Source organism: Kitasatospora sp. NPDC093550, from assembly GCF_044764985.1.
In the GTDB taxonomy this organism is placed as follows: domain Bacteria; phylum Actinomycetota; class Actinomycetes; order Streptomycetales; family Streptomycetaceae; genus Kitasatospora.
The window spans coordinates 55,585-112,792 of the sequence record NZ_JBIWJF010000021.1 but is presented as its reverse complement, the minus strand read 5'-3'; the positions used below and the strand labels follow the sequence as shown (position 1 = coordinate 112,792).

Annotated in this window: 48 protein-coding genes (2 of these 48 running past the window's edge); 30 read left to right on the top strand and 18 right to left on the bottom strand. The window is 73.0% G+C overall.

Annotation, left to right across the window (positions count from 1 at the left end):
* From ACIRD3_RS29070 to sucD, 5 genes are all read left to right on the top strand, one after another.
* A protein-coding gene (locus tag ACIRD3_RS29070) for an AAA family ATPase (RefSeq protein WP_402222514.1) crosses the window boundary here: on the top strand, positions 1 to 480 show its end. It extends 603 nt beyond the left edge of the window; 480 of the gene's 1,083 nt are visible here — the last part of the coding sequence; the start codon falls outside the window, past its left edge; the stop codon is at positions 478 to 480.
* Complete coding sequence (locus ACIRD3_RS29065; RefSeq protein WP_402222511.1) at positions 477 to 2,840, top strand: DUF5682 family protein; 2,364 nt, start codon at positions 477 to 479, stop codon at positions 2,838 to 2,840. Before ACIRD3_RS29070 ends, ACIRD3_RS29065 begins: the two co-directional genes overlap by 4 nt.
* Before the next feature lie 135 nt (positions 2,841 to 2,975).
* Positions 2,976 to 4,139 (top strand): VWA domain-containing protein, encoded by a 1,164-nt coding sequence (locus tag ACIRD3_RS29060; protein ID WP_402222508.1) that lies wholly within the window; start codon positions 2,976 to 2,978, stop codon positions 4,137 to 4,139.
* Between the two features lie 301 nt (positions 4,140 to 4,440).
* Positions 4,441 to 5,613, top strand: coding sequence for an ADP-forming succinate--CoA ligase subunit beta (gene sucC, locus ACIRD3_RS29055; protein ID WP_402222505.1), 1,173 nt, complete (start codon positions 4,441 to 4,443; stop codon positions 5,611 to 5,613).
* An 18-nt stretch (positions 5,614 to 5,631) separates the two neighbouring features.
* Complete coding sequence (gene sucD, locus ACIRD3_RS29050) at positions 5,632 to 6,522, top strand: succinate--CoA ligase subunit alpha (RefSeq protein ID WP_402222503.1); 891 nt, start codon at positions 5,632 to 5,634, stop codon at positions 6,520 to 6,522.
* Between the two features lie 144 nt (positions 6,523 to 6,666).
* On the opposite strand, the gene ACIRD3_RS29045 is transcribed toward sucD, so the two are convergent.
* Entirely contained in the window at positions 6,667 to 8,856 is a 2,190-nt protein-coding gene (locus ACIRD3_RS29045) for a LuxR C-terminal-related transcriptional regulator (protein WP_402222500.1), read from the bottom strand.
* 132 nt (positions 8,857 to 8,988) lie between these two features.
* On the opposite strand from ACIRD3_RS29045, the gene ACIRD3_RS29040 reads away from it, so the two are divergent.
* Complete coding sequence (locus ACIRD3_RS29040) at positions 8,989 to 10,473, top strand: DUF6350 family protein (protein WP_402222497.1); 1,485 nt, start codon at positions 8,989 to 8,991, stop codon at positions 10,471 to 10,473.
* A 4-nt stretch (positions 10,474 to 10,477) separates the two neighbouring features.
* Here ACIRD3_RS29040 and ACIRD3_RS29035 read toward each other — a convergent pair whose 3' ends face one another.
* Entirely contained in the window at positions 10,478 to 11,119 is a 642-nt protein-coding gene (locus ACIRD3_RS29035) for a hypothetical protein (protein WP_402222495.1), read from the bottom strand.
* A 458-nt stretch (positions 11,120 to 11,577) separates the two neighbouring features.
* Here ACIRD3_RS29035 and purN point away from each other — a divergent pair, with 458 nt between their 5' ends.
* Together purN and purH are read left to right on the top strand one after the other, a co-directional pair.
* Positions 11,578 to 12,237 (top strand): phosphoribosylglycinamide formyltransferase, encoded by a 660-nt coding sequence (purN, locus tag ACIRD3_RS29030; protein ID WP_402222492.1) that lies wholly within the window; start codon positions 11,578 to 11,580, stop codon positions 12,235 to 12,237.
* Entirely contained in the window at positions 12,234 to 13,811 is a 1,578-nt protein-coding gene (purH, locus tag ACIRD3_RS29025) for a bifunctional phosphoribosylaminoimidazolecarboxamide formyltransferase/IMP cyclohydrolase (protein WP_402222490.1), read from the top strand. Before purN ends, purH begins: the two co-directional genes overlap by 4 nt.
* An 85-nt stretch (positions 13,812 to 13,896) precedes the next feature.
* Here the strand turns inward: purH and ACIRD3_RS29020 are convergent, their stop codons facing one another.
* On the bottom strand, positions 13,897 to 14,502 hold the full coding sequence (locus tag ACIRD3_RS29020; protein WP_402222487.1) for a hypothetical protein: 606 nt from the start codon (positions 14,500 to 14,502) through the stop codon (positions 13,897 to 13,899).
* 519 nt (positions 14,503 to 15,021) lie between these two features.
* On the opposite strand from ACIRD3_RS29020, the gene ACIRD3_RS29015 reads away from it, so the two are divergent.
* From ACIRD3_RS29015 to ACIRD3_RS28990, 6 genes are all read left to right on the top strand, one after another.
* Entirely contained in the window at positions 15,022 to 15,876 is an 855-nt protein-coding gene (locus tag ACIRD3_RS29015) for a bifunctional methylenetetrahydrofolate dehydrogenase/methenyltetrahydrofolate cyclohydrolase (RefSeq protein ID WP_350519972.1), read from the top strand.
* A gap of 19 nt (positions 15,877 to 15,895) precedes the next feature.
* Positions 15,896 to 16,321, top strand: coding sequence for a DUF3017 domain-containing protein (locus ACIRD3_RS29010; protein WP_402222484.1), 426 nt, complete (start codon positions 15,896 to 15,898; stop codon positions 16,319 to 16,321).
* Positions 16,322 to 16,557: 236 nt separating this feature from the next.
* The gene (locus ACIRD3_RS29005) at positions 16,558 to 17,550 is read left to right on the top strand and encodes a malate dehydrogenase (protein WP_402222482.1); all 993 of its coding nucleotides are present in this window, start codon (positions 16,558 to 16,560) and stop codon (positions 17,548 to 17,550) included.
* A gap of 99 nt (positions 17,551 to 17,649) precedes the next feature.
* Positions 17,650 to 18,975, top strand: coding sequence for a hemolysin family protein (locus tag ACIRD3_RS29000; RefSeq protein WP_402222480.1), 1,326 nt, complete (start codon positions 17,650 to 17,652; stop codon positions 18,973 to 18,975).
* Positions 18,976 to 19,005: 30 nt separating this feature from the next.
* Positions 19,006 to 20,046: a tryptophan--tRNA ligase gene (gene trpS, locus ACIRD3_RS28995; RefSeq protein WP_402222478.1), complete on the top strand. Its 1,041-nt coding sequence runs from the start codon at positions 19,006 to 19,008 to the stop codon at positions 20,044 to 20,046.
* Between the two features lie 62 nt (positions 20,047 to 20,108).
* Complete coding sequence (locus ACIRD3_RS28990; RefSeq protein ID WP_402222476.1) at positions 20,109 to 20,597, top strand: 2'-5' RNA ligase family protein; 489 nt, start codon at positions 20,109 to 20,111, stop codon at positions 20,595 to 20,597.
* A 10-nt stretch (positions 20,598 to 20,607) separates the two neighbouring features.
* Here ACIRD3_RS28990 and ACIRD3_RS28985 read toward each other — a convergent pair whose 3' ends face one another.
* Positions 20,608 to 23,154 (bottom strand): CDP-glycerol glycerophosphotransferase family protein, encoded by a 2,547-nt coding sequence (locus ACIRD3_RS28985; protein WP_402222474.1) that lies wholly within the window; start codon positions 23,152 to 23,154, stop codon positions 20,608 to 20,610.
* A gap of 220 nt (positions 23,155 to 23,374) precedes the next feature.
* A complete protein-coding gene (locus ACIRD3_RS28980; RefSeq protein WP_402222472.1) occupies positions 23,375 to 26,947 on the bottom strand; it encodes a CDP-glycerol glycerophosphotransferase family protein in 3,573 nt (1,190 codons plus the stop codon).
* A 136-nt stretch (positions 26,948 to 27,083) separates the two neighbouring features.
* Here ACIRD3_RS28980 and ACIRD3_RS28975 point away from each other — a divergent pair, with 136 nt between their 5' ends.
* A complete protein-coding gene (locus ACIRD3_RS28975) occupies positions 27,084 to 28,082 on the top strand; it encodes a glycosyltransferase family 2 protein (protein WP_402222469.1) in 999 nt (332 codons plus the stop codon).
* Positions 28,083 to 28,173: 91 nt separating this feature from the next.
* Complete coding sequence (locus tag ACIRD3_RS28970) at positions 28,174 to 29,193, top strand: YihY/virulence factor BrkB family protein (RefSeq protein ID WP_402222467.1); 1,020 nt, start codon at positions 28,174 to 28,176, stop codon at positions 29,191 to 29,193.
* 27 nt (positions 29,194 to 29,220) lie between these two features.
* Here the strand turns inward: ACIRD3_RS28970 and ACIRD3_RS28965 are convergent, their stop codons facing one another.
* Positions 29,221 to 30,432 carry a D-alanyl-D-alanine carboxypeptidase family protein gene (locus ACIRD3_RS28965; RefSeq protein WP_402222464.1) on the bottom strand — a complete coding sequence of 404 codons (1,212 nt, stop codon included), beginning with the start codon at positions 30,430 to 30,432 and terminating at the stop codon, positions 29,221 to 29,223.
* A gap of 139 nt (positions 30,433 to 30,571) precedes the next feature.
* Here ACIRD3_RS28965 and ACIRD3_RS28960 point away from each other — a divergent pair, with 139 nt between their 5' ends.
* Together ACIRD3_RS28960 and ACIRD3_RS28955 are read left to right on the top strand one after the other, a co-directional pair.
* Positions 30,572 to 30,829, top strand: a complete 258-nt coding sequence (locus tag ACIRD3_RS28960; protein ID WP_402222461.1) for an SCO4848 family membrane protein — start codon at positions 30,572 to 30,574, stop codon at positions 30,827 to 30,829.
* 465 nt (positions 30,830 to 31,294) lie between these two features.
* A complete protein-coding gene (locus ACIRD3_RS28955) occupies positions 31,295 to 31,456 on the top strand; it encodes a hypothetical protein (protein ID WP_402222458.1) in 162 nt (53 codons plus the stop codon).
* A gap of 65 nt (positions 31,457 to 31,521) precedes the next feature.
* Here the strand turns inward: ACIRD3_RS28955 and ACIRD3_RS28950 are convergent, their stop codons facing one another.
* The 7 genes from ACIRD3_RS28950 to ACIRD3_RS28920 form a co-directional block, all read right to left on the bottom strand.
* Entirely contained in the window at positions 31,522 to 32,295 is a 774-nt protein-coding gene (locus tag ACIRD3_RS28950; RefSeq protein WP_402222455.1) for a succinate dehydrogenase iron-sulfur subunit, read from the bottom strand.
* Positions 32,295 to 34,037 carry a succinate dehydrogenase flavoprotein subunit gene (gene sdhA / locus ACIRD3_RS28945; protein ID WP_402222453.1) on the bottom strand — a complete coding sequence of 581 codons (1,743 nt, stop codon included), beginning with the start codon at positions 34,035 to 34,037 and terminating at the stop codon, positions 32,295 to 32,297. Before sdhA ends, ACIRD3_RS28950 begins: the two co-directional genes overlap by 1 nt.
* 51 nt (positions 34,038 to 34,088) lie before the next feature.
* Positions 34,089 to 34,580: a succinate dehydrogenase, hydrophobic membrane anchor protein gene (sdhD, locus tag ACIRD3_RS28940; protein ID WP_402222450.1), complete on the bottom strand. Its 492-nt coding sequence runs from the start codon at positions 34,578 to 34,580 to the stop codon at positions 34,089 to 34,091.
* 8 nt (positions 34,581 to 34,588) lie between these two features.
* On the bottom strand, positions 34,589 to 34,969 hold the full coding sequence (sdhC, locus tag ACIRD3_RS28935; RefSeq protein WP_224277929.1) for a succinate dehydrogenase, cytochrome b556 subunit: 381 nt from the start codon (positions 34,967 to 34,969) through the stop codon (positions 34,589 to 34,591).
* A 301-nt stretch (positions 34,970 to 35,270) separates the two neighbouring features.
* On the bottom strand, positions 35,271 to 35,816 hold the full coding sequence (locus ACIRD3_RS28930; protein WP_402222569.1) for a 2-oxo-4-hydroxy-4-carboxy-5-ureidoimidazoline decarboxylase: 546 nt from the start codon (positions 35,814 to 35,816) through the stop codon (positions 35,271 to 35,273).
* Positions 35,817 to 36,065: 249 nt separating this feature from the next.
* Positions 36,066 to 37,715, bottom strand: coding sequence for an alpha/beta hydrolase (locus tag ACIRD3_RS28925; protein WP_402222447.1), 1,650 nt, complete (start codon positions 37,713 to 37,715; stop codon positions 36,066 to 36,068).
* Between the two features lie 71 nt (positions 37,716 to 37,786).
* Entirely contained in the window at positions 37,787 to 38,542 is a 756-nt protein-coding gene (locus ACIRD3_RS28920; protein ID WP_402222444.1) for an SDR family oxidoreductase, read from the bottom strand.
* A 126-nt stretch (positions 38,543 to 38,668) separates the two neighbouring features.
* Here ACIRD3_RS28920 and ACIRD3_RS28915 point away from each other — a divergent pair, with 126 nt between their 5' ends.
* The 8 genes from ACIRD3_RS28915 (at position 38,669) to ACIRD3_RS28880 (ending at position 49,121) form a co-directional block, all read left to right on the top strand.
* On the top strand, positions 38,669 to 40,264 hold the full coding sequence (locus ACIRD3_RS28915; RefSeq protein ID WP_402222441.1) for a methylmalonyl-CoA mutase: 1,596 nt from the start codon (positions 38,669 to 38,671) through the stop codon (positions 40,262 to 40,264).
* Positions 40,265 to 40,476: 212 nt separating this feature from the next.
* The gene (locus ACIRD3_RS28910) at positions 40,477 to 41,721 is read left to right on the top strand and encodes an amidohydrolase (protein ID WP_402222438.1); all 1,245 of its coding nucleotides are present in this window, start codon (positions 40,477 to 40,479) and stop codon (positions 41,719 to 41,721) included.
* Positions 41,722 to 41,975: 254 nt separating this feature from the next.
* The gene (locus ACIRD3_RS28905; RefSeq protein WP_402222435.1) at positions 41,976 to 43,037 is read left to right on the top strand and encodes a BMP family protein; all 1,062 of its coding nucleotides are present in this window, start codon (positions 41,976 to 41,978) and stop codon (positions 43,035 to 43,037) included.
* A 288-nt stretch (positions 43,038 to 43,325) separates the two neighbouring features.
* Positions 43,326 to 44,903, top strand: a complete 1,578-nt coding sequence (locus tag ACIRD3_RS28900; protein ID WP_402222432.1) for an ABC transporter ATP-binding protein — start codon at positions 43,326 to 43,328, stop codon at positions 44,901 to 44,903.
* A gap of 4 nt (positions 44,904 to 44,907) precedes the next feature.
* Positions 44,908 to 46,062, top strand: coding sequence for an ABC transporter permease (locus ACIRD3_RS28895; RefSeq protein ID WP_402222430.1), 1,155 nt, complete (start codon positions 44,908 to 44,910; stop codon positions 46,060 to 46,062).
* On the top strand, positions 46,059 to 47,324 hold the full coding sequence (locus ACIRD3_RS28890; RefSeq protein WP_402222427.1) for an ABC transporter permease: 1,266 nt from the start codon (positions 46,059 to 46,061) through the stop codon (positions 47,322 to 47,324). The genes ACIRD3_RS28895 and ACIRD3_RS28890 overlap by 4 nt, the downstream gene beginning before the upstream one ends.
* Positions 47,321 to 47,722: a cytidine deaminase gene (locus tag ACIRD3_RS28885; RefSeq protein ID WP_402222424.1), complete on the top strand. Its 402-nt coding sequence runs from the start codon at positions 47,321 to 47,323 to the stop codon at positions 47,720 to 47,722. The genes ACIRD3_RS28890 and ACIRD3_RS28885 overlap by 4 nt, the downstream gene beginning before the upstream one ends.
* Before the next feature lie 121 nt (positions 47,723 to 47,843).
* Positions 47,844 to 49,121, top strand: a complete 1,278-nt coding sequence (locus ACIRD3_RS28880; RefSeq protein ID WP_402222421.1) for a thymidine phosphorylase — start codon at positions 47,844 to 47,846, stop codon at positions 49,119 to 49,121.
* A 64-nt stretch (positions 49,122 to 49,185) separates the two neighbouring features.
* Here the strand turns inward: ACIRD3_RS28880 and ACIRD3_RS28875 are convergent, their stop codons facing one another.
* Both ACIRD3_RS28875 and ACIRD3_RS28870 read right to left on the bottom strand, forming a co-directional pair.
* Positions 49,186 to 49,740, bottom strand: coding sequence for a Uma2 family endonuclease (locus ACIRD3_RS28875; protein ID WP_402222418.1), 555 nt, complete (start codon positions 49,738 to 49,740; stop codon positions 49,186 to 49,188).
* A 26-nt stretch (positions 49,741 to 49,766) separates the two neighbouring features.
* Positions 49,767 to 51,056, bottom strand: coding sequence for an MFS transporter (locus ACIRD3_RS28870; RefSeq protein ID WP_402222416.1), 1,290 nt, complete (start codon positions 51,054 to 51,056; stop codon positions 49,767 to 49,769).
* A gap of 92 nt (positions 51,057 to 51,148) precedes the next feature.
* Here ACIRD3_RS28870 and ACIRD3_RS28865 point away from each other — a divergent pair, with 92 nt between their 5' ends.
* The 3 genes from ACIRD3_RS28865 (at position 51,149) to ACIRD3_RS28855 (ending at position 54,021) form a co-directional block, all read left to right on the top strand.
* Positions 51,149 to 52,117: a LysR family transcriptional regulator gene (locus ACIRD3_RS28865; RefSeq protein ID WP_402222414.1), complete on the top strand. Its 969-nt coding sequence runs from the start codon at positions 51,149 to 51,151 to the stop codon at positions 52,115 to 52,117.
* A 150-nt stretch (positions 52,118 to 52,267) separates the two neighbouring features.
* Entirely contained in the window at positions 52,268 to 53,425 is a 1,158-nt protein-coding gene (locus ACIRD3_RS28860; RefSeq protein WP_402222411.1) for an adenosine deaminase, read from the top strand.
* A 221-nt stretch (positions 53,426 to 53,646) separates the two neighbouring features.
* A complete protein-coding gene (locus ACIRD3_RS28855) occupies positions 53,647 to 54,021 on the top strand; it encodes an ATP-binding protein (RefSeq protein ID WP_402222408.1) in 375 nt (124 codons plus the stop codon).
* An 83-nt stretch (positions 54,022 to 54,104) separates the two neighbouring features.
* On the opposite strand, the gene ACIRD3_RS28850 is transcribed toward ACIRD3_RS28855, so the two are convergent.
* On the bottom strand, positions 54,105 to 54,290 hold the full coding sequence (locus ACIRD3_RS28850; protein ID WP_402222406.1) for a PspC domain-containing protein: 186 nt from the start codon (positions 54,288 to 54,290) through the stop codon (positions 54,105 to 54,107).
* A 398-nt stretch (positions 54,291 to 54,688) separates the two neighbouring features.
* On the opposite strand from ACIRD3_RS28850, the gene ACIRD3_RS28845 reads away from it, so the two are divergent.
* Complete coding sequence (locus ACIRD3_RS28845) at positions 54,689 to 56,014, top strand: hypothetical protein (RefSeq protein ID WP_402222404.1); 1,326 nt, start codon at positions 54,689 to 54,691, stop codon at positions 56,012 to 56,014.
* Between the two features lie 81 nt (positions 56,015 to 56,095).
* On the opposite strand, the gene ACIRD3_RS28840 is transcribed toward ACIRD3_RS28845, so the two are convergent.
* Together ACIRD3_RS28840 and ACIRD3_RS28835 are read right to left on the bottom strand one after the other, a co-directional pair.
* Positions 56,096 to 56,641, bottom strand: coding sequence for a hypothetical protein (locus ACIRD3_RS28840; protein WP_402222402.1), 546 nt, complete (start codon positions 56,639 to 56,641; stop codon positions 56,096 to 56,098).
* A 188-nt stretch (positions 56,642 to 56,829) separates the two neighbouring features.
* On the bottom strand, positions 56,830 to 57,208 hold the 3' portion of the coding sequence (locus ACIRD3_RS28835; protein ID WP_402222399.1) for a VanZ family protein. Its footprint extends 230 nt past the window's final position; 379 of the gene's 609 nt are visible here — the last part of the coding sequence; its start codon lies off the right edge, out of view; the stop codon is at positions 56,830 to 56,832.

Below are 57,208 nucleotides of genomic sequence, written 5' to 3'. Positions count from 1 at the left end.
GACCGCGGTGTCAACGAGCTCTCCAGCGCGCTGCGCCGCCGCTTCAACACCGTGGTGCTGCCGCTGCCGGGCTCGCTGGAGGAGGAGGTCGACATCGTCACCCGCCGGGTCAACCAGCTCGGCCGCTCCCTGGAACTGCCCGAACTGCCCGGCGGCGCCGAGGAGATCAGGCGCGTGGTCACCGTGTTCCGCGAGCTGCGGGCCGGGATCACGGTGGACGGCCGGACGAAGGTCAAGACTCCCAGCGGCACCCTCTCCACCGCCGAGGCGATCTCGGTGGTGACCAACGGCCTGGCCCTGGCCACCCACTTCGGCGACGGCGTGCTGCGGGCCGGGGACGTGACGACGGGCATCCTCGGCGCCGTCGTCCGCGACCCGGTGGCGGACCAGGCGGTCTGGCGCGAGTACGTCGAAGGGGTGGTGCGCGAGCGCGACGGCTGGAAGGACTTCTACCGCGCCGCCCGCGAGGTGACGGCATGAGCGACGCCGAGGTCGCCCTGCTCGGCATCCGTCACCACGGACCCGGCTCGGCCCGGGCGGTGGCCGCCGCGCTGGCCGGCTGGCGGCCGGACGCGGTGCTGATCGAGGGCCCGCCGGAGGCCGACGACATCGTCCACCTCGCCGCCGAGAAGGACCTGGTGCCGCCGGTCGCCTTGCTCGCCCACGCGGTGGACGACCCGGCGAAGGCCGCCTTCTGGCCGTACGCCGAGTTCTCCCCGGAGTGGGTGGCGATCCGCCACGCCGTCGAGCACGACCTGCCGGTGCGCTTCATCGACCTGCCCGCCGGGTACGGCCTCGCGCCCGCCGGACCGGCCGGGGAGGACGCAGCCGGGGAGGACGCCGCCGAGGAGCCGCCCGCCGACCCGGTGGCGCTGCTCGCCGAGGCGGCCGGGCACGACGACCCGGAGCGCTGGTGGGAGGACGTGGTCGAGCACCGCGCGCCCGGCACCGACGCGCTGGCGCCGTTCGCCGCCGTCGCCGAGGCGATGGGCGCGCTGCGCGCCGAGGGCCTCGGCGAGTCCCGCCGGGACCTTCGGCGCGAGGCGTACATGCGCCAGCGGATCCGCGCCGCGCGCCGGGCCGGGCACCGGCGGATCGCCGTGGTCTGCGGCGCCTTCCACGTCCCCGCGCTGGAGACGATGCCCACCGTCGCCCACGACCGGGCCCTGCTCGCCGAGCTGCCGAAGAAGGTCCGGACGGACATCACCTGGGTCCCCTGGACGCACCGCCGACTCTCCCAGACCACCGGTTACGGAGCGGGCGTGCAGTCGCCCGGCTGGTACCACCACCTGTTCACCACCGAGGGCGACCCGGTGCCGCGCTGGCTCACCCGGGCCGCCGACCTCCTGCGCGCCGAGGACCACCCGGTCTCCTCCGCCCACGTCATCGAGGCGGTCCGGCTCGCCGAGACCCTGGCCGTGCTGCGCGGTCGCCCGCTGGCCGGGCTGACCGAGACCCTGGACGCCGTCCGCGCGGTGCTCTGCGAGGGCTCGGACGTCGCGCTGGAGCTGGTCCGGGACCGGCTGGTGGTCGGCGACGTGCTCGGGGAGGTCCCGGACAGCGCCCCGGCGGTGCCGCTGCAGCGCGACCTCGCCCGGCTGCAGCGCTCGCTGCGGCTCAAGCCCGAGGCCGCGCCCAGGGACGTCGACCTCGACCTGCGCAAGGAGAACGACGCCGCCCGTTCGCGGCTGCTGCACCGGCTGCGGCTGCTGGGGGTGGACTGGGGCGTGCCCGCCCGCTCCGCGATCGGCTCCACCGGGACGTTCCGGGAGAGCTGGCGGCTGTGCTGGCAGCCGGAGTTCGCGGTCCGGATCGCCGAGGCCGCCCAGTGGGGCACCACGGTCGAGGAGGCGAGCACCGCGAAGGCCGTCGGCACCGCCCGCTCGGCCGTCGAACTCGCCGAACTGACCGGCCTGGTGGAGTCCTGCCTGCTGGCCGGGCTGTCCGGCGCGCTGCCCGCCGTGATGCGGGTGCTCGCCGACTGCGCGGCCCTGGACACCGACGTCGCGCACCTGGCTGGGGCGCTGCCCGCGCTGGTCCGCGCGCTGCGCTACGGCGACGTGCGCGGCACCGACCACGGCGCGCTCGCCGAGGCCGCGGCGGGCCTGGCCGAGCGGGTCTGCGTCGGACTGCCGCCCGCCTGCGTCGGCCTGGACGCGGAGAGCGCGGCGGCGATGCGCGGCCGCCTCGACGAGGTGCACGGCGCGATCGGGCTGCTGACCTCCGACGCCGCACCGGCAGCCGTAGACCCGGGTGACGGCCCGGACGGCCCGGACGGCCCGGGCAGCGCGGACCGTCCCGACGGCCTGGCCGACCGGTGGGCCGCCGCCCTGCGCTCCCTGGCCGCCCGCGAACCGTCCGGCGGCCCGGCCACCGGCGCCCCCGGCGTGCTCCGCGGCCGGGCCGTGCGACTGCTGCTGGACGACGGACGGCTCGACTCCGAGGAGGCCGGCCGCCGACTGCGGCTGGTGCTGTCCGTCGCCAACGCCCCGGCGGACGCGGCCGGCTGGGTCGAGGGCTTCCTCACCGGCGGTGGCGCCCTGCTGCTGCACGACCCCCGGCTGCTCGCCCTGCTGGACGAGTGGCTGACCGGGGTGAGCGGTGAGGTCTTCACCGACGTCCTGCCGCTGCTGCGCCGCACCTTCGCCGGGCTGGAAGCGGGCGTGCGCACCACCATCGGCGGCCGGGTCGCGGCCGGCCCGCTCGGCGGACCCCAGGCGCACCCGGCCCCGGCGGGCGAGCTGGACCGGGCCCGCGCCGAGGCGGCCGACCCCGTGGTGGCCCTGCTGCTCGGCGTCCGCCCGAAGATCCCCCGCCAGGCGACCGGCCGCAACACCTGACCGACGCACCGACCACGTCCGGCCGGCGAACACCCCACCGACCACACCCCACCCCCCGGCCACGTCCGACCGGCCACATCCGACCGGCCACGTCCGTCGGTCACCCCGGACCACCGCCCGGCGAAGGAGGACCCCATGGCAACCACGACCGATGAACGGCTGCGCCGCTGGCGGCTGGTGCTCGGCGGCGAGGCCGACGGCACCGGCCGCACCCTGCGCGGCCGGGACGCCGCGATGGACGGCGCCCTCGCCGCCCTCTACCGCGGCACGCCCGAGGAGGGCGGCCGGGCCGGCCGCGGCGGGCGCCGCAGTGCCGGGCTCGGCGGCTCGGCCCCGCAGGTGGCCCGCTGGCTGGGCGACATCCGGGAGTACTTCCCGTCCACCGTCGTCCAGCTGATGCAGCAGGACGCGATCACCCGGCTCGGTCTGGACCGGCTGCTGCTGGAGCCGGAGATGCTGGAGGCCGTGGAACCGGACGTCCACCTGGTCGGCACCCTGCTCTCGCTCAAGCACGCGTTGCCCGAGACCACCCGGGAGACCGCCCGGGCCGTGGTCGGCAAGGTGGTCGCCGACCTGGAGCGCCGGCTCGCCGACCGCACCCGGGCCACCGTCGGCGGCGCCCTCGACCGCAGCGCCAAGGTCAACCGGCCCCGGCACCGGGACATCGACTGGGACCGGACGATCCGGGCCAACCTGAAGAACTACCTGCCCGAGCACGGCACCGTCGTCCCCGAGCGGCTGGTCGGCTACGCCCGCGCCCAGCGCGCCGTGAAGAAGGAGGTCATCCTCTGCATCGACCAGTCCGGCTCGATGGCGCCCTCGGTCGTGCACTCGGCGGTCTTCGGCGCGGTCCTCGCCTCGATGCGCACCCTGGACACCCGGCTGGTCGTCTTCGACACCTCGGTGGTCGACCTCACCGAGCAGCTCACCGACCCGGTGGACGTCCTGTTCGCCACCCAGCTTGGCGGCGGCACCGACATCAACCGCGCGCTCGCCTACTGCCAGTCGAGGATCACCCGCCCCTCCGAGACCGTCGTCGTCCTGATCAGCGACCTGTACGAGGGCGGCATCCGGGACGGCATGCTCAAGCGGGTCGCCGCGATGAAGGCGGCCGGCGTCCAGTTCGTCGCCCTGCTCGCGCTCTCCGACGAAGGTGCGCCCGCCTACGACCACGCGCACGCCGCCGCCCTGGCCGCCCTCGGCGCGCCGGCCTTCGCCTGCACCCCCGACGCCTTCCCCGGGATCATGGCGGCGGCCCTCGAGAAGCGCCCGATCCCGGTACCTGACCAGGGGGTGTGAGGGATTCACCCGGACGCGCGAATCCACCCGATCGGTGGACCGGACGTTCACCGGACGTTCTAGGCTGTCTGTGACGGTTCTCACCCATGCCGGGCAGGCCCCGGGCGGAACAGTCCCGTCCCACGGGGATAACCTGCCAGACGGACGTGACGCGCGTGTTGATTGACGTGTGCGCCCGTGGCTGTGTGGGCCGCAAGGCCGTACCTCTGCGTACCCGCACCGCCCCGACGACCCGCAGCGAAGATCCTGCCGTGGCACGCTCGTAGAGACACAATCCGCGACCACGAACAAGGACAAACACGTGGACCTGTTCGAGTACCAGGCGAGGGACCTCTTCGCCAAGCACGGTGTGCCCGTGCTTGACGGCGATGTCATCGAGACCGCCGCAGACGCTGCCGCCATCGCGGAGCGCTTCGGCGGCCGCGCCGTCGTCAAGGCTCAGGTGAAGGTGGGCGGCCGAGGCAAGGCCGGCGGCGTCAAGCTCGCCGCCGACCCGGCGGACGCCGTCGCCAAGGCCGAGCAGATCCTCGGCATGGACATCAAGGGCCACACCGTTCACAAGGTGATGCTGGCCCAGACCGCGGACATCCAGGACGAGTACTACGTCTCGTTCCTGCTGGACCGCACCAACCGCACCTTCCTGGCCATGGCCAGCGTCGAGGGCGGCGTGGAGATCGAGGTCGTCGCCGAGCAGAACCCCGAGGCGCTCGCCAAGATCCCGGTCGACGCCAACGAGGGCTGCACCCCGGAGAAGGCCGCCGAGATCGTCGCCGCGGCCAAGTTCCCGGCCGAGGTCGCCGACCAGGTCGCCGAGGTCCTGCAGAAGCTGTGGACCGTCTTCATCAAGGAGGACGCCCTCCTCGTCGAGGTCAACCCGCTGATCAAGTCCGGCGACGGCAAGATCATCGCGCTCGACGGCAAGGTCTCCCTGGACGAGAACGCCGAGTTCCGCCAGCCCGAGCACGAGGCCCTGGAGGACAAGGCCGCGGCCAACCCGCTGGAGGCCGCCGCCAAGGCCAAGGGCCTGAACTACGTCAAGCTCGACGGCCAGGTCGGCATTATCGGCAACGGCGCGGGCCTCGTCATGAGCACCCTCGACGTGGTCGCCTACGCCGGTGAGAACCACGGCGGCGTCAAGCCCGCCAACTTCCTCGACATCGGTGGCGGCGCCTCCGCCGAGGTCATGGCGAACGGCCTGGAGATCATCCTGGGCGACCCCGACGTCAAGTCGGTCTTCGTCAACGTCTTCGGCGGCATCACCGCGTGCGACGCGGTCGCCAACGGCATCGTGCAGGCCCTGGAGCTCCTCGCGAGCAAGGGCGAGAACGTCACCAAGCCGCTGGTCGTCCGCCTGGACGGCAACAACGCGGAGCTGGGTCGCAAGATCCTCGACGACGCCAACCACCCGCTGGTCCAGCGCGTGGACACCATGGACGGCGCCGCTGACCGCGCCGCCGAGCTGGCCAACAAGTAAGGAAGGGGACTTAACACCATGGCTATCTTCCTTACCAAGGACAGCAAGGTCATCGTCCAGGGCATGACCGGCGCCGAGGGCATGAAGCACACCCGCCGCATGCTCGCCTCCGGCACCCAGATCGTCGGCGGTGTCAACCCGCGCAAGGCCGGCACCACGGTCGACGTCGACGGCACCGAGATCCCGGTCTTCGGCTCCGTCGCCGAGGCGATGGAGAAGACCGGCGCGGACGTCTCCGTCCTCTTCGTGCCGCCGGCCTTCACCAAGGCCGCCGTCATCGAGGCCATCGACGCCGAGATCGGCCTGGCCGTAGTCATCACCGAGGGCGTTCCGGTGCACGACACCGCCGCCTTCTGGGCGTACGCCGGCTCGAAGGGCAACAAGACCCGGATCATCGGTCCGAACTGCCCCGGCCTGATCAGCCCCGGACAGTCGAACGCCGGCATCATCCCGGCCGACATCACCAGCTCCGGCAAGATCGGTCTGGTCTCGAAGTCCGGCACCCTGACCTACCAGCTCATGTACGAGCTGCGCGACATCGGCTTCTCCTCGGCCGTGGGCATCGGCGGTGACCCGGTCATCGGCACCACCCACATCGACGCCCTCAAGGCCTTCCAGGAGGACCCGGAGACCGAGATCATCGTCATGATCGGTGAGATCGGTGGCGACGCCGAGGAGCGTGCCGCGGCCTACATCGCCGAGCACGTCACCAAGCCGGTCGTCGGCTACGTCGCGGGCTTCACCGCCCCCGAGGGCAAGACCATGGGCCACGCCGGCGCCATCGTCTCCGGCTCCTCGGGCACCGCCCAGGCGAAGAAGGAGGCCCTGGAGGCCGCCGGTGTCAAGGTCGGCAAGACGCCGTCCGAGACCGCTCGCCTGGCCCGCGAGATCATCGCCGCCAAGGCCTGATCCCGCTCCCGGCGCGCAACGAGCGCCCCCGCCCTTCCCGGGCGGGGGCGCTCGCCGTTTCCGGGCCGGGCCGCCCAACGCTCGCGCCGCCGGGCCGCCCGACGCTCGCGCCGCCGGGCCGCCCGACGCTCGCGCCGGCCGACGTCAGTGCGCGCGCGGGCCCGGCGCGCACGGCCGCGGCGACCACGGCCGGCAGACCGCCGGGGCCTTCGGGGGCGGGGCGTCCGCGCCCCGGGCCGCCGCCGGCTCCCAGCGGGCGACCGCCTGCGGGTGCGGCTCCACCAGCACCGCCTCCAACCCGGGCGCCGGGCTGCACCACAGGCTGCGGATGCCGTTCGGGGCCCCGCCCGGCAGCAGCGGCACGCCCGCCTCCTCCTGGTCGGCGGACAGGCACAGCGAGGGCGCCGGCGGGTCCGGCGGCCGGAACAGCACCGCCGGCCGCACACCCGCCAGGGTCGCCAGGGTCGCCCCGCCCACGGCCACCGTCAGCAGTGCCGCCGCGCCCGTCCGGCTCGCCGTCCACAGCCGGTGCTTGGCCCGCAGTACGGGCACCGGCGACCGGTGCGGTTGCGGACACCCCCGCACCGCCGCCCGGTGCAGCAGTCGGCTCAGCCCGTCCGCGAAGCCCGGCGCCGTCGGATCCGTCCCCACCAGGTCCGGCACCCACTGGGCCAGCGCCGCCCGGGCCGTCCACACCCGGCCCTCGGCGGCCGCCAGCGTCGACTCCACCTCCACCGCGATGGCCGCGGCCGGCAGTCCGAGCCCGTCGTGCAGCACCAGCGCCCGGCGCTGCGGCCGCGACAGGCGCTTGAGCGCCTTCAGCAGCGCCCGGTCGCGGTCGGTCAGCCGGTCGTGGTCCGGCAGCACCGCCTGCGACTCGTCGGCCGGCCGGACCTTGATCCGCCGGTGCGGCAGACCCCAGGCGTGCGCCCGCCGAGGCCCGCCCCGGTGCCAGGGCGACAGCGCCAGCTCGAACGCCCGCACCCGCACCCACCCCTCCGGATCCCCCGACCCGGCCGCCGCGGACCAGCCCCGCCGCGCCTCCCCGAACGCCCGCCGTACGCAGTGCACCGCGCGGTGGCGGCAGGCGGTCAGCAGGAACACCTGCTGCACCAGGCGGGTGTGCGCCGTCTCGTACAGCTCCTCGAAGCGGGGCTGCCCGGAGCGGGGCGCGCCGTGGCCGGGGTGGTCGGGGTCGGGGTGGTCGGGGCCGGGGTCGTCGGGCGCCGGCGCCGGGAGGTCGGCGAGCGCCTCGTCCGCGGCGGGCGGCGGGGCCGGACGCGCTCCCAGGGTGCCCGTCCGGGCGCGCCCGCCCGAGACCGGTGCGGCCGGAACCGTGTGCGTCATGTCGCCGTGCCCTTCCGTGCCCGCGGGGTGCTGCTCTCCGCTCGCAGTGCTGGAACCCGGGGCCGCGGGCACCGGGCCGTCCGGCGCTCCCGTGCCCGCCCGGCGCGCCCGCCCGCCACCGGCCGTGGCCGGGGCGGTCCCGTCGCCGAGCCCCTCCTGGCCGGCCGCCGCCTGCGCGCGCCCGCCACCGGAGGGCCGCTGCGGCCCCTTCGCCATGGTGGCGGCTCGGGCGTCCTGAACGGTGTCGCCACGCCTCGCCGGGTCCATCCGGGCCTGCCCGTCGGCGGTGGTCACGGCGGGCCCGGTCGCGCCGGTCTCCGGGCCGGTCGGGGACGCGGTGTCTGGCCGGGGTGCCTGGTCGGGGCGGGTGGGCGGTGGTTCGCGCGGGGGCGTGTGCGCGGTGGCCCCGGGCTCCTGCCGGGCCCGCCGCGCCGTCCGTTCGCGCCGGCCGCCCGGAGGCGTCGCGGGAGCCGAGGGGTGGGCGGCGGGGGCCGGTGGCGCCGGTTCCGCCTCCGGCTCGGACGGGGCCACCCGGGCCGCGCCGTCGTGGTCGTCCCCGGCCGCACGTGCCGCCGCTGCCGCCCCGGCCCCCGGCGCCGCAACGGCCGTTCGTGTGCGGCCGCCATCGGCCACGGCCTGCCCGCCGCGCGGGGCGGGCCCGAGGGAGGACGGGCTGAGGCCGGCGAAGTTCGCCGGGCGGAGGGCCGGGACGTACGGGAGGGAGCCCGCGGCGAGCGTGAGGGCCTCGCTTTCGGTGGCCGCGCCGAGTTTCCGCATGGCCCGCAGGAGGTAGCTGCGGGCGGTGCTGGGGGTGACGCCGAGGGCCGCGGCGGTGTGGGGGAGGTCGTGTCCGGCGGCGAGGTGGGCGAGGGTCTGGGCCTCACGGGGGGTCAGTTTCCGCAGCAGACGGGCCGCGTCCCGGTCGCCGTCGGCGGGTTCGCGGTGGCGCTCCGGGGTGGGGGAGTCGGCGGTGGACGGCGTGGTCATCAGACGCTCCGGGCCGGGGCGCCGGCGGCTTGGGGGCAGGGTCTGAAAATGCGCATAAGCCAATAATCTGGGACACGGCGGCGGTTTGCCGCTTCACGGAGCATGGCGAGTCGCCTTGGCACCATGAGGCGCATGACGCAGTTGATGGGCCGTCCGATCCTGGAGGCGCCGGGAGAATTGGGCGGCCGCCCCGCCCTGGCCGACCTGTTGGCGGGGGTGCGGACGGCGCTGGTCGGCCTGGCGGTGGTCGGGGTGCCGGTGCTCGGACTCTGGGTGGTGACCCCGTACGCGGACGACGGCGCGGCCGCCGCCACCCGGTTGGCGGGGGCGCTCTGGCTGCTCGGGCACGGTGCGCCGGTGCTGCGCGGGGAGGCGGACGCCCCGCTGAGCGTCACTCCGCTGCTGGTCGGCGCGCTGGCCGTGGTGCGGCTCCACCGGGCGGGTGCCGGGGTCGCGGCGCGGCGCGGACTGCGCTCGCGCTGGGGCGGCCCGGTGGCGCTGTGGGCGGGGTACAGCGCCGTGGCGGTCGCGGTGGCGGTGCACTGCGCCGGTGCCGGGCTGTTCCGCAGCCGGGTGCTGCTGGACGTCCTGGTGGTGGCGCTGGTGGCGGGTCTGGCGACGGCCGCCGGAGTCCGCTCGGCCGAGGCCGTGGCCGGGGCCGGGGACGCCCCGGTCGGCGCCTTCCCGCTGGACCGGCTGGAGCTCCTCCCGCCGCCGTACCGCCCGGCCGGTGCCGCGCCGGTGGTGCGGGCCGCGGCGCTGGCGGCCGGGGCCGGGCTGGTCGCGGCGGGCGGGGTGCTGGTGGCGGTGTCGGCGGTGCTGGACGCGGTGACCGGTGGCGGGCGGGGGATGGCGCTGCTCGGGCGCGGGCCCGCCGCGCTGCTCGGGTTGCTGCTGCTCACGCTGGCGCTGCTGCCGAACGCGGTGCTGTGGGGGGCGGCGTACGCGTTGGGCCCCGGGTTCGCGGTGGGGGCGGGGACGGTGGCGTCGCCGGGCGGGACGGTGCTGGGCCCGGTGCCGGAGTTCCCCCTGTTCGCCCTGCTGCCGGCCGACGGCCCGGGCGGCTGGCGGTGGGCGGTGCTGGTGCTGCCGCTGCTGGCCGGGGTGGTGCCCGCGGTGCTGCTGGGCCGTGCGGCGGCGGGCCTGCGGAGGCCGGTCGCGGGGAGCGAGCGCGTCGGCGGCATGGAAGGGCCCGAGGTGGCCGAGGACCGGTCCGGGCCCTGGCCGCCGGCCGCGACCGTGACGGCGGCCCTGGCGGCGGCCCTGGTGGTCGGGGCGGGCGCGGCGGTGCTGGGCTGGCTGTCCGGTGGGGCGCTGGCGGGCGGGCGGATGGCCTGGCTGGGGCCGCTGCCGTGGCGGGCGGGCCTGGCGGCGGCGGGCTGGTTCGCGCTGGTGGCCGTCCCGGGCGCCCTGCTGGTACGGCTCCGCGCGCTCGCCCCGGTTCGGCCCGGTGCCTCGGGCCCGGCGGACGGTCAGGGCGCGTACGCCCGGCTCGCGTGGCGGGCGCGCCGGGGCGCGCTACGGCTGCGCGCCCGTGCGCACGCCCTGGTGCTGTGGTTGGCCCGGCCGTCCGGGGCTCCGGCCCCGGGCCCCGACGGCCGGGACCCGATCGACTGACGGGCTACTCGGCGTTCCCGGTGAAGTCCACGTACCACTGCGGCGCGTACCGGTCGCAGTTCTCAGCGCCGACGGCGGTCAGCGAGTCCTGCACGCAGGTGACGTAGTCCCGGTAGTGGTAGCCGAGGCCGATCACCGAGGTGGCGACCACGACGGTCATCGCACCGGTCAGGATCCCGGCGAGCGCGGCCGGGGTGAGCGGGTTCGGCGTCGCACCCCCGGGGAGCGGGCCGACCGGGCCCGCCGCGCCGACCCGGCCGGCCGCGGCCGGGCTGCCCTTCGGGCTGCGCAGCGCTCTGATGCCCCAGACGATGCCGAGCACCCCGACCAGCAGGGCGATCCAGTGGAAGCCCGCGAACAGGCAGACCAGCGCGAACGGCCCGGCGAGCGCGGCGTTGCGGGCCCGGCGGTGGGCCGGGTTGGCGGGGTCCAGCCGAGGCGGCTGCGGGGCCGGCGGACGCTGTCCGGGGCGGCCGTCGCCCTGCCCCCACGGCGGCGGCAGCTGCGGGCGCTCGCCGCCCTGGCCGCCGGCGCCGTCCTGGCCCTCGCCGGCCCAGGGACTGCGCGGCTGCCACGGCTGCTCCGGGGCGTCCGCGGGCGGCGGCGCGAAGGGGTTGCGCTCGTTGCTGTCGTCGCCGCTGCTCATGGGTTCAGCCAATCCTTGTCGGTCGGGACTCGGTCGGGACGCGGTAGGGCTCGCCGGGACGCGGTCGGGCTCGTCGGGGCCCGGTCGTGACTCGTCGGCGCGGTCGCCCGCGCCCTCCCATGATCCCGCAGCCGTTCCCCGCGCCACCGGCGGCCCGGCCCGGCGCCGCCGCCGGCCCGGATCCGGGCCGTCCGGTCCGGCCCGGGCCGGGCGCGACTCCGGTGCGGTGGGCCCGAGGAGATCCCCGTCTCAACTACGCGCGTAGCGCCGCCGGGAGGGTGCGGAGGCCGTCCGACCAGCCGTTATCGTGGTGACGGTCAGCAGCTCACATCGGTTCCCGGGGCCCGTGTCATGGCGGGTTCTCCTGGTGTTCCCCCTCGCTCGACCTGCCGTTCGTAGTGGCCCCACCGCCGGTGGACGTACCAGCGCACGGCGCCCGACCTACGGAGAATCGCGCAGTGGCCGCCGCCCCCGCCCAGCACTTCCCGCCCCGTACGCCCGGACCGGCCCGCCTGGTGGTGCTGGTCTCCGGCTCCGGCACCAACCTGCAGGCGCTGATCGACGCCGTCGCGGACCCGGCGTACGGCGCCGAGATCCTGGCCGTCGGCGCGGACCGGGACGGGATCGCGGGCCTGGAGCGCGCCGCGGAGGCCGGTCTGCCGACCTTCGTCCACCGGGTGAAGGACTTCGCCGACCGGGCCGGCTGGGACCGCGCGCTGACCGCCTCCGTCGCCGAGTACGAGCCGGACCTGGTGGTCACGGCCGGCTTCATGAAGATCCTCGGCCCCGAGTTCATCGCCGCCTTCGCCGGGCGGATCGTCAACACCCACCCCGCACTGCTGCCCGCCTTCCCCGGTGCCCACGGCGTCACCGACGCGCTCGCGTACGGCGTGAAGGTCACCGGCTGCACCGTCCACCTGGTCGACGCCGGCGTGGACACCGGGCCGATCATCGCGCAGGGCGTCGTCGAGGTCGTCGACGCCGACCACGCCGATGGCGGCGAAGCGCTGCACGAGCGCATCAAGACTGTCGAGCGCAAGCTGCTCGTCGACGTCGTGGGCCGGTTGGCCCGCGAAGGTCACCGCATCGAGGACCGAAAGGTATGGATCCCGGCATGAGTGCCAGCTCCACCACCCCCCCTGTCTCCGAGAACGTCCGTCCGATCCGTCGTGCGCTGATCAGCGTGTACGACAAGACCGGTCTGGAGGAGCTGGCCCAGGGCCTGCACGCCGCCGGGGTCGCCATCGTCTCCACCGGTTCCACCGCCGGCCGGATCGCCGCCGCCGGTGTCCCGGTGACCGAGGTCTCCGAGCTGACCGGGTTCCCGGAGTGCCTGGACGGGCGCGTGAAGACCCTGCACCCCCGCGTGCACGCCGGCGTGCTGGCCGACCTGCGGCTGGAGTCGCACCGCGCGCAGCTGGCCGAGCTGGGCGTCGAGCCCTTCGACCTGGTCGTGGTGAACCTCTACCCGTTCAAGGCCACCGTCGCCTCCGGCGCCACCCCGGACGAGTGCGTCGAGCAGATCGACATCGGCGGCCCGAGCATGGTCCGCGCCGCCGCCAAGAACCACCCCTCGGTGGCTGTCGTGGTCGACCCGGCCCGTTACGGCGACGTGCTGACGGCCGTCCGCGAGGGCGGCTTCGACCTGGCCACCCGCAAGCGCCTGGCCGGTGCCGCGTTCGCCCACACCGCCGCCTACGACGTGGCCGTCGCCTCCTGGTTCGAGGCCGGCTACGCGCCGAGCGACGAGCGCTTCCCGGAGTTCCTGGGCTCGACCTGGGAGCGGCAGAACGTGCTGCGCTACGGCGAGAACCCGCACCAGGGCGCCGCGCTGTACAGCGACGGCACCGGCGGCCTGGCCGGCGCGCAGCAGCTGCACGGCAAGGAGATGTCGTACAACAACTACGTCGACACCGACGCCGCCCGCCGTGCCGCGTACGACCACGCGGAGCCGGCCGTCGCGATCATCAAGCACGCCAACCCGTGCGGCATCGGGACCGGCGCCGACGTCGCCGAGGCTCACCGGAAGGCGCACGAGTGCGACCCGGTCTCCGCGTACGGCGGCGTGATCGCGGTCAACCGCCCGGTCACCGTCGAGCTGGCCGAGCAGATCGCCCCGATCTTCACCGAGGTCGTCGTGGCCCCGGGCTACGAGGACGGCGCCCTCGAGGTGCTGACCAAGAAGAAGAACCTGCGGCTGCTGCTCGCCCCCGAGGCCCCGGCCAACCGCCAGGAGGCCCGCCCGATCTCCGGCGGCGTGCTGCTGCAGGACGCCGACCGGGTGCACGCCGAGGGCGACGACCCGGCGAACTGGACGCTCGCCACCGGTGAGGCGCTCTCCGCGGCCGAGCTGGCCGAGCTGGCCTTCGCCTGGCGGGCCTGCCGGGCCGTCAAGTCCAACGCGATCCTGCTGGCCAAGGACGGCGCCTCGGTCGGCGTCGGTATGGGCCAGGTCAACCGGGTCGACTCCTGCAAGCTCGCGGTCGAGCGGGCCGGCGAGCGGGCCAAGGGCGCGTACGCGGCCTCGGACGCCTTCTTCCCGTTCGCGGACGGCCCGGCGATCCTGATCGCGGCCGGGGTCAAGGCGATCGTGCAGCCCGGTGGTTCGATCCGTGACGAGGAGGTCGTCGCGGCGGCCGCCGAGGCCGGCGTGACGATGTACTTCACCGGCGCGCGGCACTTCTTCCACTGAGCCCGCTGACGGCGTGACGGCATGACAGGACGGCCCGGCCCCTCCGAAGAGGGGCCGGGCCGCCGCGTCGCGTCGTACGGGCCGGTCAGTACCGCGGCCGGTTGAACCAGTTGACGCCGTCCCGGACGCACATGGCGGTGATCCAGATGATGCTGATCGCCAGCCACAGGAACGCCATCACCAGGCCCACGGCGGTGCCGGCCGAGATGGCGCCCAGCAGGATCAGCAGGCCGACCAGGGCCCCGAGCGAGCCGTACACGATGGTGGTGACCCGGACGCTGTTGCCGCCCTTGCCGAACTTGGCGCCGAGCGTGATGGAGAGCGCCGCGAAGAGCCCGAACAGGACCGCGATGATGATGATGACGCTGGCCGCGGCGTCGCCCATCGCGGTGAACGGGTTGTCGCTGGTCGTGTGCTTGATCGTGTTGGTGGCGTCCTTGGCGGCCGCCCCGATGACCAGGTAGATGATCGCGAGGATCGTCTGCACACCGCCCACGATGAACAGCAGCACCCGCGCGGTCGTCACCAGGCCCGGCATGGACTGCGGCACGGCCGGCGCGTAGCCGTAGGCCGGGGCGGCCTGCGGGTAGCCGTAGCCCGGAGCGGGCGGCGGGGCCTGCTGCGGGTAGCCGTAGCCCGGGGCGGCCGGCGGCTGGCCGTACGGGTTGTTCGGGTCGGGCGGGTAACTCATGGATGCCTCCGGGCAGTTACGGGGACGCGGGGACGGGACGGCGGACGGCCCGGGGCCGGTCGGTGAGTCGGGTCGCCGACCGGACGGGACAGTAGCGGAGCAGGGTGACAGCCCGGCGGCGATGACGGGCGCCGGCGGCTCAGCGGCCTGATGGGCGCAGGAGGGGAGCCGTCGACGGGCCCGGTGCGGGCGGGACGGCGCCGCGACGGTCGGGCTGCTCGATGTGCTGTGGTCGACTCACTGGCTCTTTCCCCCGGGTACGCTCCGCCGCGGGATCCGTCGGCCCGTCACCGGGCCGGATCGCGGCGGGAATGCGCTTATCGTCATCCGGACGGTAGCGCCGTGTCCAGCCGGTTCCCAGGAACGGATCGAGACTGTGGCGCAACCGCAACGTGCGGCGGACCTTCGTACCCGTCCGGCCGTTCGGCCGGGGCGGGCCGCACCGCCGGCCGCCGGTCCGGGCGCGGGAGACCGCCGGCCGTGGTACGGCGACCTGTCGCGATCCGGGAGAATGGGGTCATGACTGCCCAGATTCTCGATGGCAAGGCCACCGCCGCCGCGATCAAGTCCGAACTCGCCGCCCGCGTGGCGGCCCTCAAGGCGAAGGGCGTCACGCCCGGCCTCGGCACCGTCCTGGTCGGCGACGACCCGGGCAGCCGCTGGTACGTGAACGGCAAGCACAAGGACTGCGCCGAGGTCGGCATCGCCTCGATCCAGCGCGAGCTGCCCGCCACGGCCTCCCAGGAGGACGTCGAGAACGTCGTCCGGGAGCTCAACGCCGACCCGTCCTGCACCGGCTACATCGTCCAGCTGCCGCTGCCCAAGGGCCTGGACCAGAACCCGGTCCTGGAGCTGATGGACCCGGACAAGGACGCCGACGGCCTGCACCCGACCTCGCTCGGCCGGCTCGCCCTCGGCATCGACGGCCCGCTGCCCTGCACCCCGCTGGGCATCGTCGAGCTGCTGCGCCGCCACGACGTCGAGATCAACGGCGCCGAGGTGGTCGTGGTCGGCCGCGGCATCACCGTCGGCCGCTCGATCGGCCTGCTGCTGACCCGCCGCAGCGAGAACGCCACCGTCACCCTGTGCCACACCGGCACCCGGGACCTGAGCGCCCACCTGCGCAAGGCCGACATCATCGTGGCCGCCGCCGGTGTGCCGCACCTGGTCAAGCCGGAGGACGTCAAGCCGGGCGCCGCGGTGCTGGACGTGGGCGTCAGCCGCAGCGAGGGCAAGATCGTCGGCGACGTCCACCCGGGCGTGGCCGAGGTGGCCGGCTGGATCTCCCCGAACCCCGGCGGCGTGGGCCCGATGACCCGCGCGATGCTGCTCAACAACATCGTCGAGGCGGCCGAGCGCCGCGCCGGCATCTGACACCCCAGGGACGGCGAGCATGACTGAACCGCGACCGGCGCGGTCCCGGCGCAGGCCGGTCAAGACCACCGGCACCCTGCCGCCCGAGGGCTCGGCCGCCGCCCTCGGGCGCGAGCACGCCCTGCCGGTCCGGCAGTGGCCGATAACCCTGGTGCTGCTGGTGGTCGGCGCCGGCCTCGCGGTGACCTGGTTCGCCGATTTCAAGGACGGCTTCAAGTACGGGCTGCTGATCCTCGGCGGCGGCGTGCTGCTCGGCGCGGTGCTGCGCCTGGTGCTGCCCGAGGTCGGGATGCTGGCGGTGCGCAGCCGCTTCACCGACGTGATCGTGCTGACCTTCCTGGGCGCCTCGATCGTGCTGCTGACCCTGGTCGCGCAGCCGAACCCGTGGCTGCAGATCCCGTTGCTCGACAACATCGGCCAGCTGATGGGCCGGCCCAAGCACTGACCGGCGCCCGCGAGCGCCGGTCGGGCGCCCCGTGCGGCCCCCGTCCGTCCCCCGGCACTCCGGGCGGCGGACGGGGGCCGCGGTGCGTCTGTGACGCATCAGCCACGCCCGCACCCGAGGCGTACGCTTCCCTTTGCGATAACCTGACGCCGGTCTCTCGATGTCGAGAGACCGTCCTCGGCTCCAGTGTGCCGGTGTGCCCTGGGGCACCTGGCGATTTGCTGGAGAAGGTAGAAATGACCCGCACCCCCGTCAACGTCACCATCACCGGAGCGGCCGGCCAGATCGGCTACGCGCTGCTCTTCCGCATCGCCTCGGGCCACCTGCTCGGTGCCGACGTGCCGGTGAACCTGCGCCTCCTGGAGATCCCGCAGGGCCTCAAGGCCGCCGAGGGCACCGCCATGGAGCTCGTCGACTGCGCCTTCCCGCTGCTGCGCGACATCAAGATCACCGACAACCCGAACGAGGCCTTCGACGGCGCCAACGTCGCGCTGCTGGTCGGCGCCCGTCCGCGCACCGCGGGCATGGAGCGCGGCGACCTGCTGTCGGCCAACGGCGGCATCTTCGGCCCGCAGGGCAAGGCCATCAACGACAACGCCGCGGACGACATCAAGGTCCTGGTCGTCGGCAACCCGGCCAACACCAACGCCCTGATCGCCCAGCGCAACGCCCCGGACGTCCCGGCCGAGCGCTTCACCGCGATGACCCGCCTGGACCACAACCGCGCCCTCGGCCAGCTGTCCGGCAAGACCGGCGCCCTGGTCTCCGACATCAAGCGCGTCACCATCTGGGGCAACCACTCCGCGACCCAGTACCCGGACATCTTCCACGCCGAGATCGCCGGCAAGCCGGCCTTCGAGGCCGTCGGCAGCGACCAGGCCTGGCTGGAGAAGGAGTTCATCCCGACCGTCGCCAAGCGCGGCGCCGCCATCATCGACGCCCGCGGCGCCTCCTCGGCCGCCTCGGCCGCCAACGCCGCCATCGACCACGTGTACACCTGGGTCAACGGCACCGCCGAGGGCGACTGGACCTCCATGGGCGTCGTCTCCGACGGCTCCTACGGCGTCCCGGCGGGCCTGATCTCCTCCTTCCCGGTCACCACCAAGGACGGCAAGTTCGAGATCGTCCAGGGCCTGGAGATCTCCGACTTCTCGCGCGCCCGCATCGACGCCTCGGTCCAGGAGCTGGCCGAGGAGCGCGACGCGGTGCAGGAGCTGGGCCTCATCTGAGCCCGCGGAGCGCTCCGGCGGCCCGTCACCCCTTCCGGGGCGGCGGGCCGCCGCCGTGTCCGGCCCCGGCGGCGGCCCGCCGTCCTACACTGACCCGCTGTGAACGAAACCCTCGGGGACGCCGCGCTCGTCCTGGTCTTCATCCTGCTGGGCGGGCTGTTCAACGTCGCCGAGATCTCGCTGATCTCGCTGCGCGAGGGCCAGATCCGGACGCTGGAGGCCCACGGCACCCGGCGCTCGGCCCGGGCCGCGCACCTGGCCGCCGACCCCAACCGCTTCCTGGCCGCCGTCCAGGTCGGGGTGACCTGCATGGGCTTCCTGTCCGCCGCCTTCGGCGCGGACACCCTGGCCGGCAAGGTCGCCCCGCTGTTCGTCCGGGCCGGGCTCACCGAGGGCGTGGCCGACGCGATCGCCCTGGTCAGCCTCACCCTGGTGATCAGCTACGTCTCGCTGGTGCTCGGCGAGCTGACCCCGAAGCGGATCGGCCTGCAGCGCGCCGAGTCCATCGCGGTGACCGCCGCCCCGGTGGTGGACGTGATGTCGGTCGTGCTGCGCCCGGTGATCTGGCTGCTCGGCCACTCCACCAACCTGATGGTCCGCCTGCTCGGCGGGGACCCGACGGCCGGCCGCGGCTCGATGAGCTCCGAGGAGCTGCGCGGCCTGGTCGCCGCCAACACCGAACTCGGCAGTGACGAGCGGGCGTTGATCGCCGACGTGTTCGCCGCCGGGGAGCGGCAGCTGCGCGAGGTGATGGTCCCGCGCACCGAGGTGACCTTCCTGGACGCCGAGCGCCCGCTGGCCGCCGTACGGCACCAGGCCGACACCTCGCCGCACTCGCGCTACCCGGTGGTCGAGGGCAGCGCCGACGCGGTGGTCGGCTTCGTCCACGTCCGCGACCTGTACGGCGCGCGCGGTGAGCAGGCCGCCAAGGTCCGCGACCTGGCCCGCCCGGTCAAACTGCTGCCCGGCACCAAGCGGGTGCTGGAGGCGATGGGCGAGATGCGCCGCGAGGGCCACCACCTGGCCATCGTGGTGGACGAGTACGGCGGCACCGCCGGGATCGTCACCCTGGAGGACCTGGTCGAGGAGGTGATCGGCGAGATCCGGGACGAGTACGACCGCCCCGAGGCCGCCCCCACCCGTCGGCTGGCCGGCGGCGGCATGGAACTGGACGGCCTGCTCAACCTCGGCGACTTCGCCGAGGAGACCGGCGTCACCCTGCCCGAGGGCCCGTACGAGACGGTGGCGGGATGTCTGGTCGCCTCGCTCGGCCGGCTGCCGCGGGACGGCGACCAGGTGCGCGTCCCGCTGGACGGCGGCGGCGGGGTGCTGCTGACGGTGGCCAAGGTCGAGGGCCGGCGGATCGCCCGGGTGAGGGTGAGTGCCGTCACACTGGCGGAACCTCCAGGGGCGGACGTTTCCTGAGCGACCGGTGGAACTGGAACAATGGCCCGCATGGTCAACGCAGCGGTCACCGGTCCGGTCAAGGACCGTCCCCGGGTGCTCTCCGGCATCCAGCCCACCTCCGGCTCGTTCCACCTCGGCAACTACCTGGGCGCGGTGCGCCAGTGGGTCGACCTGCAGAAGGACAACGACGCCTTCTACATGGTCGTCGACCTGCACGCGATCACCGTGCCGCAGGACCCCGCGACGCTGCGCGAGAACACCCGGATCTCCGCCGCCCAGCTGCTCGGCGCGGGCCTGGACCCGGACCACTGCACCCTGTTCGTCCAGTCGCACGTGCCCGAGCACGCGCAGCTCGCCTGGGTGATGAACTGCCTCACCGGCTTCGGCGAGGCCTCCCGGATGACGCAGTTCAAGGACAAGTCCTCCCGGTACGGCTCCGACAGCACCACCGTCGGCCTGTTCACGTACCCGATCCTGCAGATCGCGGACATCCTGCTCTACCAGGCGGACGCCGTCCCGGTCGGCGAGGACCAGCGCCAGCACGTGGAGATCACCCGCGACCTCGCCGAGCGGTTCAACACCCGCTACAGCCCGACCTTCACCGTGCCGAAGCCGTACATCCTCAAGGAGACGGCGAAGATCCAGGACCTCCAGGACCCGGCCGTCAAGATGAGCAAGTCGGCGTCCTCGCCCAAGGGCCTGGTGAGCCTGCTGGACGAGCCGAAGGTCAGCGCCAAGAAGTTCAAGAGCGCCGTCACCGACACCGGCACCGTCGTCTCCTACGACGAGGAGGAGAAGCCGGGCGTCTCCAACCTGCTGCGCATCCACTCCGCGCTCAGCGGGCAGTCGGTCGAGCAGCTGGTCGCGCACTTCGAGGGCAAGATGTACGGCGCCCTGAAGACCGAGCTGGCCGAGCTGTTCACCGAGTGGGTGACGCCCTTCCAGGAGCGCACCCGCACCTTCCTGGACGACCCGGCCGAGCTGGACCGGGTGCTGGCGATCGGCGCCGAGAAGGCCCGCGAGGTGGCGTCGGCGACGCTGGAGACGGTGTACGACCGGATCGGCTTCCTCCCGGCCGCCAAGCGGTGACTCCCCTCACACGCCTGCCCGGTGGTGGCGACCTCCCGGAGGTCGTCACCATCGGCGTGTCCGTGAGCGTCCCCGACCCGTACGGCTCGGCGATCCAGGACGCCCGGGCGGGCCACGGCGATCCGCAGGCCCGGTCGATACCGACGCACGTCACCCTGCTGCCGCCGACCGAGGTGCCGGCCGAGCTGCTGCCGAAGATCGAGGAGCACCTGGCGGCGGTGGCGGCCGCGCACCGGCCGTTCCGGATGCTGCTGCGCGGCGCCGGGACCTTCCGCCCGGTGTCCCCGGTGGTGTACGTCCGGGTCGAGGAGGGCGCGCAGGAGTGCCGGCTGCTGGAGGCGGACGTCCGCTCCGGGCCGCTGGCCCGCGAGCTGGCCTTCCCGTACCACCCGCACGTGACGGTCGCCCACGGCCTGCCGGACGACGTGCTGGACCAGGCGTACGAGGGGGCGCGCGGCTTCCGGGCGTCCTTCCAGGTGCCCGGCTTCGGCATCTCCCGGTTCGACGCGGACGAGGTCTGGCGGCCCTGGCGGAGCTACTCCTTCGGCTGAGTCCGGCGCGTCAGGGCGTTCCCCGGCCCCGCCGGGCCCCGCCCGATCCCGCCTCGGCCCGCCCCAGGGCGAGCATCCGGTCCACCACCCGGTGGGCCGCGCCGCCGTCGTCCAGGGCGCAGTGCACGGCCCGGAAGCGCCGGTAGCGCTCGGCGTAGCCCGGCGGTAACCCGCCGCCGCTGTCGGCGAGTTCGCGCAGCGCGCCGAGCAGTTCGGCGGAGGTCGGGACCAGCGGGCCGGGGGCGTGCGACTCGAAGTCGAAGTAGAAGCCGCGCAGGGTGTCGCGGTAGTGCTCCAGGTCGTAGGTGAAGAAGTACACCGGGCGGCCGGTGATGGCGAAGTCGAACACGATCGACGAGTAGTCGGTCACCAGCACGTCGGCGACCAGCAGCAGGTCCTGCGGGTCCGGATAGTCCCCGCAGTCGTACCGGAAGCCGTCGCCGGCGCCCGGCAGGGGCTCGCGCACGTGCGCGTGCGGGCGGACCAGCAGCACGTGGTCCGCGCCGAGCAGGCTCCGGGCGTGGTCGAGGTCCAGCCGCAGGTCGAGCCGGAAGCCGTTGCCGTCGCCGCGCTGCCGGTCCTCGCGCCAGGTCGGCGCGTACAGCACGATCCGCTTGTCGTCGGGGATGCCGAGGCGGCGGCGGACGGCCGCGGCGGTCCGCCGGTCCGGGCGGGCGAGCACGTCGTTGCGCGGGTAGCCGGACTCCAGCACCTCGCCCCGGTAGCGGAAGGCGCGCCGCAGGATCGGGGTGGCGAAGCGGCTGGGGGAGAGCAGCAGGCTCCACTGCGGGGTCTCCCGGTCGAGCGCCGCCAGGTAGCCGTGGTCGGCCAGCCAGGGGTTCTCGACGTCGTGGGCGATCCGCTTCAGCAGGGACCCGTGCCAGGTCTGCACGACGACCTGGCCGGGGCGGCGCTCCAGGAAGTCCGGGAAGTGGGTGTTGCCCACCAGGTACCGGCAGGTGGCCAGTGCCCGGTACCACTCCGGGCTCCAGGTCCGGACCGGGGTGATCCCGGCCGGCAGCCGGGCCTGGGCGTCGTCGACCACCCACAGGTGTTCCAACGGCTCGGCACGGCGCACGAGTTCGGCGTGCACGGCGCGCGGGGAGTCGGCGTAGCCGCGGCCGCCGAACACGTCGTACAGCACCGCTTCGCGCAGCGGCCGGCGCCGGGCGGCGGGGTAGCGCTCGGCGCGCTGGCGGTGCTGCGTCCAGGCGCTGCGCTCGGCGGGGCCGAGCACCGGGGTGGAGTCCACCAGCAGGGTGTCGTGCCAGCGGCGCTGCAGCAGGATCCGCTTGCCGCCGGCCGCGGTGGCGGCGGGGACGGCGGGCAGCGCGGCGGGGGCGGCGAGCAGCGGGCGGCCCGGGCCGGGGCGGTCGGCCGGCTCCAGGGCGGCCTCCCAGATGCCCTTGCGCAGCGGCAGCGCGGCGCCGTCCGAACCGGTGCGGGTGGCGGGCACCCGGGCCAGGAAGCGGCCGTCCCGTCCGGTCTCCACGGGCGTGCGGACCTCGTTCGCGGTGCCGGAGTGCCGCAGCACCAGCTCCAGCCGGTCGGCGGCCGCGCCGGGGCAGTGGCCGGACAGTTCGAAGCCCCCGGCCCGGACCGTGATCCGGTCGACCAGTCCGGCCGGGAGCTGGACGCAGACCTGGAGCCGGCCGTCGGCGAGGTGCTTGAGGTAGAGCGCGCGGTCCGGGGGGCCGGGCAGCGGGTGCTGGCCGGCCACCGGGCCGGCGCGCTCGTCCAGGCAGAGCTGCTCGGTGCCGCCGTCCGGGCGCAGCAGTTCGGCGTCCCAGTGCTCCAGTTCGCCGCCGCCGCGCCCGCCGGCGGTGAACGGCCGGTACGGCAGGCGGACGGTGAAGGTGTTTCCGCCCCGGGTGAGCGGCCGCTCGATCACCGCGTCGCTCTCCCGGTGGCGCAGCCGCAGTACGGTGCCGGACGGGCAGGAGTCGGCGAAGCCGCCCAGCTCGATGCCGTCGGCGGCGCGGACGGCCCGGGTGATCCGTACGGCCGGGCGCTCCAGCCGCAGCCGCAGCCGGCCGTCCGCGAAGTACGGCTGGAGGCGGACGTCGCCGTCCACCCAGTGGGCCGGCGGGTACTCGCCGGAGCCGCACCAGTGCGGGGCGAGTTCGCCGTACTGGCGGCGCACCCGGGTGGCGCGCGGGCGGGTGAAGAGGGTGCCCTCGATCCGCCAGTCGCCGAGCAGCCAGCGGCCCTCGCGGCGCAGCCGTCCGGGTTCCAGCAACGCGGTGAAACCGGACCAGTCGTGGTTGTGGTCGGGCTGGGCGCTGTCGTCGGTGACCTCGGGCATCCGGCGGGGCCGGGAGCGCAGGTGCAGCGGCGGGCCGGCACCGTCCTCGGGGCGCAGCGTCAGCCAGGTCCAGGCGGATCCGGGGCGGCCGGTGTCCAGGCCCCGCGGCCGGGCGAAGCCGGTGAGCTCCAGGCCGCGACGGCGCCAGCGGGCGCGCAGCAGTCCGAACAGGACGTCCCCGTCGTCCGCGGGGCGGCCGGTGCTCGTCCGGGGAGCGGCGTGCGGCAGGACGAGCCGGGTGAGTACGGGCATGGCGATCAGCGCCCTTCGGAATGGAAATTCACATCCCATCCGGAAATGTCGCCATTGGTCAAATGAACGCTTTTTCGAATTCCCTCAGGAATTCTTTTCCTGGAACGCTTTTCCGTGAATCGGACGGACGTTCCACGGACCTTCGCCCGAGTGGTTCCGGGGAACGCGAAGGCGCCCGACACCGGGTGGTGTCGGGCGCCTCGTGGAGGGTGCGCGGGGACTACTCCTTGCGGAGCATCGCGTCGACCACCCGGGCGGCGGCCTTGCCGTCGTCCAGGTCGCAGTACGCCTCGCGGAACGCGGCGGCCTTGTCCGCGTACTCGGCCGCGACCTCGTCCACCCGGCCGAGCGCGGAGACCAGCTCCTCGGAGGTGGCCAGCAGCGGGCCGGGCGCCTCCGCCTCGAAGTCCAGGCTGAAGCCGCGCAGGTTGTCCCGGTAGTGCTCCAGGTCGTGGGTGAAGAAGAACATCGGCTTGCCGGTCGACGCGAAGTCGAACACGCTCGCCGAGTAGTCCGTCACCAGGACGTCGGCGATCAGCAGCAGCTCCGCCATGTCGGGGTAGCTGCCGACGTCCCAGATGTAGCCGTTGCCGGCGCCCGGGATCTGGCCGCACATCACGTTGTGCCGGCGCACCAGCAGCACCTGGTCGTCGCCGAGGGCGGCCTTGGCCGCCTCCAGGTCGATCCGCAGGTCGATCTGGTAGCCGCCCTGCGGCCGGCGCCGGTCCTCGCGCCAGGTCGGCGCGTAGAGCACGACCTTCTTGCCCTCGGGCAGGCCCAGCCGCTCCCGGACCCGCTCCGCGGTCTTCTCCCGGTCGGCCGCGAACAGCAGGTCGTTGCGCGGCGAACCGCTCTCCAGGATCTCGCCCTTGAAGTCGAAGGCGCGCCGCAGCACCGGGGCCGACCAGCTGTTGCCGGCCACCAGCAGGCTCCAGTTCGGCACCTCCCGGGTCAGGCCCTTGAGGTAGTTGGAGTCGGTGAACCAGACCTTCTCGAAGTCGAGGCCGACCTGCTTCAGCGGCGTGCCCTGCCAGGTCTGCAGCACCACCTGGCCGGGGCGGCGGACGAAGAAGTCGGGCAGGTGGGTGCTGGTGACGATGTACTTGGCGGTGGCCAGCGCCTCGAACCACTCCGGGCTCCAGAGCCGGACGGCCGTCGCGCTCTGCGGCAGCTCGACCTGCATGTCGTCGCTGCCCCAGAGGTGCTCCAGCGACAGGCCGCGGCGGACCAGCTCCTCGTGCACGGCCCGCGGCGAGTCGGCGTACATGCTGCCGTTGCCGGCGTTGTACAGCACGGTGTCGCGCACCGGCAGCCGCCGGGCGGCCGGGTAGTCGACGCTGCGCAGCTGGCGCTGGCGGTAGCCGGACCGCTCCTCGGGCAGCAGCGCCGCGTGCGACTCCAGCGACAGGCCGTCGTGGTAGCGCCGCTCCAGCACGATCCGCTTGCCGCGGGACTCCACCTCCAGCGGAAGCGAGTCGAAGCAGACCGGGGTGACCTGCGCGGCCGAGTCGGTCAGCTTGGGGCCCGTCGCGCCGACCTGACGGAAGAAGACGTCCCAGGTGCCCTTGGCGAACGGCACCCGGCCGGCGAACGTGGCCGTCGGCACCGCGGGCAGCGCGGTGCGGAACCGGCCGTCCGAGATCTCCACCGGGTAGACGTGCTCCTCCTCGCGCCAGTGGTGACGGACCACCAGCTCCCAGCGGTGCGCGCCGGACAGCGGGAACGAGCCGCTGAGCAGGAAGCCGTCGGCGCCGCGCGAGGACACCTCGTCCACCAGCGGCTGCAGCACCTGGTCGGAGAACTGCAGGTAGCCGCCGGGGGAGGGCTTGGAGTAGAGCGCCCGCTGCTGCTCCGCCGGGGCCTGCGGGTTCAGCGGCAGGTGCAGCTGCTCGGGTGCGTTGCGCTCGTCCCAGGCCACCGGGACGACGCTGCCGTCGGCCAGCACCAGCACGGCGTCCCAGCGGTCGCGGGCACGGTCGGCGGCCACCGGGTCCAGCTCGGCCCAGGCCTCGCGGACGGCGGTCAGCTCGTCGACCGGGACGGAGGCGGTGAAGGGCTGCAGCGAGCCGACCGGCGCGCCCAGCTCCAGCGGGAAGGCCACCTCGCGGTCCGACTCCACGTGGGTCAGCCGCAGCCGGGCACCGGCGAAGCTCGGGCCGGAGCGGGCCGCGCCCGAGACCTCCACCCGGCCGGCGTGCGCGGCCAGGCCGGTCACCCGGGCCTTGACGGTCTCCACCCGCAGGTAGACGAAGTTGTCCCGGACCCACGGCACGATCCGCACGTCCGGCTCGACCCAGTGCGAGGGGATGTACTGCGCGGTGTCGCTCCAGCCGGCCGAGATCCGGCCCTTGTAGACGCCGCCCTTGCCCGCGCCGGCCACCAGGACGCGCCAGTGCCCGTCCTTCCACTGCCCGCGGTGCTTGAGCTTCGCCGGGTCCAGCGAGACGGTGAAGCCGGACCAGTCGCAGCTGTACAGGTCGTGGTTGCAGCTCGCGGTGGCCTCGGGGCTGTACGTGGTCCGCATCGGCACCGCGATGACCCGGCGGCCCTTGGTCTCGCGCAGCACCAGGGTGCGGACCATGTCGTGCTTGTTGGCCGCGCCCAGCTGCTCCGGGTACGCGTGCCCGGTCAGCTGCAGCTTCCCGCCGACCCAGGCGCTCTCGTACAGCCGGCTGCGCATGACCAGCGAGTTGTCCAGCTTGAGCACGCTGGCCGGCACGCTCTTGCGCCCGCCGCGCAGGAACGGGTAGTCGGCGTACGGGCGCAGCAGACCGCGGGCCTGCACGCCGCCGCCGCTCTCGCCCTCGTACTTGATCTGCTCGACCAGCTCGTCGATCCGGCCCGCCAGGGTCAGGTGGTACTTCAGCCGCAGCGGCGCGCGCAGCTTGCGGACCTGCTCGGGGCCGATCGCCCGGAGCAGCCGGCTGACGCACTGGACGTAGGCGTCCCGGTACTCCTTGTCGCCGTCCACGACGGACCAGAAGAACATCGGGATCTCCTCGACGAGGGTGTTCTCGTCGTAGGAGCGCAGGTACTCGGCGAAGCGCGGCTCGGTCTGCTTCTTCAGCCAGCCGCGGACCAGCTCGACCGAGGTGACCCGGTCGATCAGGCCCTTGGGGTTGGTGCGCATCTGCGTGATCGACATCTCGCCGACCTCGCGCTCGCGCCAGTGGTAGATCGGCTCGGAGAGCACGTCCACGCTCTTGGCGAGGTAGTGGTGCGGCACGCTGACCGGCGCGTCCTCGTACAGGATGCCCTCGGGGTAGAGGATGCCCGCGGCGTCGAAGAAGGAGCGCCGGTACACCTTGTTCCACGCGGTGCGGTCGGTGACCAGCGCCGGGATCTCGGTGATGTGGGTCTTGAGCCTGGTCTCCTTGAACGGCTTCACGTGGCCGCCGGACTGGTAGTAGCCCACGGCGCGGAAGCGCAGCACGTTGCCGGTGCAGAAGTCGGAGCCGGTCTCGTCCAGCGTGTTGATCATCAGCTCGTACGCACTCGGCGGCATCGAGTCGTCGCTGTCCACGAAGCACAGGAACTCGGCGTCCGGGTCGATGTGCCGGATGCCGGTGTTGCGGGCCGCGCCGAGGCCCTTGTTCACCTGGCGGACCAGCCGGAAGCGCGAGTCCTTTGCCGCGTACGCCTCGGCGAGCGCCGCGCTGTCGTCCTTCGAACCGTCGTCGACCATGACGCACTCGAAGTCCGTGAAGGTCTGGGCCGCGATCGAGTCGAGGCACTCGACGAGATAACGCTCGACGTTGTAGATCGGAACGACGATGGAGAGGCGGGGAGCCATCGGCTACGCAGGCCTTTCTGGGGAAGGTGAGCGTGGCAGCCCGTTGGGGGCCTGACCGCACTTCGATCGGTGCGTACGTGCGAGCCGATCCTACCTCCGGGCCAGGAGCCGCCCCCGGGGCCACTACGCTGGGCCCGTGCCCCGCTTCAGCGTCATCGTCCCCGTGTACCAGGTCCAGGACTACCTCACCGAGTGCCTCGACTCGGTCCTCGGCCAGGACGGCCCGGACCTCGAACTGATCGCGGTGGACGACCGCTCCCCGGACGGCTGCGGCGCGATGCTCGACGAGGCGGCCGCCGCCGACCCCCGCGTCCGGGTGCTGCACCTGCCCGAGAACGTCGGCCTCGGCCGGGCCCGCAACGCCGGCCTGGAGGTCGCCACCGGGGACTACGTGCTCTTCCTCGACAGTGACGACACCCTCACCCCCGGCCTGCTCAAGGCCGTCGACGAGCGGCTCGCCGCCACCGAGGACCCGGACGTCCTGGTCTACGACTACGCCCGCACCTACGCCGACGGCCGGATCACCCGGGCCGCCTCCGCGCACGTCTTCGGCGCCGCCTCCCCGGACGTCTTCGACCTCGCCGCCCGCCCCGACCTGCTCGACCTGCTCCAGGTCGTCTGGAACAAGGCCTACCGCCGCGGCTTCATCGCCGAGCAGCAGCTGGTCTTCCCGGCCGGCTACTACGAGGACACCCCCTGGACGTACCCGGCGCTGCTCGCCGCCGCCCGGATCACCCTGCTCGACCGGGTCGGCGTGCACTACCGCCAGCGCCAGGAGGGCGGCAACATCCTGGCCACCGCCAGCCGCAAGCACTTCGACGTGTTCGCCCAGTACGACCTGGTCTTCGCCTTCCTCGACGCCCGCCCCGACCTGGACCGCTGGCGCCCGGTCGTCTACGGCCGGATGCTGCACCACCTCAACACCGTGGTCTCCAAGCCCGGCCGGGTCCCCGCCGGCGACCGCCGCGAGTACTTCCGCCGCGCCGCCGCCCACTGCGCCCGGCTGCGCCCCACCGGCTACCGCCCGCCGTCCGGCGTCGACGGCGTGCGCACCGAACTGCTCAGCCACGGCCGCTACGGCGCCTACCAGGCCGTCCGCGCCCTCGCCAAGGCCCGCCGCCTCGTCAAGCGGTAGGGCCGGCCCCGTCCCGGAACCCCGCCCCGACTTCCCTGCGAGGCACCGCGCCTGACGGCCGTTCGGGGGAAGGCCCGGTATAACCGGTCGGGTGGACTTCCTGACCCGCCTTCCGGTCATCGGCCCGCTCGTCGCGCGGGTGGTGCGCAGCCGCCCGTACCGGGTGTACGAGTACTTCTCCGCCGCCCGCGGCAACCGGCTGGCCGGCGCCGTCACCTTCTTCGGCTTCCTGGCCCTGTTCCCGCTGCTCACGGTGGGCCTGGCGATCGCCGTCGCGACGCTCAGCGACCACCAGGTGGACGACCTGCAGAAGCGCATCTCCGACCAGCTCCCCGGTCTCTCCGACGCGCTCAACCTGCCCTCACTGGTGGCCAACGCGGGCGCCGTCGGGCTGGTCAGCGGGGCGCTGCTGCTGGTCTCCGGCCTCGGCTGGGTCGACACCATGCGCACCTCGGTCCGGGACCTCTGGCAGCTGCCCGACGAGGAGGGCAACCCGGTGCTGCGCAAGGTCTGGGACGTCGTGGTGCTCGGCGGCCTCGGCCTGGTGTCGCTGTTCTCGCTGGGCGCCTCCGCCGCCGGGACGACCCTGGCCGGCCGGATCGCCGACGGCATCGGCCTCGGCAGCGGCTACCTGCTGACCGGGGTCGGTGTGCTGATCGCCATAGGCTGCGACACCCTGCTGTTCGCCTACCTGCTGGCGCCGTTCCCCGGCATCACCGAGCAGCGCCGCCGGGACGTCCTCCAGGGCGCGCTGATCGGCGCGGTCGGCTTCGAACTGCTGAAGCTGCTGCTCTCCTCCTACCTCGGCTCGGTCGCCGGGCGGAGCCTGTACGGCGCGTTCGCCACCCCGGTGGCGCTGCTGCTGTGGATCAACTTCGTCTGCCGGCTGCTGATGTACTGCGTCGCCTGGACGGCGACGGCGGACCCGGCGGCCGCCCGGGAGCGGACCAGGGCGCACGGACGTGCCCTGCTGGAAGCGGCGGACCAGGCCGAGGCCGAGGAACGGGCCGGGGGCCGGACCGCGACGGACAGCGGGGGGAAGGCCGCCGAGCGTGCGGCGGAGAAGGCCGACGAGAGGCCCGGCAATGCCGGGGCCCGGCCCCAGGACTGAGGCCGGGCCCTTCCGTCCGAGGGGCGGTCAGCCGGCCGAGCGGTGGCGCCGCTGCCGCAGGACCAGCGCGCCGGCCCCGCCCCCGGCCCCGGCCAGCACGACGGCCGACCAGCCGACGAGGCCGAGCCCGTCCTCCTCGCCGTCGGCGGCGGGCGCCGCGGCCGGCCGGGTGGTGGCGGCGGGAGAGGGGTGCGGCGGCGGGGCGGGCGTGCCGGCCGTGCCACCGGCCTGCCCGGTCGGCTCGGCCGCGCCGGCCGGGACCTCGTCGACCAGCTTGCCGACCGGCTGCACCTTGTCGGCCGCGGCGAAACCCCAGTCCAGCAGGGCGGCCGTCTCGTCGTACACCTTCTGGTAGCTCGACGGGTGCATCACCGTGACCAGCAGGGTGCGGCCGCCGCGCTCGGCGGCGCCGACGAAGGTCGAGCCGGCGTTGGTGGTGGTGCCGTTCTTCACCCCGATCAGGCCCGGGTACTTGCCCAGCAGCCGGTCGGTGTTGGCGATCCCGAAACTGCCGCGCTGACCGGTGTTCTTGTCGACGGCGCCGGGGAACATCGCGTCCCGGGTCGCGCAGTACATCCGGAAGTCCGCGTTGCGCAGGCCCGCGCGGGCGAACAGCGACAGGTCGTAGGCCGAGGAGAGCTGGCCGTCCATGTCGTAGCCGTCCGGGGAGACCACCTTGGTGTCCTTCGCCTGCAGCGCCTCGGCGCGCGCCTGCATCTCGGCGACGGTCTGCTGGACGCCGCCGTTCATGTGCGACAGGACGTGCACGGCGTCGTTGCCCGAGCTCAGGAACACCCCGCGCCACAGGTCCTCGACCCGGTACTCCAGGTTCTCCTTGATGCCGACCAGGCTGCTGCCCGGGCCGATCCCCTGGATCTCCTCGTCGGCGACCCTGTGCACCGCGTTGCGGTCGAACTTGGGCAGCACGGTGTCCGCGAAGAGGATCTTCAGGGTGCTGGCCGGGGGCAGCCTGAGGTGCGGGTTGTAGGCCGCCAGCACCTCTCCTGACGTCGCGTCGGAGACTATCCAGGACTGGCCGGTGAGATCGGTGGGCAGTGCCGGGGCACCTGCCAGCGGGGCGACCTGGACCCCCGGGCTCCCGAGCCGGTCGCCGCCGATCGCGGCCGACGGCGGCGGCTGCCGCGGGGCGGCGACCGCCGCCGGGGCGACGAGCAGGACCGGGAGGGCCGCGCTGACGGCGGCGCACAGGCGGGCGAACGTGTGACGGGGAGTGGGCACCAGCAGACCGTACCCACTCCGCACCCCGGGCGTCCGCCGCTCCGGGCCCGTAATCCGCAGGAGGGGCCCGACGTACGCCGATCGGCGGCCCCCGCATACTGGGGACGCACACCGTCTTCACACCCCCGCCGAGGACCCCATGAAGCTCAGCCGCCGCACCTCCTGGTTCCTGACCGCCTTCGGGGTCTGGTCGATCGTCATCTGGACCACCTTCGTCAAGAACCTGTGGAAGGACTCCGGCGGCCAGGCCTTCACCAACGGCGACCACTCCCAGCCCACCGCGTTCTTCTGGGTCCACCTCCTGCTCGCCGTCACCTCCTTCGCCCTCGGCGTCGCCGTCGGCACCATCGGCCTCCGCGGCCTCCGCGCCACCCGCCGCACCCCGGCCACCGACTGAATCCCGTTGCCGCTGTCAGTCCCCCCTGACAGGATCCTCACCGCTCGTGCACGTAGCGAACAAGATCCGCAGACGAGGGTGGGGAATCCTGATGAAGCACGTACCTCCGCGCAGGCTCGGGGGGCTGGCCGCGGCGACCGTGGCCGCCGGCCTGCTCACCGCTCCGACGGCCGCGGCGGCCGACGCCGCGCCGGACACCACGAGCCCGACCGTCACGGTCACCTCGCCCGACTTCCCGGCGGGCGGCCCCGCCGCCAAGTACGCGGGGCAGAAGGCGACCTTCGTCCTCAGGACGGCCGACCCGGCCCCGCCCGGCGGGACGGCCTCCGGGGTCGCGTGCGTCCGGTACGGCTGGAGCAACCTCGGCGTCTCCTCCGGCTGCGACGCGCCGGGCTCCGTCCGGCCGGACGCCGACGGCACGGTCACGCTGACCGTCCAGGTCCTGTCGCCGATTCCTCGGCGAACGTGGTCGCCACCGGCTTCACCACGGCCGCCTACCCGATGCTGGGCAGCTCGGGCGACGGGGACGGGGACGGCAAGCCGGACCTGTGGGCCGTCACGGGCGACCGGCACCTGGTGACGTTCAGCGGCTGGTCCGCCCCGAAGGACCTCGGCGCGCTGCGCTAGGGAACCGCGAAGGCCCCCGCCCGATCCGGGGATCGGGCGGGGGCCTTCGGGCTGTCAGGCGGGGATCAGAAGCGGCGGGTGACCAGCGCCCGCTTCACTTCCTGGATCGCCTTGGTGACCTCGATGCCACGCGGGCAGGCCTCGGAGCAGTTGAAGGTGGTGCGGCAGCGCCACACGCCCTCACGGTCGTTGAGGATCTCCAGGCGCTGCTCGGCACCCTCGTCGCGCGAGTCGAAGATGAAGCGGTGCGCGTTGACGATGGCGGCCGGGCCGAAGTACTGGCCGTCGTTCCAGAACACCGGGCAGGACGACGTGCACGCGGCGCACAGGATGCACTTGGTGGTGTCGTCGAAGCGCTCGCGGTCCTCGGCGGACTGCAGGCGCTCGCGGGTCGGCTCGTTCCCCTTGGTGATGAGGAACGGCATGACGTCCTTGTACGCCTGGAAGAACGGGTCCATGTCCACGACCAGGTCCTTGAGGACCGTGAGGCCCTTGATGGCCTCGATCGTGATCGGCTTCTCCGGGTTGACGTCCTTGATCAGGGTCTTGCACGCCAGCCGGTTGCGGCCGTTGATCCGCATGGCGTCGGAGCCGCAGATGCCGTGCGCGCAGGAACGGCGGTAGGTGAGGGTGCCGTCCTGCTCCCACTTGATCTTGTTGAGCGCGTCCAGGACACGCTCCTTCGGGTCCATCTCCAGCTGGTAGTCGACCCACACCGGGTCCGGGTGCTCCTCCGGGTTGAACCGGCGGATCCGGAAGGTGACGGTGATCAGCTGCGTGCCGCCGGCCTCGGCCGCGTCCAGAGCGGCCGAGTGCTTCTCCACGGTCGGAGTGCTCATCAGTACTTACGCTCCATCGGCTGGTAGCGGGTCGTGACGACCGGCTTGTAGTCGAGGCGGATGGAGGTGCTGCCGTCGGCGGCGACCTCCTGGTACGCCATGGTGTGCTGCATGAACTTCACGTCGTCGCGGGTCGGGAAGTCCTCGCGGTAGTGGCCGCCGCGGGACTCCTCGCGGGCCAGCGCGGAGACGGCCAGCACCTCGGCCAGGTCGAGCAGGTTGCCCAGCTCGATGGCCTCCAGGAGGTCCGTGTTGTAGCGGAAGCCCTTGTCCTGGATGGAGACGTTCTTGAAGCGCTCCTTCAGTGCGGCGATGTCCTCGACCGCCTGCTTCAGGGTGGCGCCGGTGCGGTACACCATCGCGTTGGCGTCCATGGTCTCCTGCAGCTCCTTGCGGATCTGCCCCACGGACTCGGTGCCGGTGGACTCGCGCAGCTGGTCGACCATCTCCTGGACGAGCTGCTCCGGGTTCTCCGGGAGCGGCACGAACTCGTTGGCGTTGGCGTAGTCGGCGGCGGCGATGCCCGCGCGACGGCCGAACACGTTGATGTCCAGCAGCGAGTTGGTGCCCAGGCGGTTGGCGCCGTGCACGGACACGCAGGCGACCTCGCCGGCCGCGTACAGGCCCGGGACGATGTCCGTGTTGTTGCGCAGGACCTCACCCTCGACGTTGGTCGGGATGCCGCCCATGGCGTAGTGCGCGGTGGGCTGGATCGGGATCGGGTCCGTGTAGGGCTCGATGCCGAGGTAGGTGCGCGCGAACTCGGTGATGTCCGGGAGCTTGGCGTCCAGCTGCTCCGGCGGAAGGTGGGTCAGGTCCAGGTAGACGTGGTCGCCGTCCGGACCGCAGCCGCGGCCTTCGCGGATCTCGGTGTAGATCGCGCGGGAGCAGACGTCACGGGACGCGAGGTCCTTCATGACGGGGGCGTAGCGCTCCATGAAGCGCTCGCCGTCCTTGTTGCGCAGGATGCCGCCCTCGCCGCGGGCGCCCTCGGTGAGCAGGATGCCCATGCGCCAGATGCCCGTCGGGTGGAACTGGAAGAACTCCATGTCCTCCAGGGGCAGGCCGCGGCGGTAGGCCACCGCCTGGCCGTCACCGGTGAGGGTGTGGGCGTTCGAGGAGACCTTGAACATCTTGCCGGTGCCGCCGGAGGCGAACACGACCGACTTGGCCTGGAAGACGTGGATCTCGCCGGTGGCCAGCTCGTAGGCGACGACGCCGGCGGTCTTGCCCTCGTTGATCAGCAGGTCGAGGACGTAGAACTCGTTGAAGAACTCGACGCCGTGCTTGACGCAGTTCTGGAACAGCGTCTGGAGGATCATGTGGCCGGTGCGGTCGGCCGCGTAGCACGAGCGGCGGACCGGGGCCTCGCCGTGGTTGCGGGAGTGACCGCCGAAGCGGCGCTGGTCGATCCGGCCCTGCTCGGTGCGGGAGAAGGGCAGACCCATCTTCTCCAGGTCGAGGACGGCGTCGATGGCCTCCTTGCACATGATCTCGGCGGCGTCCTGGTCGACCAGGTAGTCACCACCCTTGACCGTGTCGAAGGTGTGCCACTCCCAGTTGTCCTCCTCGACGTTGGCGAGGGCGGCGCACATGCCGCCCTGGGCCGCGCCGGTGTGGGACCGGGTGGGGTAGAGCTTGGTCAGGACGGCGGTGCGGCTGCGCTGCGTGGACTCGATGGCCGCGCGCATGCCGGCGCCGCCGGCGCCGACGATGACGGTGTCGTACTGGTGAATCTGCATGGGGGGTTAACTCGCCTCTGGCCTCTGCCGATGGTCGATGGTGCTCGCGGCTCAGATGTTGGGGTCGAAGGTGAAGATCACCAGGGTGCCCAGCAGCACGGTGAAGACCGTGGCGGTGCCCATGAGCCCCTTGAGCCAGAGCCGGGTCGAGTCCTTCTCGGCGTAGTCGTTGATGACCTGACGCATGCCGTTGGCGCCGTGCAGCATGGCGAGCCACAGCATCAGGAGGTCCCAGCCCTGCCAGAACGGCGAGGCCCAACGGCCGGCCACGAAGGCGAAGCCGATCTTGGAGACGCCACCGTCGAGGATCAGCATGATGATCAGGTGGCCGAGGATCAGCGCGACCAGGACGACACCGGACAGGCGCATGAAGAGCCAGGCCAGCATCTCGAAGTTGGTGCGGGTACGGCGCGGCGTCTTGTCGGTCCGCTTGCGCGGCGGCTCGATGACGAACGCGTCGGCGGGGTTGCCGGTGCCGAGGCCCTTGCCCGTGTGCGCCTGCTTGGAGGGGACGACGATGGCGTCGGAGTATTCCGTGGACATGTCTCGGCTCACTTCCCGAACCAGGAGATCAGCGTGTGCTGCAGGATCCCGTAGAAGGAGCCGGCCATCAGGAGGACCCAGACGCCGACCACGGACCAGAGCATCTGCTTCTGGTACTTCGGGCCCTTGGACCAGAAGTCCACCGCGACGACCCGCAGGCCGTTCAGCGCGTGGAACAGGATGGCGGCGACGAGGCCGTACTCCATCAGGTTCACGAGGGGAGTCTTGTACGTCTGGATGACGGTGTCGTAGGACTCCGGCGACACTCGGACGAGCGCGGTGTCGAGGACGTGGGCGAACAGGAAGAAGAAGATGAGGACGCCGGTGACTCGATGAGCCACCCAGCTCCACATGCCTTCCCGGCCGCGGTACAGCGTTCCAGCCGGCACGGAAAAACCCTCCGGAAGCGATTGGGGGCTCGGCCGGCTTCGGTGTCGGTCAGCCCGGCCGGGTACGGTCCACCGGCCGCGAGCATCCTATCGACGCCTTCTCGCGTGCCGCCTCCGGGGGCCCCAGGTGTGATCAATCAGGCACTTCTGGCCTAGTGGGGCGGGAACCGAACCGATTTCCGCCACCCTGGGTGACGGCATGTCCGCGCCCCGCACCGGTGGGTGCGGGGCGCGGGTGGTCGGGCTTCACCCGTACGGGCGGTTCACCCGCACGGATGAACGGAGGGCGGGGGCGTCCGGTTCAGCGGGCCCCGGCCTCCGAATGGGTGGCGACCAGGTGCTCCAGCCGGGTGAGGGCGATCCGGCGGAGCTCGTCCGCCGCGATCAGCCGCTCCTCGTCCGGGTCGTTGGCCAGGCGGGTGCGGATGGAGGAGAGCACGGTGTCGAGCATCTCCTCCGGGGCGACGCCCTCCAGGCAGACCACGAAGACGTGGCCGAACCGGGCCTCGTACGCGGCGTGCGCCGCCCGCAGCGCGGTGTGCGCGGCCTGGCTCCCGGGGGCCCGCATGCCGAGCAGCGGCTGCGGCATCCAGCTCTCGTCGGCCAGCGCCTCGGCGAGGTCGGCCGGGCGGAGGTCGTAGGAGGCCTCGCTGGCGGCGGCCAGCAGGGACTCTATGTCGGGGTACGGCCGGTGCGCGGTGAGCCGCAGGGCCCAGCGGTGGCTGCCGCAGCAGGCCAGCAGGGCCTCCTCGGCGGCGCCGGCGTCGGCCTCGTTGAAGCGGTGCAACCCGAGGAGGGTCGGCTCTGTTCTGACGTCGAGCCGCTGTGACGGGATGTCGCTGGCCAGCGGGTCCTCCTCGTGAGGGCGGGAAGGTGCCGGTGGGGTGGGGTGGTGGAGCAGCTGAAGTATGGGGCTGCGGGGCGGCGCTCGGCACCGGTCGGGCAGCGCCTCCAAGGTAGTTGAGCTCTCATCAGTTGGGGAGGGCGCGCGCCGAATTCATCCGGACGAGCTATCAAGTTGTGACGTTGACACCTTCGTGTCAGCGCTCTCCCCGCGTTCATCTGCTGATCACCGGGGCCTTCGGCCCGGTCCGGTTCAGGAGCAACGGGTGCCCGCGGCCGGCATCGTGCCCTCGGTCAGGTAGGCCTCCAGGGCCCGGTCGATGCAGACGTTGCCCTTGCCGAAGGCGCCGTGGCCCTCGCCGACCCGGGTGAGCAGGGTCGCGTTGGCGAAGCCCTTGGCCAGCGACTCGGCCGAGGCGTACGGGGTGGCCGGGTCCCCGGTGGTGCCGACCACCAGGATCGGGGCGCTGCCCTCGGCCCGGATGGTGTGCGGCTTCTCCGGCGTCTGGAACGGCCAGTGGGCACAGCCGGGCTCGCTGTAGTCCTCCACCGTGACCCCCTTGGACAGCAGCGGCGCCTCGGCGAGCAGCCGGTCCACGGCGGCCTTGGCGTGCTCGGGGGTGGGCGCGGGTCGGGCGGCGTCGGCGCAGCTGATCGCGCTGTGGGCCTCCTCGATCGGGCTGTAGTGGCCGTTCGCGTCGCGGCCGTTGTAGTCGTCGGCGAAGGCCAGCAGCAGGTCGCCGCGCTTCGTCTGCATCGCCATGCCGAGGGCGACCCGCAGGTACTTCCAGGAGGTCTTCTCGTCGCCGTAGAGCGTCTGGACGGTGCCGGTCCAGGCCAGGTCGCTGCCGAGCTTGCGGCCGTCCTTGGTGGGCAGCGGGTTGTCGCGCAGGCCGTCCAGGAAGTCGGCGGCCTTCTTGGCGGCCGCGGACGCGTCCTGGCCGAGCGGGCACTCCTCGGCGTGGTTCTCCACGCAGTCGGCGGCGAAGCGCTCGAAGGACTTCTCGAAGCCGACCTGCTGGTCGACGCCGTGGTCCAGGGTGTCCTGGGCGGGGTCGACGGCGCCGTCCAGGATCAGTCGGCCGGTGTTCTTCGGGAACTCCTCGGCGTAGAGGGCGCCGAGGTAGGTGCCGTAGGAGATGCCCAGGTAGTTGAGCTTCCTGTCGCCGACCACGGCGCGCAGCACGTCCAGGTCGCGGGCGGTGTTGCGGGTGCCGACGAAGGGCAGCAGCCTGCCGGACCTGGCCTGGCAGGCGGCGGCGTGCTCGGTGGACTGCTTGAGGTGCGCGGCCTTGCGCTCGGCCGGGTCCAGCGGTTCGTCCTGCTGCTCGGCGGCGTCGTGCTGCTTGTCGTCGTAGCAGACGACCGGCGAGCTGTCGCCGGTGCCGCGGGGGTCGAAGCCGATCACGTCGAAGCGGTTGTGCAGGGCGCCGACGAAGTCCTTGGCGCCGTACTTGACCATCTCGACACCGGAGGCGCCGGGGCCGCCCGGGTTGACCATCAGCGAGCCGATCCGCTGGTTCGGCTTGGCGGCCGGGTACTTGATCAGCGCGAGGTCGATCGCGTCGCTGCCGGGGTTGGCGTAGTCGAGCGGGACGTGCAGCTTTCCGCAGGTCATCGCGGAGGTGTCGATCCTGGCCTTCTCGGCCTGCGGGTCGGCCGGGCAGGCCGCCCAGGCGATCTGCTGGCCGTAGAAGGGCTTGAGCGCCGGGTCGGCCTCGCCGCCGGGCCGGGTGGTCGCCGCCGGGGCGGCCGCGCTGCTCGCGGCGGCGGGCGCGGAGGTGCCGGCGGCCTTGTCCTGGGCCGGCTCGGCGGTGCGGTCGCAGGCCGTGGCGAGGAGGAGGGTGCCCGCCGCGACCGCGGTCAGCAGGACTCGTGGGCGGGCGGCCCGGAAGGTTCTCATCGCACGTGTGTACCACCGGGTGGTGACGCGTTCGATCTTGACCCCCCGCGGGCTCGCCCGCCCGGCCGGGCTCAGCCGCGGTGGACCTTGTGGTTGGCGGCCTGCGCCCGGGGGCGGACCACCAGCAGGTCGATGTTGACGTGCGAGGGCCGGGTGACCGTCCACGCCACGGTGTCCGCGATGTCCTCCGAGGTCAGGGGCTCGGCCACGCCCGCGTACACCGCGGCCGCCTTCTCCTCGTCGCCGCGGAAGCGGGTGACCGCGAAGCCCTCGGACTTCACCATGCCGGGCGCGATCTCGATCACCCGGATCGGCTCCCCGCACAGCTCCAGCCGCAGGGTGGCCGCGATGGTGTGCGCGGCGTGCTTGGCGGCGACGTACCCGCCGCCGCCCTCGTACGCGGCCAGCGCGGCGGTCGAGGAGAGCACCAGCACCGTGCCGTCGCCGGTGGCCCGCAGGGCCGGCAGCAGCGCCTGCGTCACGTGCAGCACGCCGAGCACGTTCACCTCGTACATGGCCCGCCAGTCGGCCGGGTCGCCGTGCTCGACGGTCTCGGCGCCGATCGCGCCGCCGGCGTTGTTCACCAGGACGTCCACCCGGCCGACCTCGGCCGCGAAGGCGTCCACGGCGGCCCGGTCGGTGACGTCCAGCGTGACGGCCCGCGCGGAACCGCCCCGGTCGGCGATCTCCTTGGCCAGCGCCTCTATCCGCTCGGTGCGGCGGGCGGTCAGCACCACGTCGAAGCCCTCGGCGGCCAGCCGACGGGCGGTCGCCGCGCCGATTCCGCTGCTGGCACCGGTGACCACGGCCACCTTCTGCTCGGTCATTGCCACTCCCTGGGGCTCATCGGTCGTTCACCCGATCATCTCAACCGCGTCGGCGCCCCCGCCGCCCGGTCGCGCTCTACATTGCGAGGACCGCCTCCCTCCCGCCGCCGACCCGTGGAGAGACCCATGGCCGCCGCAGAATCCGCCCGCCGTTCGGAGTCGGGCCTCCCGATCGAGCCGCTGTACGGCCCCGAGGCGCTGGCCGGCTGGGACCCGGAGACCCGCCTGGGCCGGCCGGGGGAGTACCCCTTCACCCGGGGCGTCTACCCGACGATGTACACCGGCCGGCCCTGGACGATGCGCCAGTACGCGGGCTTCGGCACCGCCGCCGAGTCCAACGCCCGCTACCGGCAGCTGATCGCGGGCGGCGGCACCGGCCTGTCCGTCGCCTTCGACCTGCCCACCCAGATGGGCTACGACTCGGACGCCCCGCTCGCGGCCGGGGAGGTCGGCAAGGTGGGTGTGGCCGTGGACAGCGTCGAGGACATGGCGGTGCTGCTCGACGGCATCCCGCTCGGCGAGGTGTCCACCTCGATGACCATCAACGCGCCCGCCGCCCTGCTCCTGCTCCTCTACCAACTGGTGGGCGAGGCCCAGGGCGTGGCGCCGTCCGCACTGACCGGCACGGTCCAGAACGACGTGCTGAAGGAGTACATCGCCCGCGGCACCTACATCTTCCCGCCGCAGCCCTCGCTGCGGCTGGTCGCCGACGTGTTCCGGTACTGCCGGGCCGAGATCCCGCGCTGGAACACCATCTCCATCTCCGGCTACCACATGGCCGAGGCCGGGGCCGATCCCGCGCAGGAGATCGCCTTCACCCTGGCCAACGGCATCGCCTACGTCCGCACCGCGATCGCCGCCGGGATGGCCGTGGACGAGTTCGCGCCCCGGCTCTCGTTCTTCTTCGTGGCCCGCACGACGCTCCTGGAGGAAGTGGCCAAGTTCCGTGCCGCGCGCAGGATTTGGGCAAGAATCATGCGCGAGGACTTCGGCGCGCGGGATCCGCGCTCGCAGATGCTGCGGTTCCACACCCAGACCGCCGGGGTGCAGCTCACCGCCCAGCAACCCGAGGTCAACCTGGCCCGGGTCACCGTGCAGGCGCTCGCCGCGGTGCTCGGCGGCACCCAGTCGCTGCACACGAACAGCTACGACGAGGCGATCGCGCTGCCCACCGAGAAGGCGGCCCGGCTCGCCCTGCGGACCCAACAGGTGCTCGCCCACGAGACCGACGTGACCGCCACCGTCGACCCGTTCGCCGGTTCGTACGCCGTCGAGTCGCTCACCGACGGGCTGGAGGCCGCCGCGCTGGCGCTGATGGGCCGGATCGAGGACCAGGGCGGCGCGGTGGCGGCGATCGAGCGGGGCTTCCAGAAGGGCGAGATCGAGCGCACCGCCTACCGCGTCCAGCAGGAGACCGACTCCGGCGAGCGGACCGTGGTCGGCGTCAACCGGTTCCGGTTGGACACGGAGGAGCCGTACCAGCCGCTGCGGGTGGACCCGGCGATCGAGCGGCAGCAGGCCGGGCGACTGGCCCGGCTGCGGGCCGAGCGCTCCGCCGGCGAGGTCGCCCGGGCGCTGGACGCGCTGCGCCGCGCGGCCGAGGGTCCGGAGAACGTGCTGTACCCGATGAAGGAGGCGCTGGCCGCCCGTGCGACCGTCGGTGAGGTGTGCGACGCGCTGCGCGGGGTGTGGGGGACGTACGCCCCGGTGGAGCGCTTCTGAGCACCGCCTGAACGGCCGTCAACGCCCGGGAGGCGTCGAGGCGGTGGCGGCCGTGACCGCCGCCCCGGGGGATCGTTGCACAGGGCAAGCAACCCGGGGAAGGCGGCTGAAACGAGATGTCATACCCACCTGTCCGGCCGGTATGCGCCCATCCGGGGACTAGTTTTCCGGAAGTCGGGCCAAATCCCCCCAACAGGCCTACGATTAGCGAGATGAACCGTCCTGAGCCCGCTCAGCCGGGCGCCACTCTCGCCGCCGCACGCCCCGCCGCCGAACTGCGCGACCGGGTCAGGGCGCTGGAGCCCGAGCTGATCGCCTTCCGCCGTGATCTGCACCGGCATCCGGAGCTGGGCCGCCAGGAGTTCCGCACCACCGGGCTGCTGCGCGACCGACTGGTGGCGGCCGGCCTCGAACCCCGGGTGCTGCCCGGCGGCACCGGCCTGCTCGTCGACATCGTCCCGGCCGGCACCGCCCCGGGCGCCGAGTTCCTGGCCTTCCGCGCCGACATCGACGCGCTGCCCATCGACGACGCCAAGACCGACGTGCCGTACCGCTCGACCGTCCCCGGCCGGGCCCACGCCTGCGGCCACGACGTGCACACCGCGGTGGTGCTCGGTGCCGGCCTGGTGCTGGCGGAGGCCGCCCGCACCGGCGAGCTGCGCCGTCCCGTCCGGCTGGTCTTCCAGCCGGCCGAGGAGGTCATGCCGGGCGGCGCGCTGGACGTGATCAAGGCCGGCGGGATGGACCGGGTCGGGCGGATCTTCGCGGTGCACTGCGACCCCAAGGTGGAGGTCGGCCGGATCGCGCTGCGCACCGGGGCCATCACCTCGGCCTGCGACCGCCTGGTGCTGCACCTGGACGGCCCCGGCGGGCACACCGCCCGCCCGCACCTGACCACCGACCTGGTCACCGCGGTGGCCCGGATGGCCGCCGACCTCCCCGGCGCGCTGGCCCGTCGGATGGACCCGCGCTGGGGCGTCAGCCTGGTCTGGGGCCGGATCGCCTCCGGTTCCGCGCCCAACGTCATCCCGCAGCACGCGGAGCTGGAGGGCACCGTCCGCTGTCTGGAGCTGGACGGCTGGCGCGAGGCGCCGGACCTGTTGCACGAGCTGATCGCCAAGCTGGCCGAGACCTACCGGGCCAAGTGGACGCTGGACTACCACCGCGGGGTGCCGCCGGTGGTCAACGAGGCGGTCTCGGTCGCGCGGCTGGACGAGATGATGCACGCGCGCTTCGGGGCCGACACCGTGGAGGGGACCGAGCAGAGCCTCGGGGGCGAGGACTTCTCCTGGTACCTGGAGCACGCCCCGGGCGCGCTGGCCCGGTTGGGCGTCCGCGCCCCCGGTGACACCGCCGTCCGTGACCTGCACCAGGGCCGGTTCGACGTGGACGAGCGGGCGATCGGCATCGGTGCCGAGCTGTTCGCGGCGCTGGCACTGGAGGCGGACGGCGACTGAGGCGCGACCGGCCGGTCGGACGCCGACACGTGGGCGGACGGTGGGCCTCCGGGGTTGGGGGGCGGTTCCGTAAACTGGGGCGCACCAACCCCGGACCACCGTCACGCAAGGGGAAAGAGCCTCGGGACGACCTTCAGACCACGGTTTGATAACAACCCGAATGCTCTGGCACCCCGTAACCCAACCGTGTTCTACGCGCGTTACGGTGGCGTCCGACCACGCCAAACGGTTGCGTGTCAGAAGGAGAAACTCCCTTGCGCCGTTCAATGAAGCTCGCCGCGGTTGTGCTCTCGGGTTCCCTGGGCATGGCCTCGCTCGCCGCTTGCGGCGCAAAGAGCACCGACAGCACCTCCTCCTCCGCCTCGGGCGACGGCTCGCTCAAGGTCGGCATGGCCTACGACATCGGCGGCCGCGGCGACCAGTCGTTCAACGACTCCGCCGCCCGTGGTCTCGACAAGGCCAAGACCGAGCTGGGCGCCTCGGTGACCGAGGCCGAGGCCAAGGCCGGCGAGGCCGAGGCCGACAAGGAGACCCGCCTCAAGAACCTGGTCGACGCCGGCTACAAGACCATCATCGCGGTCGGCTTCGTCTACCAGCCGGCGGTCAACAAGGTCGCCAAGGACAACCCGAACGTCAAGTTCGCGATCATCGACTCGAACGACAAGGACCAGCCGTCCAACGTCACCTCGCTGCTCTTCGCCGAGCAGGAGGGTTCGTACCTGGCCGGTGTCGCCGCCGCCAACAAGTCGAAGGCCCACCACATCGGCTTCATCGGTGGTGTGCAGTCCGAGCTGATCAAGAAGTTCGAGGCCGGTTACAAGGCGGGCGCCAAGTCCGTCGACCCGAACATCGTGATCGAGACCACCTACCTGACCACGCCCCCGGACTTCACCGGCTTCAACTCGCCCGACAAGGGCAAGGAGGCCGCGCAGGGCCAGCTCGACAAGGGCGCGGACATCATCTACACCGCCGCCGGTTCCTCCGGTAACGGTGCCATCGAGGCCGTCGCCAACAAGCAGGGCGCCCTGGCCATCGGTGTCGACTCCGACCAGGCCAGCCAGCCGGCCCTGGCGAAGTACAAGAACAGCATCATGACCTCGATGGTCAAGAACGTCGACAACGCGGTCTTCGCGTACATCGACTCGGTCAAGAAGGGCAACGCCTTCACCGGCATCAAGCTCTTCGACCTGAAGGCCGACGGTGTCTCGCTCGCCACCACCGGCGGCAAGATCGACGACATCCAGCCGCAGCTGAAGGCCGCCGCCGACGCCATCAAGAGCGGCGCCACCACCATCCCGACCGCGCCGGCCCAGTAAGGACCGCGCGTCTCGGACGCGACAGCGCCTGCCGACTGCCCGGCAGCGCGATGATCGACACACGGGAGGGGCCCGGCAGGGTGCGCTCAACGCGTACCCCCGGGCCCCGTCCCGTCCCCCCGTTTCCCCCCTTGGCCCTCCGAGCGCAACGACGCGCCTCCAGACCACCAGGAGATCGCCATCACCGCATCCGACCCCGTCCCCCTGCGCAAGGACGGCACCCCCAGCGCGGGGACGGCGACACCGGCCGTCGAACTGCGCGGCATCACCAAGCGCTTCCCCGGTGTCGTGGCCAACCACGACATCAACCTCACCGTCCGCACCGGCACGGTGCACGCCCTGATGGGCGAGAACGGCGCCGGCAAGTCGACGCTGATGAAGATCCTCTACGGCATGCAGAAGCCGGACGAGGGCACCATCGCGATCAACGGCGAGCTGTGCGAGTTCAACACCCCCGGTGACGCCATCGACCGCGGCATCGGCATGGTGCACCAGCACTTCATGCTGGCCGACAACCTCACGGTGCTGGAGAACGTCGTCCTCGGCGGCGAGAAGATCCACGGCATCGGCGCCAAGGCCAAGGCGAAGATCAAGGAGATCTCCGACCAGTACGGCCTGGGCGTGCGCCCGGACGCCCTGGTCGAGGACCTCGGCGTCGCCGACCGCCAGCGCGTCGAGATCCTCAAGGTGCTGTACCGCGGCGCCAAGATCCTGATCCTCGACGAGCCCACGGCCGTCCTCGTCCCGCAGGAGGTCGACGCGCTGTTCGACAACCTGCGCGAGCTCAAGTCCGAGGGCGTCACCGTCATCTTCATCTCGCACAAGCTGCACGAGGTGCTGGCGGTGGCCGACGCGATCAGCGTCATCCGGCGCGGCACCACGGTCGGCGACGCCGACCCGAAGGCCGTCACCGCCCGTCAGCTCGCCGAGATGATGGTCGGCGCCGAGCTGCCCTCCCCGGAGAGCCGCGAGTCGACCGTCACCACGACGGAGATGCTCGACGTCAAGGACCTGCGGATCGCCAAGACCGACGCCGAGGGCATCGAGCGCGTCGTCCTGGACGACATCTCGCTGCGCATCCACAAGGGCGAGATCCTCGGCATCGCGGGTGTCGAGGGCAACGGCCAGGCCGAACTGGTCGAGGCCATCATGGGCATGCTGCCGCTGGACGGCGGCACCGTCACCCTGGACGGCAAGGACCTCTCCGGCACCCTCACCCGCAGCCGCCGCGAGGCCGGCATCGGCTACATCCCCGAGGACCGCCACAAGCACGGCCTGCTGCTGGAGGCCCCGCTCTGGGAGAACCGCATCCTCGGTCACGTCACCGAGACGCCCAACTCCAAGGGCGTGCTGCTCGACCCGGCCGCGGCCCGGACGGACACCTGGCGGATCGTCGAGGAGTTCGACGTCCGCACCCCCGGCATCGAGGTCACCGCGGCCTCGCTCTCCGGCGGCAACCAGCAGAAGCTGATCATCGGCCGCGAGATGAGCCACCAGCCCAAGCTGCTGATCGCGGCCCACCCCACCCGTGGTGTGGACGTCGGCGCGCAGGCCCAGATCTGGGAGCACATCCGGACCGCCCAGCGGGCCGGCCTGGCCGTCCTGCTGATCTCCGCCGACCTGGACGAGCTGATCGGGCTCTCCGACACCATCCGGGTCATCTACCGCGGCCGCCTGGTCGCCGACGCCGACCCGGCCACCGTGACCGCCGAGGACCTGGGCACCGCGATGACCGGTGCCGCCAGCGGCCACATCGAGTCCGAGCCGGAGGCCGTCGCCGAGGCCCAGGCCATCGCCGCCGAGGGCACCCAGGCCGAGGGCACCGACCCGTCCGACACCGCCGACGACCCGCAGGCGGGGGAGTAACCACATGACCAGTCCCAACCCCGCCGCCAAGCGCAGCCTGGCGCAGCGGATCAGCGGTGAGCGGATCGTGCTCGCACTGGCGGCGCCGGTGCTCGCGGTCGTGCTCTCCGTCGCGATCTGTTCCGTCCTGCTGGCGACCTCGGGCAAGAACCCGTTCGACGCGTGGAACGTGATGATCACGTACGCCACCAAGTCGGACGGCCAGGTGGCGATCCTCAACCGGTCCACCACGTACTACCTGGCCGCCGCGGCCGCCGCGTTCGGGTTCCGGATGAACCTGTTCAACATCGGCGTCGAGGGCCAGTACAAGGTCGCGGCGCTGTTCGCGGCCTACATCGGAGCGCAGGTCGACCTGCCGGCGTTCATCCAGATCCCGCTGCTGCTGGTCACCGCCATGCTGGTCGGCGGCCTGTACGCGAGCATCGCCGGTCTGCTGAAGGTCTACCGCGGCGTCAGCGAGGTCATCGCGACCATCATGCTGAACGCCATCGCGCTCGCGATCGTCGGCCTGCTGCTCGTCCCCGGCGTCTTCGCGCCGAAGGTCAGCGGCACCAGCAACTCGATCCAGACCGAGCCGATCTCGCAGTCGAGCCACTTCTTCGGCATCGAGACGGCCGGCGGCACCCTCTGGGGCTTCCTCTTCATCGCGATCCTGGTCGGTGTGCTCTTCCAGTTCACCCTGACCCGCACCCGCTTCGGCTTCGACCTGCGCGCCACCGGCCGCTCGGAGTCCGCCGCGACCGCCTCCGGCGTGAACGTCAAGAAGATGGTCGTCATCTCGATGTTCGTCTCCGGTGGGATCGCCGGTCTGATCGGCATGCCCGAGCTGCTGCAGAACTCCTTCTACTACGGCCAGAGCTTCCAGCCCGGCCTGGGTTTCCTGGGCATCTCGATCGCCCTGCTCGGCCGGAACAGCCCGATCGGCATGGCCTTCGCGGCCCTGCTGTTCGCCTTCCTGGACGCCACCGGCGCGCAGCTGCCCCTGCAGGGCGGCTTCCCGTCCGAGATCGTCTCGGTCATGCAGGGCACCATCGTCATCTGCGTCGTCGTCGCGTACGAGCTGGTCCGCCGCTACGGCCTGAAGCGCCAGCAGCAGAAGGTCGGCGCCCAGCTCGCCGCCCAGGCCGCGGCCACTGAGAAGAAGGAGGTGTCCGCGTGAGCACCGCTACTGCCGCTCGTCCGAAGGCGCCGGGCGCGCCTGCGAAGAAGCGCACGCTGTCCTGGCCCGTGGTGCTCCTGCTGATCGCGGGTGCCCTGGTGCTGTTCTCCGCCGTGGGCATGGCCACCGGCAACCACTCGCTGACCTCCTCCGGCCAGGTCACCGCCGCGCTCAGCGCCGCCGTGCCGATCGGCATGGCCGGTCTCGGTGGTCTCTGGTCCGAGCGGGCCGGTGTGGTCAACATCGGCCTCGAAGGCATGATGGTCGCCGGCACCTTCTGCGGTGCCTGGGCCGGCTACCTGGTCAACCCGTGGGTCGGCCTGCTGGCCGGCATGCTCGGCGGGGCGCTCGGCGGTCTGCTGCACGCGATCATCACCGTCACCTTCGGCGTCGACCACATCGTCTCCGGCGTCGGCATCAACCTGCTGATCCCCGGCATCTGCGCGTACGTCAACCGGATCTACTACAAGGACTACATCTCGGCCGGTGCCGGTGCGAACCAGTCCCCGCCGGCGGATCCGCTGCCGTACATCACCGTCCCGGGGCTGTCCTCGGGCCTGAAGGACATCGAGAACCACCACTGGTTCTTCGTCTCGGACGTCGCGGGCGTGCTGGGCGGCCTGGTCACCAACATCTCGGTGGTCGTGGTCCTGGCCGGTGCGCTGATCGTGGTCAGCTACTTCGCGCTCTGGCGCACGGTCTTCGGCCTGCGGCTGCGCTCCTGCGGTGAGAACCCGACCGCGGCCGAGTCGCTGGGCGTCAACGTCTACAAGTACAAGTACCTGGCGGTCATCGCCTCCGGCGCCTTCGCGGGCCTCGGCGGTGCGTACCTCTCGCTGGTCGCCGCGCACTTCTACAAGGACGGCCAGACCCTGGGCCGCGGCTTCATCGGCCTCGCCGCGATGATCTTCGGCAACTGGATGCCCGGGGGTCTCGCCATGGGCGCCGGCCTCTTCGGCTTCACCGACAGCCTCCAGCTGCGCGACCCGGAGTCGGTGCACGTGCTGATCCTGGTCGTCGGCATCGCGATGATCCTGCTCGCCCTGTGGCAGCTGTACCGGCGCAAGTACACCGCGACGGTGATCTCCTTCGTGATCGCCGGCGGCCTGATCGCCTGGTACTCGCTGACCGACCAGGTGCAGCGCCCGCTGATCGTCGCCACGCCGTACCTGATCACCCTGGTGGTGCTCTCGCTGGCCTCGCAGCGACTGCGGATGCCCAAGGCGGACGGCCAGATCTACCGCAAGGGCCAGGGCAAGTGACCGCCCCGCAGGCCTCCGCGGTCGACTGGGAGATGCTGCGCGAGGCGGCGCGCGAGGCGATGGGCCACGCGTACGCCCCGTACAGCAAGTTCCCGGTCGGCGCGGCCGCGCTGGTGGACGACGGGCGGGTGGTCACCGGCTGCAACGTCGAGAACGCCTCGTACGGGCTCGGGCTGTGCGCCGAGTGCGGGCTGGTGTCCGCGCTGCACGCCACCGGGGGCGGTCGGCTGACCGCTTTCACCTGCGTCGACGGCGCCGGCGAACTGCTGATGCCGTGCGGGCGCTGCCGCCAGCTGCTGTACGAGCACGGCGGGCCGGACCTGCTGGTCGAGCTGGCCTCCGGCGTGAAGCCGATGAGTGAGGTCCTGCCCGACGCGTTCGGGCCGGAGCGGCTCTAGCATCTGCATTTGTTACGCGCGTAGAGTGTCGCGAGTGGGCCGTAACCCGGTCATTTCGCGGCACTCTTCGCATTTCACGCTTCAGAACCCCACGCTTTAAGAAACCGCACTGGGAGCACGCATGGACGCCATCTCCGTCATCAGGACCAAGCGCGACCGCGGAGAGCTGAGCGACGCTCAGATCGACTGGGTCATCGACGCCTACACCCGCGGCGAGGTCGCCGACGAGCAGATGTCCGCCCTGGCCATGGCGATCCTGCTGAACGGCATGCAGCCGCGCGAGATCAGCCGCTGGACCGACGCCATGATCCGCTCCGGCGTCCGGATGGACTTCTCCTCGCTGCCGCTGCCCACCAGCGACAAGCACTCCACCGGCGGCGTCGGCGACAAGATCACCCTGCCGCTCGCCCCGCTGGTCGCCGCCTGCGGCGCCGCGGTCCCGCAGCTCTCCGGCCGTGGCCTCGGCCACACCGGCGGCACCCTGGACAAGCTGGAGTCCATCCCCGGCTGGCGCGCCCTGCTCTCCAACGAGGAGATGATGGACGTCCTGCGCGACGCCGGCGCCGTCATCTGCGCCGCCGGTGACGGCCTGGCGCCCGCCGACAAGAAGCTGTACGCGCTGCGCGACGTCACCGGCACCGTCGAGGCGATCCCGCTGATCGCCTCCTCGATCATGTCCAAGAAGATCGCCGAGGGCACCGGCGCGCTGGTCCTGGACGTCAAGGTCGGCTCCGGCGCGTTCATGAAGAACCTGGACGACGCCCGCGAGCTCGCCCGCACCATGGTCGGCCTGGGCACCACCGCCGGGGTCAACACCGTCGCCCTGCTCACCGACATGTCCACCCCGCTCGGCCTCACCGCCGGCAACGCGCTGGAGGTCCGGGAGTCCGTCGAGGTCCTGGCCGGCGGCGGCCCGGCCGACGTCGTCGAGCTGACCCTCGCGCTCGCCCGCGAGATGCTCGCCGCGGCCGGCGTGCACGGCAAGGACCCGGCGGACGCGCTGCGCGACGGCTCCGCGATGGACCACTGGCGCCGCATGATCGCCGCCCAGGGCGGCGACGTGGACGCCCCGCTCCCGGTCGCCCGCGAGCAGCACGTCATCCCCGCGCCCGCCTCCGGCGTGCTCACCGAGCTCGACGCCTACGCCGTCGGCGTCTGCGCCTGGCGCCTGGGCGCCGGCCGCGCCCGCAAGGAGGACCCGGTGCAGGCCGGCGCCGGCGTCGAGATGCACGCCAAGCCCGGTGACACCGTGGTGGCCGGCCAGCCGCTGCTGACCCTGCACACCGACACCCCGGAGCGCTACGACTACGCCATCGAGGCCCTGGCCGGCGGCATCACCGTCGCCCCGGCCGGCACGGAGTTCACCCCGAACCCGATCGTGCTCGACCGTATCGCCTGATCCTGGTCGACCAGTGGTCGAAGGGAGCCGTACCCGCTGGGTACGGCTCCCTTCGTGTGTGAGCTCAGGCGTAGGTCCGCAGGACGCTGGTGTCGAGGGTCCAGGGACCCACCGTGATCGTGTCGCCGAACTTGAACTTCTCGCGGGAGTCGTAGCCGGGGCCGTCGTGGATGATTCCGGTGCCTTTTCGGGGGTCGACGAGGAGATACATCGGAATACCCATGGCCGAGTAGTCGCGGACCTTGCCGTGGTAGTCGTTCTCAGGGTTGGACTTGGAGACGACCTCCACGACGAGAAGGATCTCGTGGGGGAGGAAGGCGGGGTTGTCGTCGTCCAGATTCGCCTCCGGGAAAACCATCAGGTCCGGGTTCCGGAGCCGGCCAAGGCCCACGTCCTCCAGGTCCGCGCCCCCGTGGGCGATGTACCCCGGATGAGTCTGGGGCAACTGGGCGTTGAGCTGTCGGGCGATGCGCAACACGGCGAGCTCGTGGCGCTTCACCGGCGACATCGTCACGACGATCTGACCGTCGGCGATCTCGATCTTCCCTATCCCCGGCACCTTCGGCAGCTGATCCGCGATTTCAAGCAGCCTGGCGTACGCAGCAGGATCGATGCTCATGTCCCTGAGGGTATCGGCGCCCGCTGTCAAGCGTCCGCGACCGCTCGCCTCGTGGTGTGCGCCTGGTGGGTTGCGTAGAGGGTGACGGCGGCGGCCAGGGTCATGGCGGTGAGGCCGACGGTGGCGGCGCCGGGCCAGCCGGTGGCGTGGTAGGCGTCGGCGCCGAGGGTGCCGCCGAGGCTGTTGCCGAGGTAGTAGGCGATCAGGTAGAGCGCGGAGGCCTGGGCGCGGCCCTCGGTGGCGGTGCGGCCGACCGCCGAGGAAGCGGTGGCGTGGCCGGCGAAGAAGCCGGCCGTGATCAGGACCAGTCCGAGCAGGGCGCAGACCAGGGACTCGGCGAGGGAGAGCAGCAGGCCGGCCGCGGTCACGCCGATGGCGGCGTAGAGGGCGCCGCGGCGGCCGAGCCGGCCGCAGAGGCGTCCGGCCGCGGCGGAGGTGCCGGTGCCGACCAGGTAGACCACGAAGATCGAGGCGGCGACCGACTCCGGCAGGTGGAACGGCGCCCCGATCAGGCGGTAGCCGACGGTGTTGTAGACCGCGCCGAACACGGCCATGAACAGCAGCCCGAGCGCGTACAGCCGCAGCAGCAGCGGGTTGCGCAGGTGCCGTCCGACGGTGCGGGCGAGCGCGCGGGCGTCCACCGGCGCGGGGGTGAAGTGCCGGGCGGCGGGGATCAGCAGCCGGAAGGCGAGGGTGGCGAGCAGCGCGAGGGCGGCGGAGGCGGCGAGGCCCCAGCGCCAGCCGAGGGCGGCGGCGGTCCAGCCGGAGACCAGCCGGCCGCCCATGCCGCCGATGCTGTTGCCGGCCACGTACAGGCCCATCGCGGAGGCCAACGCGCTGGGGTGGACCTCCTCGGCGAGGTAGGCCATCGCGGTGGCCGGGAGCCCGGCGAGGGCGGCGCCCTGGAGGACCCGCAGCGCGACGAGGGTGGTCAGGTCGGGTGCGAAGGGCAGCGCGAGGGCCAGGGCGGAGGCGGCCAGGGTGGAGGCCGTCATCACCGCGGTGCGGCCGTACCGGTCGGAGAGCGCGCTCGCCGGGAGCAGGCCGAGGGCGAGTCCGAGGGTGGCGGCGGAGGCCGTCCAGCTGGCCTGGTCGGGGGTGAGTCCGAGGTCGTCCGAGAGGACCGGCAGCAGGCCCTGGGTGGAGTAGAGCAGGACGAAGGTCGCGATCCCGGCGGCGAACAGGGCGAGGTTGGCGCGGCGGAAGTCGCGCCCGCCGGGGCGGTGGCGGTCGTCCCCGGCGGGGCGGTCGACGGGGGTGGTGGCGGCGTGGGCATCCGGTGCGGGCACGGATGCCCTGGTACTGGAGGGCTGCATGCCGTTGACCGTAGGCCCGGCTCGCTTGATGCGTCCAATGCATGAAGCGGGGATGATCGATGCACTGGCGTATGAGTCGAGGTGGTGGCGGAATGGCGGTGGCCGAACCGGTGGACGGCGGGGACCAGCGGTACCGGGCGGCCGAGTTGGGGGCGGACGAGCCGGCCGTCCTGCTCGCTCCCCGGCTGGCGCAGTTCGCGGCGGTGGCCCGGCTGGAGCACGTGACGCAGGCGGCCGCGCTGCTCGGGGTGCCGCAGCCGACGCTGTCGCGCGCGGTGGCCCGGCTGGAGGAGGAGCTGGGCGTGGACCTGCTGGCCCGTCAGGGCCGTACGGTGCGGCTGACCAGGGCGGGCCGGCTGCTGCTGGCCTCGGTGGAGCGGGCGCTGGCCGAGGTCGAGCGCGGCGCGCGGGCGGCCCGGGCGGAGGCGGACCCGGAGGTGGGGCTGGTCGCCTTCGGCTTCCTGCACACGATGGGGCCGGACGCGGTGCCGGCGCTGCTGCGCGGCTTCCGCGCGGAGCACCCGCGGGTGCGGTTCCAGCTGGTGCAGGACTACGGGGCGGCGATGCTGGAGCGGCTGCGGGCCGGTGAGCTGGACCTCTGCCTGGTGGCGCCGTTGCCGGACGATCCGGCGTACACCGCCCGTCCGCTGGACGAGCAGCGCCTGAACCTGGTCGTCCCGGCGGACCACCGGCTGGCCGGGCGGCGGCGGATCCGGCTGGCGGAGGTGGCCGAGGAGCCGTTCGTCGGACTGGAGCAGGGGTACGGACTGCGCGCGATCACGGACGGCTTCTGCGCGGAGGCCGGGTTCGTCCCCCGGCTGGCGTTCGAGGGCGAGGAGGCGGAGACGCTGCGCGGGCTGGTGGCGGCGGGGCTGGGGGTGGCGCTGCTGCCGCCGGCCCTGGTGCCGCGGCCGGGAGTGGTGGAGCTGGAGGTGACGGCGCCGCGCACCCGGCGGGCGATCGGGCTGGCCTGGGTGACGGGGCGGCCGCTGGCCCCGCCGGCGGCGGCGTTCCGGGACTTCGTGCTGTCCCGGCGCGGACGGCTGATCCAGCACGACTGACGCGGCCGTTCCGGAGGGCTGCCGGGGTTCCGTCAGTGTCGTGGCTTTGGCGGATCGTATGGACCGGTCGGTGGAATTCCGGGCGGAGTTTGGACCATCCGGTGGTGTCCGCGGTGGTGGGTCTACGCGCGTAGGGGCTATATTTCCGCAATGGAAAAGCAGATCCCCGTCACCACCGCGGGCACCGGCCCGCGTGTCCCCACCGCCGACCAGATCCGCCGCGCGCCGAAGGTCCTGCTGCACGACCACCTCGACGGCGGGCTGCGCCCGGAGACGGTGGTCGAGCTGGCCGCCGCCGTCGGCTACCAGGGGCTCCCCACCACCGACCCCAAGGAGCTCGGCGAGTGGTTCCGTGAGGCCGCCGACTCCGGCTCGCTGGTCCGCTACCTGGAGACCTTCGCGCACACCTGCGCCGTGATGCAGACCCGCGAGGCCCTGATCAAGGTCGCCGCCGACTGCGCCGAGGACCTGGCCGCCGACGGCGTCGTGTACGCCGAGGTCCGGTACGCCCCCGAGCAGCACCTGGAGGCCGGCCTGACCCTGGACGAGGTCGTCGAAGCCGTCCAGGAGGGCTTCCGCCTCGGCGAGGCCAACGCCCGCGAGGCCGGCCACCGGATCCGCATCGGCACCCTGCTGACCGCGATGCGGCACGCCGCCCGCTCCACCGAGATCGCCGAGCTGGCCAACCGCCACCGCGACCAGGGCGTGGTCGGCTTCGACATCGCGGGTGCCGAGGCCGGCTACCCCCCCACCCGCCACCAGGCCGCCTTCGACTACCTCAAGGGCGAGAACAACCACTTCACCATCCACGCGGGCGAGGCCTTCGGTCTGCCGTCGATCTGGGAGGCCCTGCAGTGCTGCGGCGCCGACCGGCTCGGCCACGGCGTGCGGATCGTGGACGACATCACGGTGGGCGAGGACGGCTCGGTCGAGCTCGGCCGGCTGGCCGCGTACGTGCGCGACAAGCGCATCCCGCTGGAGATGTGCCCCACCTCCAACATCCAGACCGGTGCGGCCACTTCGTACGCCGAGCACCCGATCGGCCTGCTCAGCCGGCTGAAGTTCCGGATCACCGTGAACACCGACAACCGGCTGATGAGCGGCACCAGCATGAGCCAGGAGTTCGGGCACGTGGTGGAGGCCTTCGGCTACACGCTGGGCGACCTGGAGTGGTTCACGGTGAACGCGATGAAGTCCGCGTTCCTGCCGTTCGACGAGCGACTGGCGATGATCAACGACGTGATCAAGCCGGGCTACGCCGAGCTGAAGGCCGAGTGGCTGTTCAGCGCGGGCTCCGGCGGCAACTGAGCCGGGGGAACGTGCTGTCGAAGGTCGGATGAACGGCCAGCTCCGGTACGGAAGTTGGCGTTCATCCGACTAGTCACTCGGGTGAGTGAACGCCCTTTGGTTCTCACGCGACCGGCTCACTACGGTGTGCCAGTCATTGCCGATCAGGCACGGTGGCCGTCGCCCGTTCGCCGGTCCCGTGCACGAGGTCGGCCACCGACGAGGACCCAAGGGGACGAACCATGAAGCAGGCTCTCAAGGCCGCCGGCACCGCGGCGCTCGGCATCGCCATCGCGGCGGTCGGCGCCGGCACCGCCTCCGCCGACGCCGCCCCGGCGCCCGGCGGCCTCGGGCTGCCCACCGGCGCGGTGACGAACCCCGCGGTGACCGGGGCGGTCACCGACACCGCCGGCAAGCTGCCCGGCGGCGACAAGGTCACCGGCGCGCTGGGCACCCTCGCCCCGACCGCCGGCCACGCCGCCGCCCCGGCCGCCGACACCGCGCCGCTCGCCGGCGTCACCCAGCAGCGCGGCGCCGTCCCGAGCGTCCCGGGCCTGGACAAGACCCCGATCGGCGGGCTGACCAACACCCTGCCGCTGCCGGGCCTGGCCGGCTGATCCGAGCCCTCGGCGCGACGACGGGCCGCCCGCCCCCGGTGATCCCGGGGACGGGCGGCCCGTCGGTGTTTCCCGCCGCCGGCTCACGGCTCCTGGGGGAGGAGCAGCCACAGGGCCAGGTAGATCAGGAACTGCGGGCCGGGCAGCAGGCAGGAGAGCAGGAAGATCAGCCGGACGGTCCACGGGGTCAGCCCGAAGCGGGCGGCGATCCCGGCGCAGACGCCGGCGATGACACGGTTGTGGCGGGGGCGGGCGAGGCGAGCGCTCATGGTTGACTCCTGGTCTCTCCGCACGGTGGCGGCCCGGTCCGGCCGGTCCGGCGGGGTGTTTCCATACTCCGCCGCCGCCGGCCCGTTATCCTCCGCCCGGCAGGTGATTCCCCACCCCGAAGGTTCACCGGGGAGGCGTACCCGGACCTCGGGGTCGATCTCGGGGTGACCCTGAGGGCGGGCGTCCGTCCGGGCCCCCGAAGGGTCGCGCCATCCCCTGGCGGGGGCGTCGAAACGGCTCGATATGATGCCGCAGTCGCTGTTGGTCGGGGGGCGGAACATCGGCGCGCCATCGCCTTGAAATGGCCTCTCGCGCAAGCGATTTCACGTTCTGGTGGGTTCTGTCCGCATTCTCTCGTGAGGTTACCTTGCGCACTCGGCACCGCAGATTCCTGGCCGTGACCGCCGCGGTCACGCTGGCCTCCGGCTCGGCCGTGGTCGAGGCCCCGGGCGTCTTCGCCGCCTCGGGGACGGCCACGACGGCCCAGGGCCCCCAGGCGCAGTCCTCGCCGGTCACGGTGGCCTTCGGCGGCCTGCCCGGCACCGTCAAGGCGGGCAGCGCACCGGTGGAGTTCACCGCGACGCTCAGGAACACCGCCGACCACCAGATGGACCTGCTGCCGTCCACCGTCGTCCTCGGGGACACCGGCACCGGCACCAAGCCGAGCCAGTTCAAGCTGGAGTACCAGGCGCCCGGCGGGCCGCAGTGGCAGGACGCCAAGGTGACCGCCACCATCGCCGGCGGCCTCTGGCAGCTCGACCCGCCCGCCGTGCCGCACCTCGCGGCCGGTGCCGAGGCGGTCTACCGGCTGCGGCTCACCGTCGCCGCCGACACCCCGGGCGGCCGGGTGACGCCGGGCTTCAACGCCATCGTCTCGGACCCCACCCTGCCGCCGGAGCAGCGGATCTCCTCCGCGATGAGCGGCTTCCCGGACCTGCTCGTCACCCCGGCGGTCACGCCGACCACCCCCGCGCCCACGCCCGCCGCCACGGCCGAGGTCAGGCTCGACGGGGTGCCCGCCGCCTTCACGGCGGGCGGCGAACCGAAGCCGTTCAAGCTGGTCTTCACCAACAACAGCGGCAGGGACCTCCGCGTCCTGCCCGCGATCGTGTTCCAGGGGGCGACCGAACTCCCCTCCGAGGTGGTCCGGTTCGAGTTCCGGAAGGCCGACGGGAGCTGGCTGGAGGGCACCCCCGGGGGCAACTCGGAGCATCCGGGCTGGCTGTACTTCGGGCTGCGGACCGGCGACAAGAACACCGATGTGATCGCCCTGCCGAAGGGGGAGACCCGCACGGTCGACGTCCGGCTGTCCTTCACCACGGACGCCCCGGCCGTCGCCCAGTCCCTGGCGGCCCTGGCGGGCAGCCTGCCCGGCGAGGGGGAGCGCGGGAGCGAGGCGTCCAGCCCGAAGGCCGACTTCACGATCGGGCCCGCGGCGGTCTCCACCGCCACCCCGACGCCCGTTGCCCCGGCCACCCCGGCGCCGACCGAGGCCCCGCCGTCCAGCGCTCCGGTCGTCCCGGTCGCGCGGCCCACCGGTGCGGCGCCGAGCCCCGCCGCGGAGCACCCCAGAGCCGTCCCCGCCGCGGCCCCGGCCGCGGACACCCGGCTGGCCTCCACCGGCGGCGGCACCGCCGCGGAGCCGATGGCGATCACCGGGGCGGTCGCGATCGCCCTCGGCGTGGGCACGCTGGTGGTGGCGCACCGCCGCAAGCGCGCCTAGCGCCGGACAAGCGGGAAGGCCCGTCCGTCACCTTCTCGGTGACGGACGGGCCTTCCGGCGTTCGTGCGGCGTGCGGCCCGATCAGCCGGCCGGCTGCTGCGGCGGCTGCGGCTGGCCGGGCTGGGCGTACGGGTTGTCCGCCACCGGCTGCGGCGGGACGCCCGGCTGGTAGGGCGCGGCACCCTGGGGCGCGGCCGGCGGGACGGGGCCACCGGCCTGCGGCGGCACGGGCGCGCCCGGCTGCGGGGCGTTCGGGTTGTACGGCGCCTGCGGGGCGTTGGGGTTGTACGGCGCCTGCGGGGCGTTGGGGTTGAACGCGGCGGCCTGGGCGGGGGTCTGCTGCTTGGCGTTGCTGCGCTCGACGATCGCCTTCACCGAGTAGACGATCATCGCGATCGGCAGGATGAACACCTTGAAGAAGATGTAGTACGTGCCGCCCTCGAAGACGAACACGAGGTAGTAGGCGTACCCCAGGAACCCGAGGCCGATGATGACGTTGAGGACTCGCAGACCGGCCTTCAGCCCGCCGGCGACGGCGCCGAGGCCCACCATGAGGACGCCGCTGATCGCGAGCAGGACGGCGTACCAGGAGAACAGCGGTTCGGCGCTGAAGTCGAGATTGTTCAAGGGGGGGTTCCTGTGGGACGGAAGAAAGAACGGCACAGCCGTTTGGGGACGAGAGCGCACAGTACTGGAGGCGGCTGACATTCGTCGCCGCCTTTACGTCACGGTGTCGTTGCGCTCTGCCCGAAAGGCAATTGACGCGGTGGGAAATGACTGGATATGAGGTGCTGCGCGTCCTTTGACCGTGCGGCTCAGCGGCCGGGCGGCGTCGGCTCGGCGTAGGCGTGCGGGCGCCCGACGGGCGCGACGGCCGCGACCCGGGTGACCGTGGCCACCGGCGGGACGGCCAGCACGGACACCCGGGGGGCCCGCGGCCGGCGCTCCCGCAGCAGGTGCCGCAGGCCGGGGACCAGCGCGAGGTGGACGGCGGCCACACCGATCACGGCGAACAGGATGTGGTCCACGTTGAGGACGTGCCCGGGCGTCCAGGAGGAGAGGAACTCCAGCCCCGTCGCCAGCAGCGCCGAGGCGCCGGTGGTCCGCAGGAAGGACGGCAGCCAGGGTGCCCGGAGGCGGCCGCCGGCCAGCGGCAGCAGCACGCCCAGCGGGGCCAGCAGCAGGAGCTCGCCG

Coding starts and splice junctions, on each gene's coding strand:
- ACIRD3_RS28985 (WP_402222474.1), bottom strand. CDS start 23,154: ATGCCCGTACTCACCCGGCTCGTCCTGCCGCACGCCGCTCCCCGGACG.
- ACIRD3_RS29045 (WP_402222500.1), bottom strand. CDS start 8,856: ATGACCACGCCGTCCACCGCCGACTCCCCCACCCCGGAGCGCCACCGC.
- ACIRD3_RS28875 (WP_402222418.1), bottom strand. CDS start 49,740: ATGAGCATCGATCCTGCTGCGTACGCCAGGCTGCTTGAAATCGCGGAT.
- ACIRD3_RS28860 (WP_402222411.1), top strand. CDS start 52,268: ATGGAAAAGCAGATCCCCGTCACCACCGCGGGCACCGGCCCGCGTGTC.
- ACIRD3_RS28895 (WP_402222430.1), top strand. CDS start 44,908: ATGACCAGTCCCAACCCCGCCGCCAAGCGCAGCCTGGCGCAGCGGATC.
- ACIRD3_RS29065 (WP_402222511.1), top strand. CDS start 477: ATGAGCGACGCCGAGGTCGCCCTGCTCGGCATCCGTCACCACGGACCC.
- ACIRD3_RS28870 (WP_402222416.1), bottom strand. CDS start 51,056: ATGCAGCCCTCCAGTACCAGGGCATCCGTGCCCGCACCGGATGCCCAC.
- ACIRD3_RS29005 (WP_402222482.1), top strand. CDS start 16,558: ATGACCCGCACCCCCGTCAACGTCACCATCACCGGAGCGGCCGGCCAG.
- ACIRD3_RS28850 (WP_402222406.1), bottom strand. CDS start 54,290: ATGAGCGCTCGCCTCGCCCGCCCCCGCCACAACCGTGTCATCGCCGGC.
- ACIRD3_RS28915 (WP_402222441.1), top strand. CDS start 38,669: ATGGCCGCCGCAGAATCCGCCCGCCGTTCGGAGTCGGGCCTCCCGATC.
- ACIRD3_RS28980 (WP_402222472.1), bottom strand. CDS start 26,947: ATGGCTCCCCGCCTCTCCATCGTCGTTCCGATCTACAACGTCGAGCGT.
- ACIRD3_RS29040 (WP_402222497.1), top strand. CDS start 8,989: ATGACGCAGTTGATGGGCCGTCCGATCCTGGAGGCGCCGGGAGAATTG.
- sdhD (WP_402222450.1), bottom strand. CDS start 34,580: ATGTCCACGGAATACTCCGACGCCATCGTCGTCCCCTCCAAGCAGGCG.
- ACIRD3_RS29020 (WP_402222487.1), bottom strand. CDS start 14,502: ATGAGTTACCCGCCCGACCCGAACAACCCGTACGGCCAGCCGCCGGCC.
- ACIRD3_RS28880 (WP_402222421.1), top strand. CDS start 47,844: ATGGACGCCATCTCCGTCATCAGGACCAAGCGCGACCGCGGAGAGCTG.
- ACIRD3_RS29060 (WP_402222508.1), top strand. CDS start 2,976: ATGGCAACCACGACCGATGAACGGCTGCGCCGCTGGCGGCTGGTGCTC.
- ACIRD3_RS28855 (WP_402222408.1), top strand. CDS start 53,647: ATGAAGCAGGCTCTCAAGGCCGCCGGCACCGCGGCGCTCGGCATCGCC.
- ACIRD3_RS28865 (WP_402222414.1), top strand. CDS start 51,149: ATGGCGGTGGCCGAACCGGTGGACGGCGGGGACCAGCGGTACCGGGCG.
- ACIRD3_RS29010 (WP_402222484.1), top strand. CDS start 15,896: ATGACTGAACCGCGACCGGCGCGGTCCCGGCGCAGGCCGGTCAAGACC.
- ACIRD3_RS29015 (WP_350519972.1), top strand. CDS start 15,022: ATGACTGCCCAGATTCTCGATGGCAAGGCCACCGCCGCCGCGATCAAG.
- ACIRD3_RS28910 (WP_402222438.1), top strand. CDS start 40,477: ATGAACCGTCCTGAGCCCGCTCAGCCGGGCGCCACTCTCGCCGCCGCA.
- sucD (WP_402222503.1), top strand. CDS start 5,632: ATGGCTATCTTCCTTACCAAGGACAGCAAGGTCATCGTCCAGGGCATG.
- ACIRD3_RS28960 (WP_402222461.1), top strand. CDS start 30,572: ATGAAGCTCAGCCGCCGCACCTCCTGGTTCCTGACCGCCTTCGGGGTC.
- ACIRD3_RS29035 (WP_402222495.1), bottom strand. CDS start 11,119: ATGAGCAGCGGCGACGACAGCAACGAGCGCAACCCCTTCGCGCCGCCG.
- purH (WP_402222490.1), top strand. CDS start 12,234: ATGAGTGCCAGCTCCACCACCCCCCCTGTCTCCGAGAACGTCCGTCCG.
- ACIRD3_RS28925 (WP_402222447.1), bottom strand. CDS start 37,715: ATGAGAACCTTCCGGGCCGCCCGCCCACGAGTCCTGCTGACCGCGGTC.
- trpS (WP_402222478.1), top strand. CDS start 19,006: ATGGTCAACGCAGCGGTCACCGGTCCGGTCAAGGACCGTCCCCGGGTG.
- sdhA (WP_402222453.1), bottom strand. CDS start 34,037: ATGCAGATTCACCAGTACGACACCGTCATCGTCGGCGCCGGCGGCGCC.
- ACIRD3_RS28920 (WP_402222444.1), bottom strand. CDS start 38,542: ATGACCGAGCAGAAGGTGGCCGTGGTCACCGGTGCCAGCAGCGGAATC.
- ACIRD3_RS28950 (WP_402222455.1), bottom strand. CDS start 32,295: ATGAGCACTCCGACCGTGGAGAAGCACTCGGCCGCTCTGGACGCGGCC.